Origin of the sequence: Streptomyces boetiae (assembly GCF_031845405.1) — a bacterium.
In the GTDB taxonomy this organism is placed as follows: Bacteria; Actinomycetota; Actinomycetes; order Streptomycetales; family Streptomycetaceae; genus Streptomyces; species Streptomyces boetiae.
The window spans coordinates 1-54,967 of record NZ_JAVREN010000017.1; the positions used below are offsets into that span (position 1 = coordinate 1).

56 protein-coding genes and 1 pseudogene (1 of these 57 cut by a window edge) are annotated in these 54,967 nt (G+C 75.4%); 33 read left to right on the forward strand and 24 right to left on the reverse strand.

All coding sequences use genetic code 11. The annotated features are described in order from the left end of the window. Nucleotides 1-242: 242 nt before the first annotated feature. Nucleotides 243-764, reverse strand: a complete 522-nt coding sequence (locus RM780_RS13495; protein WP_311630927.1) for a DinB family protein — start codon at nt 762-764, stop codon at nt 243-245. Nucleotides 765-871: 107 nt separating this feature from the next. On the opposite strand from RM780_RS13495, the gene RM780_RS13500 reads away from it, so the two are divergent. Both RM780_RS13500 and RM780_RS13505 read left to right on the forward strand, forming a co-directional pair. Further along, nucleotides 872-1,285, forward strand: coding sequence for a BlaI/MecI/CopY family transcriptional regulator (locus RM780_RS13500; RefSeq protein WP_311630928.1), 414 nt, complete (start codon nt 872-874; stop codon nt 1,283-1,285). Nucleotides 1,286-1,289: 4 nt separating this feature from the next. Then, entirely contained in the window at nt 1,290-2,225 is a 936-nt protein-coding gene (locus RM780_RS13505) for a M56 family metallopeptidase (RefSeq protein WP_311630929.1), read from the forward strand. 49 nt (nt 2,226-2,274) lie between these two features. Here the strand turns inward: RM780_RS13505 and RM780_RS13510 are convergent, their stop codons facing one another. Further along, nucleotides 2,275-2,730, reverse strand: a complete 456-nt coding sequence (locus RM780_RS13510) for a tellurite resistance TerB family protein (RefSeq protein WP_311630930.1) — start codon at nt 2,728-2,730, stop codon at nt 2,275-2,277. Between the two features lie 138 nt (nt 2,731-2,868). Continuing rightward, complete coding sequence (locus tag RM780_RS13515; RefSeq protein WP_311630931.1) at nt 2,869-3,888, reverse strand: sporulation protein; 1,020 nt, start codon at nt 3,886-3,888, stop codon at nt 2,869-2,871. A 374-nt stretch (nt 3,889-4,262) separates the two neighbouring features. Between RM780_RS13515 and RM780_RS13520 the strand changes: the two genes are divergently transcribed. From RM780_RS13520 to RM780_RS13550, 7 genes are all read left to right on the forward strand, one after another. Continuing rightward, nucleotides 4,263-5,588 carry a hemolysin family protein gene (locus RM780_RS13520; protein WP_311630932.1) on the forward strand — a complete coding sequence of 442 codons (1,326 nt, stop codon included), beginning with the start codon at nt 4,263-4,265 and terminating at the stop codon, nt 5,586-5,588. Further along, nucleotides 5,585-6,631: a hemolysin family protein gene (locus RM780_RS13525; protein ID WP_311630933.1), complete on the forward strand. Its 1,047-nt coding sequence runs from the start codon at nt 5,585-5,587 to the stop codon at nt 6,629-6,631. The genes RM780_RS13520 and RM780_RS13525 overlap by 4 nt, the downstream gene beginning before the upstream one ends. 100 nt (nt 6,632-6,731) lie before the next feature. Next, on the forward strand, nt 6,732-7,769 hold the full coding sequence (locus RM780_RS13530; protein ID WP_311630934.1) for a sodium:calcium antiporter: 1,038 nt from the start codon (nt 6,732-6,734) through the stop codon (nt 7,767-7,769). Between the two features lie 101 nt (nt 7,770-7,870). Beyond that, nucleotides 7,871-9,004 carry a sensor histidine kinase gene (locus RM780_RS13535; RefSeq protein ID WP_311630935.1) on the forward strand — a complete coding sequence of 378 codons (1,134 nt, stop codon included), beginning with the start codon at nt 7,871-7,873 and terminating at the stop codon, nt 9,002-9,004. Further along, the gene (locus RM780_RS13540; RefSeq protein WP_311630936.1) at nt 9,001-9,696 is read left to right on the forward strand and encodes a response regulator transcription factor; all 696 of its coding nucleotides are present in this window, start codon (nt 9,001-9,003) and stop codon (nt 9,694-9,696) included. The genes RM780_RS13535 and RM780_RS13540 overlap by 4 nt, the downstream gene beginning before the upstream one ends. Before the next feature lie 56 nt (nt 9,697-9,752). Continuing rightward, a complete protein-coding gene (locus RM780_RS13545; RefSeq protein ID WP_311630937.1) occupies nt 9,753-10,691 on the forward strand; it encodes an ATP-binding cassette domain-containing protein in 939 nt (312 codons plus the stop codon). Then, nucleotides 10,688-11,458 (forward strand): ABC transporter permease subunit, encoded by a 771-nt coding sequence (locus RM780_RS13550; protein WP_311630938.1) that lies wholly within the window; start codon nt 10,688-10,690, stop codon nt 11,456-11,458. The genes RM780_RS13545 and RM780_RS13550 overlap by 4 nt, the downstream gene beginning before the upstream one ends. Before the next feature lie 17 nt (nt 11,459-11,475). Here RM780_RS13550 and RM780_RS13555 read toward each other — a convergent pair whose 3' ends face one another. The 4 genes from RM780_RS13555 to RM780_RS13570 form a co-directional block, all read right to left on the reverse strand. Continuing rightward, nucleotides 11,476-11,805, reverse strand: coding sequence for an ankyrin repeat domain-containing protein (locus tag RM780_RS13555; RefSeq protein ID WP_311630939.1), 330 nt, complete (start codon nt 11,803-11,805; stop codon nt 11,476-11,478). Nucleotides 11,806-11,997: 192 nt separating this feature from the next. Continuing rightward, entirely contained in the window at nt 11,998-12,765 is a 768-nt protein-coding gene (locus RM780_RS13560; RefSeq protein WP_311630940.1) for an SDR family NAD(P)-dependent oxidoreductase, read from the reverse strand. Further along, the gene (gene hisD / locus RM780_RS13565; protein ID WP_311630941.1) at nt 12,762-14,078 is read right to left on the reverse strand and encodes a histidinol dehydrogenase; all 1,317 of its coding nucleotides are present in this window, start codon (nt 14,076-14,078) and stop codon (nt 12,762-12,764) included. The genes RM780_RS13560 and hisD overlap by 4 nt, the downstream gene beginning before the upstream one ends. A 259-nt stretch (nt 14,079-14,337) precedes the next feature. Further along, nucleotides 14,338-15,090 carry a GntR family transcriptional regulator gene (locus tag RM780_RS13570; protein ID WP_311630942.1) on the reverse strand — a complete coding sequence of 251 codons (753 nt, stop codon included), beginning with the start codon at nt 15,088-15,090 and terminating at the stop codon, nt 14,338-14,340. Between the two features lie 186 nt (nt 15,091-15,276). On the opposite strand from RM780_RS13570, the gene RM780_RS13575 reads away from it, so the two are divergent. The 3 genes and pseudogenes from RM780_RS13575 to RM780_RS27840 form a co-directional block, all read left to right on the forward strand. Further along, nucleotides 15,277-15,894, forward strand: coding sequence for a dihydrofolate reductase family protein (locus RM780_RS13575; RefSeq protein WP_311630943.1), 618 nt, complete (start codon nt 15,277-15,279; stop codon nt 15,892-15,894). A 4-nt stretch (nt 15,895-15,898) separates the two neighbouring features. Continuing rightward, entirely contained in the window at nt 15,899-16,252 is a 354-nt protein-coding gene (locus RM780_RS27835) for an alpha/beta fold hydrolase (RefSeq protein WP_394812957.1), read from the forward strand. 35 nt (nt 16,253-16,287) lie between these two features. After that, nucleotides 16,288-16,866 (forward strand): annotated as a pseudogene (locus RM780_RS27840) (alpha/beta hydrolase family protein); the annotation flags it as partial. Nucleotides 16,867-17,026: 160 nt separating this feature from the next. On the opposite strand, the gene RM780_RS13585 reads toward RM780_RS27840, so the two are convergent. After that, nucleotides 17,027-17,743: a phosphotransferase gene (locus RM780_RS13585; protein ID WP_311630944.1), complete on the reverse strand. Its 717-nt coding sequence runs from the start codon at nt 17,741-17,743 to the stop codon at nt 17,027-17,029. Between the two features lie 18 nt (nt 17,744-17,761). Next, nucleotides 17,762-20,662 carry a SpoIIE family protein phosphatase gene (locus RM780_RS13590; RefSeq protein WP_311630945.1) on the reverse strand — a complete coding sequence of 967 codons (2,901 nt, stop codon included), beginning with the start codon at nt 20,660-20,662 and terminating at the stop codon, nt 17,762-17,764. Between the two features lie 224 nt (nt 20,663-20,886). Between RM780_RS13590 and RM780_RS13595 the strand changes: the two genes are divergently transcribed. The 3 genes from RM780_RS13595 (at nt 20,887) to RM780_RS13605 (ending at nt 23,464) form a co-directional block, all read left to right on the forward strand. Continuing rightward, nucleotides 20,887-21,351: a hypothetical protein gene (locus RM780_RS13595; RefSeq protein ID WP_311630946.1), complete on the forward strand. Its 465-nt coding sequence runs from the start codon at nt 20,887-20,889 to the stop codon at nt 21,349-21,351. 176 nt (nt 21,352-21,527) lie between these two features. Next, a complete protein-coding gene (locus RM780_RS13600; protein ID WP_311630947.1) occupies nt 21,528-22,541 on the forward strand; it encodes an alcohol dehydrogenase catalytic domain-containing protein in 1,014 nt (337 codons plus the stop codon). Beyond that, nucleotides 22,538-23,464 (forward strand): helix-turn-helix transcriptional regulator, encoded by a 927-nt coding sequence (locus RM780_RS13605; RefSeq protein ID WP_311630948.1) that lies wholly within the window; start codon nt 22,538-22,540, stop codon nt 23,462-23,464. Before RM780_RS13600 ends, RM780_RS13605 begins: the two co-directional genes overlap by 4 nt. Before the next feature lie 52 nt (nt 23,465-23,516). On the opposite strand, the gene RM780_RS13610 is transcribed toward RM780_RS13605, so the two are convergent. Beyond that, on the reverse strand, nt 23,517-24,155 hold the full coding sequence (locus RM780_RS13610) for a TetR/AcrR family transcriptional regulator (protein WP_311630949.1): 639 nt from the start codon (nt 24,153-24,155) through the stop codon (nt 23,517-23,519). Nucleotides 24,156-24,314: 159 nt separating this feature from the next. Here RM780_RS13610 and RM780_RS13615 point away from each other — a divergent pair, with 159 nt between their 5' ends. After that, entirely contained in the window at nt 24,315-25,055 is a 741-nt protein-coding gene (locus RM780_RS13615; RefSeq protein WP_311630950.1) for an MBL fold metallo-hydrolase, read from the forward strand. Nucleotides 25,056-25,141: 86 nt separating this feature from the next. Here RM780_RS13615 and RM780_RS13620 read toward each other — a convergent pair whose 3' ends face one another. The 4 genes from RM780_RS13620 to RM780_RS13635 form a co-directional block, all read right to left on the reverse strand. After that, nucleotides 25,142-26,065 (reverse strand): fumarylacetoacetate hydrolase family protein, encoded by a 924-nt coding sequence (locus RM780_RS13620; RefSeq protein WP_311630951.1) that lies wholly within the window; start codon nt 26,063-26,065, stop codon nt 25,142-25,144. 181 nt (nt 26,066-26,246) lie between these two features. Further along, on the reverse strand, nt 26,247-26,555 hold the full coding sequence (locus RM780_RS13625; protein ID WP_311630952.1) for a helix-turn-helix domain-containing protein: 309 nt from the start codon (nt 26,553-26,555) through the stop codon (nt 26,247-26,249). After that, nucleotides 26,555-27,052, reverse strand: a complete 498-nt coding sequence (locus RM780_RS13630) for a DUF2975 domain-containing protein (RefSeq protein WP_311630953.1) — start codon at nt 27,050-27,052, stop codon at nt 26,555-26,557. The genes RM780_RS13625 and RM780_RS13630 overlap by 1 nt, the downstream gene beginning before the upstream one ends. Nucleotides 27,053-27,123: 71 nt before the next feature. Then, a complete protein-coding gene (locus RM780_RS13635) occupies nt 27,124-28,053 on the reverse strand; it encodes an oxidoreductase (protein WP_311630954.1) in 930 nt (309 codons plus the stop codon). Nucleotides 28,054-28,133: 80 nt separating this feature from the next. Here RM780_RS13635 and RM780_RS13640 point away from each other — a divergent pair, with 80 nt between their 5' ends. Continuing rightward, a complete protein-coding gene (locus tag RM780_RS13640) occupies nt 28,134-28,736 on the forward strand; it encodes a TetR/AcrR family transcriptional regulator (protein WP_311630955.1) in 603 nt (200 codons plus the stop codon). Nucleotides 28,737-28,759: 23 nt separating this feature from the next. On the opposite strand, the gene RM780_RS13645 is transcribed toward RM780_RS13640, so the two are convergent. The 4 genes from RM780_RS13645 to RM780_RS13660 form a co-directional block, all read right to left on the reverse strand. Next, the gene (locus RM780_RS13645) at nt 28,760-29,305 is read right to left on the reverse strand and encodes a DoxX family membrane protein (RefSeq protein WP_311631021.1); all 546 of its coding nucleotides are present in this window, start codon (nt 29,303-29,305) and stop codon (nt 28,760-28,762) included. Between the two features lie 411 nt (nt 29,306-29,716). Next, nucleotides 29,717-29,911: a DUF397 domain-containing protein gene (locus tag RM780_RS13650; RefSeq protein WP_311630956.1), complete on the reverse strand. Its 195-nt coding sequence runs from the start codon at nt 29,909-29,911 to the stop codon at nt 29,717-29,719. Nucleotides 29,912-30,021: 110 nt separating this feature from the next. Further along, nucleotides 30,022-30,216 carry a DUF397 domain-containing protein gene (locus tag RM780_RS13655; RefSeq protein ID WP_311630957.1) on the reverse strand — a complete coding sequence of 65 codons (195 nt, stop codon included), beginning with the start codon at nt 30,214-30,216 and terminating at the stop codon, nt 30,022-30,024. Then, a complete protein-coding gene (locus RM780_RS13660) occupies nt 30,200-31,063 on the reverse strand; it encodes a helix-turn-helix domain-containing protein (protein ID WP_311631022.1) in 864 nt (287 codons plus the stop codon). Before RM780_RS13660 ends, RM780_RS13655 begins: the two co-directional genes overlap by 17 nt. A gap of 271 nt (nt 31,064-31,334) precedes the next feature. On the opposite strand from RM780_RS13660, the gene RM780_RS13665 reads away from it, so the two are divergent. The 9 genes from RM780_RS13665 to RM780_RS13705 all read left to right on the forward strand — a co-directional run bounded on the left by RM780_RS13665 (nt 31,335) and on the right by RM780_RS13705 (nt 37,686). Beyond that, a complete protein-coding gene (locus RM780_RS13665) occupies nt 31,335-31,589 on the forward strand; it encodes a hypothetical protein (RefSeq protein ID WP_311630958.1) in 255 nt (84 codons plus the stop codon). 127 nt (nt 31,590-31,716) lie between these two features. After that, entirely contained in the window at nt 31,717-31,956 is a 240-nt protein-coding gene (locus RM780_RS13670; RefSeq protein ID WP_311630959.1) for a hypothetical protein, read from the forward strand. A gap of 461 nt (nt 31,957-32,417) precedes the next feature. After that, on the forward strand, nt 32,418-32,654 hold the full coding sequence (locus tag RM780_RS13675; protein WP_311630960.1) for a hypothetical protein: 237 nt from the start codon (nt 32,418-32,420) through the stop codon (nt 32,652-32,654). A gap of 104 nt (nt 32,655-32,758) precedes the next feature. Further along, a complete protein-coding gene (gene galT / locus RM780_RS13680) occupies nt 32,759-33,811 on the forward strand; it encodes a galactose-1-phosphate uridylyltransferase (protein WP_311631023.1) in 1,053 nt (350 codons plus the stop codon). A 1-nt stretch (nt 33,812) separates the two neighbouring features. Further along, complete coding sequence (gene galE, locus RM780_RS13685; RefSeq protein WP_311630961.1) at nt 33,813-34,829, forward strand: UDP-glucose 4-epimerase GalE; 1,017 nt, start codon at nt 33,813-33,815, stop codon at nt 34,827-34,829. After that, a complete protein-coding gene (gene galK, locus RM780_RS13690; RefSeq protein ID WP_311630962.1) occupies nt 34,826-35,983 on the forward strand; it encodes a galactokinase in 1,158 nt (385 codons plus the stop codon). Before galE ends, galK begins: the two co-directional genes overlap by 4 nt. 138 nt (nt 35,984-36,121) lie before the next feature. Next, nucleotides 36,122-36,664, forward strand: coding sequence for an RNA polymerase sigma factor (locus RM780_RS13695; protein WP_311630963.1), 543 nt, complete (start codon nt 36,122-36,124; stop codon nt 36,662-36,664). Between the two features lie 38 nt (nt 36,665-36,702). Then, nucleotides 36,703-36,894 (forward strand): hypothetical protein, encoded by a 192-nt coding sequence (locus tag RM780_RS13700; RefSeq protein ID WP_311630964.1) that lies wholly within the window; start codon nt 36,703-36,705, stop codon nt 36,892-36,894. A 90-nt stretch (nt 36,895-36,984) separates the two neighbouring features. Then, entirely contained in the window at nt 36,985-37,686 is a 702-nt protein-coding gene (locus tag RM780_RS13705; protein WP_311630965.1) for a Crp/Fnr family transcriptional regulator, read from the forward strand. A 64-nt stretch (nt 37,687-37,750) separates the two neighbouring features. Here RM780_RS13705 and RM780_RS13710 read toward each other — a convergent pair whose 3' ends face one another. Next, nucleotides 37,751-38,392, reverse strand: a complete 642-nt coding sequence (locus tag RM780_RS13710) for a hypothetical protein (RefSeq protein ID WP_311630966.1) — start codon at nt 38,390-38,392, stop codon at nt 37,751-37,753. Between the two features lie 121 nt (nt 38,393-38,513). After that, nucleotides 38,514-39,065, reverse strand: a complete 552-nt coding sequence (locus RM780_RS13715) for a Pycsar system effector family protein (RefSeq protein ID WP_311630967.1) — start codon at nt 39,063-39,065, stop codon at nt 38,514-38,516. A gap of 83 nt (nt 39,066-39,148) precedes the next feature. On the opposite strand from RM780_RS13715, the gene RM780_RS13720 reads away from it, so the two are divergent. The 4 genes from RM780_RS13720 (at nt 39,149) to RM780_RS13735 (ending at nt 46,500) form a co-directional block, all read left to right on the forward strand. Continuing rightward, nucleotides 39,149-41,086, forward strand: coding sequence for a dynamin family protein (locus tag RM780_RS13720; protein WP_311630968.1), 1,938 nt, complete (start codon nt 39,149-39,151; stop codon nt 41,084-41,086). Beyond that, on the forward strand, nt 41,086-42,651 hold the full coding sequence (locus tag RM780_RS13725; protein ID WP_311630969.1) for a dynamin family protein: 1,566 nt from the start codon (nt 41,086-41,088) through the stop codon (nt 42,649-42,651). The genes RM780_RS13720 and RM780_RS13725 overlap by 1 nt, the downstream gene beginning before the upstream one ends. Before the next feature lie 100 nt (nt 42,652-42,751). Next, on the forward strand, nt 42,752-44,914 hold the full coding sequence (locus RM780_RS13730; protein WP_311630970.1) for a dynamin family protein: 2,163 nt from the start codon (nt 42,752-42,754) through the stop codon (nt 44,912-44,914). After that, nucleotides 44,911-46,500, forward strand: a complete 1,590-nt coding sequence (locus RM780_RS13735) for a dynamin family protein (RefSeq protein ID WP_311630971.1) — start codon at nt 44,911-44,913, stop codon at nt 46,498-46,500. The genes RM780_RS13730 and RM780_RS13735 overlap by 4 nt, the downstream gene beginning before the upstream one ends. Before the next feature lie 64 nt (nt 46,501-46,564). On the opposite strand, the gene RM780_RS13740 is transcribed toward RM780_RS13735, so the two are convergent. Together RM780_RS13740 and RM780_RS13745 are read right to left on the reverse strand one after the other, a co-directional pair. After that, nucleotides 46,565-47,956 (reverse strand): Hsp70 family protein, encoded by a 1,392-nt coding sequence (locus RM780_RS13740; protein ID WP_311630972.1) that lies wholly within the window; start codon nt 47,954-47,956, stop codon nt 46,565-46,567. After that, the gene (locus RM780_RS13745) at nt 47,953-50,442 is read right to left on the reverse strand and encodes an Hsp70 family protein (protein ID WP_311630973.1); all 2,490 of its coding nucleotides are present in this window, start codon (nt 50,440-50,442) and stop codon (nt 47,953-47,955) included. Before RM780_RS13745 ends, RM780_RS13740 begins: the two co-directional genes overlap by 4 nt. Before the next feature lie 253 nt (nt 50,443-50,695). On the opposite strand from RM780_RS13745, the gene RM780_RS13750 reads away from it, so the two are divergent. Further along, nucleotides 50,696-51,823: a hypothetical protein gene (locus tag RM780_RS13750; protein WP_311630974.1), complete on the forward strand. Its 1,128-nt coding sequence runs from the start codon at nt 50,696-50,698 to the stop codon at nt 51,821-51,823. Between the two features lie 140 nt (nt 51,824-51,963). On the opposite strand, the gene RM780_RS13755 is transcribed toward RM780_RS13750, so the two are convergent. Then, the gene (locus RM780_RS13755; protein WP_311630975.1) at nt 51,964-52,965 is read right to left on the reverse strand and encodes an esterase/lipase family protein; all 1,002 of its coding nucleotides are present in this window, start codon (nt 52,963-52,965) and stop codon (nt 51,964-51,966) included. A 178-nt stretch (nt 52,966-53,143) separates the two neighbouring features. Here RM780_RS13755 and RM780_RS13760 point away from each other — a divergent pair, with 178 nt between their 5' ends. Next, the gene (locus RM780_RS13760) at nt 53,144-53,788 is read left to right on the forward strand and encodes a TetR/AcrR family transcriptional regulator (RefSeq protein ID WP_311630976.1); all 645 of its coding nucleotides are present in this window, start codon (nt 53,144-53,146) and stop codon (nt 53,786-53,788) included. Between the two features lie 119 nt (nt 53,789-53,907). After that, a complete protein-coding gene (locus tag RM780_RS13765; protein ID WP_311630977.1) occupies nt 53,908-54,471 on the forward strand; it encodes a methylated-DNA--[protein]-cysteine S-methyltransferase in 564 nt (187 codons plus the stop codon). Nucleotides 54,472-54,507: 36 nt separating this feature from the next. Here RM780_RS13765 and RM780_RS13770 read toward each other — a convergent pair whose 3' ends face one another. After that, nucleotides 54,508-54,967: the 3' end of a sialidase family protein gene (locus RM780_RS13770; protein WP_394812958.1), read on the reverse strand. 701 nt of this gene lie beyond the right edge of the window; only the last 460 of its 1,161 coding nucleotides appear in the window; its start codon lies off the right edge, out of view; the stop codon is at nt 54,508-54,510.

A 54,967-nucleotide genomic window follows, 5' to 3' on the forward strand; every position in this document is an offset into this window, starting at 1 on the left:
CCCCGGCACCGGCCCCTCGGCCACCGGGCGGCGACCTCGCCGGAACCGGCATGTCCGGCCTCGGAGCCGCCCTCGCCCTCACGGCCGCGCTGCTCGCCGTGGGCACGACGGTCGTTCTCACCACCCGTCAGCGGCGCGCACGCCACCGCTGACACGTGAAACCCCGACGGGCCGGTGCACCGCACCGGCCCGTCGGCTGTCCCGGGTCCCGGTCGGCCTCCACACGCATCCTCCCGCCCGGATCAGGCGGCACCGGCCGCGCCGGGGGGCGGGAGCTGGCGGCGCATGTCCTGGAGGTGGTGGCGCAGTTCGTGGTGGGTGTGGACGGCGAGCCAGCGCAGGGAGCGTTCCGCGGGCTCGGGGTAGGTGTAGATGAGGGTGCGTTCCCAGTCGGCGGGTGGGAGCCGTTCCAGGACGTGGGCGAAGAGCATGGCCGCGTCGTGGAGTTGGCGGGCGACGCCGGCGGGGTGCTGGGCGGCGTATCCGTCGTGGTCGACGCGTTCCTCGCGGCCCATGGGTTCGGCGACGGGCGTTTCGCGGCGTCGTGCGGCCAGGGTCCGCTCGCGCTGGACGAGCAGTACGTCGCGTACGTGGCAGGCGTACTCCAGGGGTGACCACACCCGGGGCGCCGGGCGGCGCCGCAGCGCGGCCGGGGAGGCCCGCAGCAGGTCCGCGTACTCGCCCGCGAGGCCCCGGGCGAGCGCCGGGACCTCGGGAGCCGTGGCGAGGTCGTACTCGAAGCCGCATTCAGCGCAAGCCGTCATGCCCGCACGCTAACAAGCCGGCCCCCCGGCGGGCACCGGCCAGGAGTGCGGCCCCGCCGGCCGGGGCTCACTACGATGGGCCGGGCGGCGCGCGGAGGGAGACGGCAGTGAGTGACCAGGACGGCCGCCCGGGAGCCGGCCGGGGACCGGCCGGCTCCCGGCGGGGACAGGGGGAGCTGGAGGCGCTGGTGCTGACGGCGCTGCGCGCGGCGCCCGGGCCGGTGACGGCGGCGTGGGTGCAGGAACGGCTCGGCGGAACGCCGGCCCTCACCACCGTGATCACGATCCTGACCCGGCTGCTGAGCAAGGAGGCGGTGACCAGGGAACGGTCGGGCCGGGCCTTCCTGTGGCGGGCGACGGCCGACGTGCCGGGCCTGGCCGCGCTGCGGATGCGGCGGGTGCTGGACCGGGAGGCGGACCGCGAGGCGGTGCTGACCAGCTTCGTCTCCGCGCTCCCCCCGGACGACGAGCGGACGCTGCGGGAGCTGCTGGGCCAGCCCGATCCCCCCGCGGAAGAGTGAGCCGGTGGGAGTCTTCGTCTTCCTGCCACTGGTGCTGCCGCTGACGGCCTGGCCGGTGGCGCGCCTGGCGGAACAGCACCTGCACCCGCGGGCGGCGACCCGGCTGCTGACGGGCGCGGCGGCGTTGCTGGCGGTGTGCAGCACGCTGTGCCTGACCCTGGTCATGGTGGTGGGCACGGCGCAGCTGCCCGGGAATCCGCTGCCGGACGGCTGGTCCGATCCGGAGGTGCGCCAGGCGGTGCCCTGGGACGGGGTTGCGGGCCGCGCGGCCATCCCCGCGCTCGTCGCGGTGGCGGCGGCCTGCGCCGGGGCGCTGTGGCAGCAGCGCCGGGTGCGGCGCCGGGTGGAGGAGGCGCTGGCCGGGCTCCCGGCCTCCCCGGTGGCCGTGCTCCCGGACGCCCAGCCCTATGCCTACACGCTGCCGGGCCGCCGCGGGCGCCGGGGCCGGATCGTGGTCTCCACGGCGATGCTCGCGATCCTCGACGGGCCCGAGCGGCGGGCGTTGTTCGCGCACGAGCGGGCTCATCTGGCCGCGCGCCACCACCGGCACCTGCTGGTCGCGCGGCTGGCTGCGCGCGCGAATCCGTTCCTGCGCCCGCTGCGCACGGCCGTCGCCTACGGCGCGGAGCGCTGGGCGGACGAGGAGGCGGCCGGGGTGGTGGGGGACCGCCGCCTGATGGCCCGCACGGTGGGCAAGGCCGCGCTGGCCGCGCGGACCCCGCCCGCCCCGCTGGCCGCGCTGGCGTCGCCGGGGCCCGTGCCCCGCCGGGTGGCGGCCCTGCTGGCCCCCGCGCCTCCCCCGCGCACCTGGCCGCCTGCGCACTCCGGAACGCGCCTGGCCGTCTTCCTGGCGGCCGGCGGCGCCCTGGCGTCGGCCCTGTCCTCGCTGAACGCTGCCACCGCGCTGTTCGTGATCCTGCGCGCGGCGACGACGGCCTGACCCGCGGGGCGGGCCGGGGACGTGGAGTCCGCCGCCCCGCCGGCGGCGTCTACAGGTCGAACTCGGCGGGGTTCAGGTCCAGGGCGAAGCACGCCTCGCGCACGACGGCCTTCTCGTCCTGGTCGAAGGTGCCGTCCGCTCCGCCGATCACGATCCCGATCTGGATCACCGCGCGGGCCTCGGTGGGCTTCTTCTTCGTCCTGGCCACGTCCTGGAGGACGCTGACCTTGCCGAAGTCGAAGTCGGCGGCGAGCTTGTCGAGATAGTCGTCGAAGCGGCGCTGGAGGTCGTCGGCGGCGAAGTTCTGCAGCACCTCGTTGGTGGCGATCAGCTGCGCCACCCGGCGCCGTTCACTGGCGTCCACCGTGCCGTCGGCGGCGGCGACCAGGGCGCAGATCGCCATGCTCGCGTCGCGGAAGGCGCCGCTCTTGAGGTCGTTCTTCCTGGCGTTGAGCTGCGCCTGCATGGAGGACGCGGACTCCCGGATGCGGTCCCACAGGGCCACGGGAACTCCCTTGCTCGGTGCGGTCGTCCGGGCCGCCGGCGGCGGCCCGGAGCGCTTATTTCTACAGGAGTGTAGAACTACCGGCGGGTCGGGGGAGTTCCGGGCCCCGCGGGCTCGCGCCCGGCTGCCCGCCGCGGGTCAGGACTCCTCCTCGCCCCCCTCGTCCTCGAAGATCTCCTCCAGAACCTCGCCGGCGACGTAACCGCCGACCGCCCCGACCGCGAGCCCGGCCGCGCCCGCGGCGATCACGGTGCCCATGCCCGGCCCTCCGGAGGAGTGGTGGCCCCCGTCATGGCCGTGGCCGTCCTTGTGGGCGAACCCGCCGCCGTGGCCGTAGGGGTCGGCGTGCCCCTGCTGCCAGACCTGCCGCGGAGGGTGGTGGGCGGCGTGGTGCTCGATGAGCTCGCGCATCCACGCCTCGACCTCCGCCGTCCAGTTGATGTGGCCGACGCTGTCGTGGCTGACGGTGTGCCGGCCCACGGCGTCGTGGCCGCCGGAGAACAGCCCGCCGCGCTTATCGGCCTCCAGCACGATCTCCACGCCGCCGGGGGAGGCGAGGAAGGTCACCTCGACCTCGTTGACCGCGTAGGCGTAGGCCGCGGGCGGGGTCAGCTCGATCTCCTGGTAGAAGGGCAACTGCTGGCCGGTCCCGTGGATGCGGCCCAGCTCCAGGTCCGCCGAGGCGAAGCCGAAGCCGAGCTGCCCCAGCGCCTCCAGCACGGCCTCCTGCACCGGCAGCGCGCGCACGTGCAGCGGGTCGAGGTCGCCCTTGTCCCTGGCCCCGGCGACCGCCAGTTCGGTGCGAACGCCCAGCACCACGCCCAGGGGCTGTCCGTGCAGTTCGGTGACCGGGGTCTCCCAGGGCAGCCGGGCGGAGAAGGAGACACTGTGCCGGGCGCCCTCGGCCAGACGGAAGCCGCCGCCGACCGTCAGCCGTTCGAAGGGCACCACGCCTTCGGCCTCGCCCTCCTCGTACTCGGCCTCGACCCGGGCCACCAGCTCCAGGGTGACGTGCTCGATGTCGAAGTCCGCGGCGCCGCCCTGGAGATGAACCTGGCCGGACAGGGTGCCTCCGGGCAGCACGGGGCCGCCGTCCAGGACCGTGTCCACCGTGGGCCCGCCCACGCCGAGCGAGCCGAGCAGCCTTTTGAACACCATCGCGGCGTTCACTCCCTAACGTCTGTGTCCGGGGATGGTGGGGGCCCGCGACCGCCGGGCCCCTCCTCGCGCTTTCTACACGCATGTAGAAGAATAGGGGCCGGGCATGCCCCGACCAGCACGTCCAGACCTCCGGGAGCAGAACGTCCGAAAGTCACCCCTCGCCAGGACCGCGTCGCGCACCGGCCGCCGCCGTTCTGCCCGACCCTGCCCCGGGCGGAACCCGGGCGGAACCCGGGCGGGCCGCCCTCGCCCCGAGCAACCCCACCGTCCCCAGCAGTGAAGGAGCAGCCACCCGCCATGGGTGAACCACCCAGTACCGGCCGCGCCGCGTCCCGCCCAGCCATGACGACCGGGGGACCGGGGGTGGCGCGGTGACCGAAGTCCTGCTGCTCCTGCTCGCCCTGGCACTCACCCTGGCCTGCGGCGTCTTCGTCGCCGCCGAGTTCTCCCTGACCACCGTGGAGCGCGGCGCGCTGGAGCGGGCCGTCGAGAACGGCGAGCGGGGCGCGGCCGGCGCCCTGGCGGCCGTCCGCAGGCTGACGTTCCAGCTCTCAGGCGCACAGCTCGGGATCACGGTCACCTCTCTGGTGATCGGCATGCTCGCCGAGCCCTCGCTCGCCGCACTGCTGCGCGGCCCGCTGGACGCGGCCGGCCTGGGCCGGGCCGCCTCCCCGGCGGCTACGCTCCTGGGCGTGACGCTGGCGACCGTCGTCCTGATGGTGATCGGCGAGCTGGTGCCCAAGAACTGGGCCATCGCCCACCCCCTGACGGTGGCGAAGTTCTCGGCCGGCCCGCAGCGCGGCTTCACCGCCGCCTTCGCCCCGCTCATCCGCCACCTGAACGACACCGCCAACCGCCTGGTGCGCCGCCTCGGCCTGGAGCCCGCCGAGGAGCTGGCCTCCGCGCGCACCCCCCAGGAGCTGATCGCGCTCGCCCGCCACTCCGCCGCCCAGGGGGCGCTGGAGGCCGACACGGCCGAGCTGTTCGTCCGCACGCTCCACCTGAGCGAGCTGACGACGGAGAACGTCATGACCCCGCGCGTGGACGTCCACGCGCTGCACGAGGGCGCCACCGCCGCCGACGCCGCCGCCCTCACCCTGGCCACGGGCCATTCCCGCTTCCCCGTCTACCGGGAGAACCTGGACGAGATCACCGGCACCGTCCACATCCGCGACATCCTGGGCCTGGCCCCGGAGCTGCGGCCCGCCACCCCGGTCACCGCGCTGGCCACCGAGCCGCTGGCCGTGCCCGACAGCCTCCCCGTCGACAAGCTCCTGGAACGCCTGCGCGGCGGCGGGTCGATGGCCGTGGTCGTCGACGAATACGGCGGCACCGCCGGGGTGGTCACGCTGGAGGACATCGTCGAGGAGGTCGTCGGCGAGGTCCGCGACGAGCACGACCCCGCCGAGGAGCCCGCCCTGGTCCCGGCCGGCCCCGGCGTCTGGGAGGCCGAGGGCGGCCTGCGCGTGGACGAGCTGCCGGCCATCGGCCTGGCCGTGCCCCACGGCCCCTACGAGACCCTCGCCGGGCTGCTGGCCAGCCGGCTCGAGAAAATCCCGGCCGGCGGCGACAGCGTCGGGCTCGCGGGCTGGACGCTGACCGTGCTGACCACCGCGCACCACCGCGCGCACCGGGTCCGGCTCACCGGCCCCGGGCCGTCCGGCCCCTCCGGGGCCACCCGGGAGGACGAGCGGTGACCGCCTTCCAGCTCATCCTCGGGGCCCTCACCCTGCTGACCAACGCCTTCTTCGTCGGGGCGGAGTTCGCCCTGATCTCCGTGCGCCGCGACCAGATCGAGCCGCGTGCCGAAGCGGGCGAGCGCCGGGCCCGCACCGTGCTGTGGGCCCTGCGGCACCTCTCGCCCCTGATGGCCACCGCCCAGCTCGGCATCACCGTCTCCTCCCTGGTCCTGGGCGCCGTCGCCGAACCGGCCATCGCCCACCTGCTGGAACCCGCCTTCGAGGCCGCCCACGTGCCCCACGGCCTGGTGCACCCCGTCGCCTTCACCATCGCCCTGGCCGCGGCCACCTACCTGCACATGCTCATCGGCGAGATGGTCCCCAAGAACATCGCCCTGGCCGCCCCCGAGCGCACCGCCCTGGCCCTCGGCCCGCCCCTGGTGGCCCTCACCCGCGCCCTGCGCCCGGTCATCTTCGGCATCAACGCCTTCGCCAACGCCCTGCTGCGCCTGCTGCGCGTGGAGCCCAGGGACGAGGTCGCCTCCGTCTTCACCGAGGAGGAACTGGCCCGCATCGTCAAGGACTCCACCGACGCCGGCCTGCTGGAGACCGCGGAGAGCGAACGGCTGCGCGACGCCCTGGCCCTGGGCACCCGCACCGTCGCCGAGATCACCGTCCCCGCCGCCCGCATGACCACCGTCGGCCACCGGATCACCCCCCGGCGGCTCGAACGCACCGCGGCGGCCTCCGGCTACTCGCGTTTCCCCGTCACCGGCCCCGGCCACACGGTCCTGGGCTTCCTCCACGTCAAGGACGCGCTCGCCGCGGCGGCGCCCGACAAGCCCTTTCCCCGGCAGGCCCTGCACCCCGTCGTCCGCATCGCCCCCGAAACCCGGCTGGACGACGCCCTGACCGCGATGCGCGCCGCCTCCACCCACCTGGCCGCCGTCACCAGCGGCGGCGGGACCCTCCTGGGCTTCGTCGCGATGGAGGACATCCTCGCCGAACTCGTCGGCCCGCCGGGCCCCGGGCCCCGGGGGCGGGGGCGGCCGAACGGGTGACCGCGGGGCCGGCGCGCCCGCCCGCGGGTGTGCCGGCCCCGTCCCGGTGGTACTCGGCCCGCAGCCGCGCCGGGCGGCCCGCGACCACGAGGAGAGCACGGTGCCCGACGTCCTCACCGGCCCGTGGCCGCTGGGCTGGAGCGTCGCCCTCTTCCTCACCGTCGGCACGCTCACCGTCCTGTGCAGCGTGCGCCTGGCCACCCTCGGGGACACCCTGGCCGACCGCACCGGCCGGGGCGAGGCCCTCTTCGGCGCCGTCTTCTTCGGGCTGGTCACCTCCCTGTCCGGCATCGTCATGACCGCCGTGGCCGCCGCCGACGACCACCCGGACCTCGCCTACAGCAACGCCGTGGGCGGCATCGCCGCCCAGACCCTGGCCATCGCCGCCGCCGACCTCACCTACCGCAGGACCAACCTCGAACACGCCGCGGCCTCCCTGCCCAACCTCCTCTTCGGCTGCCTGCTCATGGGCCTGCTCGGCGTCGCCCTCATGGCCTCCTTCAGCCCCGACGTCACCGTCGCGGGCATCCACCCCGCCTCCGCGGTCATGGCCGGCTTCTACTGGGGCGGCCTGCGGCTGATCAGCGACCGCCCCCGCCCCATGTGGATTCCCGTCCGTACCCGGGACACCGTGCCCGACGTCCCCGAGGCGACCGCCGCCCCCGGCCGCCGCGGCACCGCCGGTCTGTGGGGCGAGTTCCTCGCCATCGCCGCCCTGGTCGTCCTCAGCGGATGGGTCGTCACCCGGACGGCGGAGACGTTCGTGGCCGCCACCGGCCTCAGGGCCGGCTTCGTCGGAGCCGTCCTGATGGGTATCGTCAACGCCCTCCCGGAGACCGTCACCGCCATCGCCGCCGTCCGCCGCGGCGCGCTCACCCTCGCCGTGGCCGCCGTCATCGGGGGCAACTGCCTGGACGCCCTCAACCTCGTCGTCGGCGACATCGCCTACCGCGGCGGATCGCTCTACCACGCGGCCAACCCCGACGAGCTCTTCCTCACCGCGGGCGCCCTCGTCATGACCACCGTCCTGCTCGGCGGGCTCCTCGTCCGCCAGGAACGCGGCTGGTGGCGCCTGGGCTTCGACGGCGTCCTCCTGATCACCGTCTACACCGCCACCGCCCTCACCCTCGCCTTCTGAGCCCGGCCCACAGCCGGACGCCCGGCGTTCCACCCCTTCGGGGCCGGCGGCTACTCCCGTCGTCGTACGCGGGGCTCGCCGTCCCGCCCTACCGTGGCGGCATGGAGCGCTTGCACGGCCTCGGCCGCTTCGGGAGGGAGCTGCTGCTCACGCTGGTGGTCGGGGGCGTGACCGCCGCCGACCTGGCCTCGAACGTCCCGGGCTCGCGGGAGGACGACTGGCTGAGCTGGTCGGTGATGGCCGTCTCGGTGGCCGGGCTGCTCGCGCACCGGCGGCATCCGATGGCGGCGGCGGCGGTGACCGGCGTCGGCGCCCTGACGTGGACGGTCTCGGGGCACCTCGGGGAGCTGCTGAACCTCCCGGCCATGGTCTGCCTGTACTACGTGGCCCTGGCCGGAAGCCGTCGCCGCACCTGGCGGGTGGCGCTGCTGGCAGCGTTCGCCTCGGGCGCGGCGGCCGTGGCGGCGGGGCAGGAGGAGGGGGTGGTCCCCTCGCCCGTCCTGGAGATGGCGATCCCGCTGGTGCCGCTGCTGCTGGGCGAGGTCGTCCGGGGCCGGCACGAGATGGCCCGCCGCGCCGCAGCCGAGCACCGCCGGGAGACCGCGCGGCGGGTGCGCGAGGAGCGGGTGCGCATGGCGCGCGAGCTGCACGACGTCATCGCGCACACCGTCTCGGCCATGACCGTCCAGGCCGGGGTCGCGCTGGACGCGCTGGACTCCCGGCCGGAGATGACGCGTTCGGCACTGCGCCAGGTGCGCGAGTCGGGCCGGTCGGCCGTTCGCGAGCTGCGGACCACGCTGGCCATGCTCCGCGACGAGACGGACGGCCCGGCGCAGCCGCTGACCCCGGCCCCGCGGCTGGACGGGCTCCCGGAGCTGATCGAACGCCTTCCGCTGTCCGTCACGCTCCACGCCGGGAAAGCCGGCGGGCTTCCCCCCGTGGTGGAGCTCGCCGCGTACCGCATCGTCCAGGAGTCCCTGACCAACGCCGTCAAGCACGCCGGCGCCCGGCGGGCGACGGTCCTCGTCCACCCGGCGGGGGGCCACCTCCTCATCGAAATAACCAACGACGGCCCCCCGCACGCCCCGGCCGTCGCGGCCGGGGAGGGCTTCGGCCTGCTCGGCATGCGGGAGAGGGCCCACTCGGTCGGCGGCACCCTGGAGTACGGCCCGCTGCCCACCGGAGGCTTCAAGGTCCGCGCCACCCTCCCGACCGCCCCGGAAGGACCCCCATGACCATCCGCGTCGTGCTCGCGGACGACCAGACGGTCGTCCGCGCGGGCTTCCGCGCCCTGCTCGACCTCAGCGACGACTTGGCCGTCGTGGCCGAGGCGGCCGACGGCGTCGAGGCCGTCGAGGTGGTGCGCCTCACGCGGCCGGACGTGGTCCTGATGGACATCCGGATGCCGCGGATGGACGGGCTGGAGGCCACGCGCCGGATCGCCGCCGACCCCTCGCTGGACCGGGTGCGGGTGCTGGTGCTGACCACCTTCGAGGCCGACGAGTACGTCTTCGAGTCGCTGCGCCTGGGCGCGGCCGGATTCCTGCTGAAGGACGTGGAGCCGGAGGAGCTGCGGGCGGCGATCCGCACCGTCGCGGCCGGGCAGAGCCTGCTGGACTCCTCCGTCACGCGGCGGGTGATCGAGGAGTTCGCGCGCATGCGGACGCCCCTGGCGGAGGGAGCGGCGCTGCTGGCGCCGCTGACCGGGCGGGAACGGGAGGTGATGGCACTGGTCGCCGAGGGTCTGACGAACGAGGAGATCGGCGCCCAGCTGCTGATGTCCCCGCTCACCGCCAAGACGCACGTCAGCCGCTGCATGATCAAGCTGGGCGCCCGCGACCGGGCCCAACTGGTCGTCCTCGCCTACGAGACGGGCCTGGTGTCCCCGGGCTCGGCCGGCAAGGGCCAGGTACTCCGAGGGGAGTAGACGCCGACTCCGGCCGGCAGATGTGGGGCGGGGGAGGGATCCGTAGCGTCGTCGGCATGATCGAAGTACATGAGCTGACCAAACGTTACGGCCCGCGTCGCGGCACGCGGGGCCGCGCCAGGACGGCCGTCGACGGCCTGACCTTCGCGGTCCGGCCCGGCCTCGTCACCGGCTTCCTCGGGCCCAACGGCGCGGGCAAGTCCACCACCCTGCGGATGGTGCTGGGGATGGACCGGCCCAGCGCGGGCGCGGCCCGGGTGTGCGGGCGCCCGTACCGCGAGCTGGCCGCGCCGCTGCGGACGGTGGGCGCGCTGCTGGACGCGCGGGCCGTTCACGGGGGGCGGTCCGCGCGGCTCCACCTTGCCGCCCTGGCCGCGAGCAACGGCATACCGCGCCGCCGCGTGGACGAGGTGCTGGGCCTGGTGGGCCTGGGCCCGGACACCGCCCGGCGGCGGGCGAAGGGCTTCTCGCTGGGGATGGGCCAGCGGCTGGGGATCGCCGCGGCCCTGCTGGGCGACCCCGAGGTGCTGATCCTCGACGAGCCGGTGAACGGCCTGGACACCGAGGGCATCCGCTGGATACGCGACCTGATGCGCTCGCTGGCGGCCGAGGGGCGGACGGTGTTCCTCTCCAGTCACCTGATGAGCGAGCTGGAGCTGACCGCGGACCATCTCATCGTGATCGGGCGCGGCCGGCTGCTGGCCGACGCGCCGACGCGGGAGTTCATCGCGGCACACTCCGGCGGCCGGACGGTCCTGCGCGGCCCCGAGCCCGAGCGGCTGCGGGAGGTGGTGGAGCGGGCCGGGGGCCGGGCGAGCGCGCGGCCGGGCGGCGGCTGGCTGGTGGACGGCCTGGACGCGGCGGCCATAGGCGAGCTGGCCCGGTCGCACGGCCTCGCGGTGCACGAGCTGACGCCGCGGCACTCCTCGCTGGAAGAGGTGTACACGCGGATGGCCGCCTCCGTCTCCGAGCACCGGGCGGAGGTGCCGGCATGAGCGCGGCCGAAGCGGCGGGCGGGGCCGCCGGGTTCCGGCGGGCGCTGGCCTTCGAGTGGGTCAAGTTCCGCAGCACCCGTTCCACCGTCTCGACGACGGCCGTCATGGCCGCCCTGCCCGTGCCCGGCGCCGCGTTCGTCGCCGGCACCGAAAGCCTCCAGCCGGAGGACACGGTGCTCGGCGGCAGCCTCACCATCGCCATCCCCGCGATGATGCTGGCCGCCGTGCTCGGAGCCCTGGTCATCTGCGGCGAGTACGCCAGCGGCACCATCCGGACCACCTTCGCCGCCGTCCCCCGCAGGGGCACGGTCCTGGCGGCCAAGGCCGCCCTCGTGTCCGGGCTGCTGTTCGCGCTGGCCCTGCCGGCGGCCACCGGCGCCTACCTGCTGGGCGACGCGATGCTCGGCCCCTCCTACGCCCAGGGAGATCCGATGCCCGCCCTGCTCGGCGTCGCGGGGGCGTTCGCCGTGGCCGGGCTGCTCGGCCTGGCGGTCGGCACGCTGGTCCGCCACCCGGCCGGGGCCGTGACGGCGGTGCTGGGGCTGCTGTTGCTGCCCTCCATGCTCGGTCCCCTCTTCGGAGACGCCGAACGCTGGGTCGCCGGCATATCCCCGACCGCCGCGCTGGAGAAGCTCACCCAGACCTCCGACGCCACCCCCGAGTCCGTCGGCTCCCTGGGCCCCTGGCCCTCCCTCCTCCTGGTCGCCGCCTACACCGCCCTGGGCCTGCTGGCCGCCACGGCGCTCCTGCGCCGCCGCGACGCCTGAGCCCATTCGGCACGGAGTCAGATGCCGCGCTCCCGTTTCCACGCCGCGAACATCTCGAGAATGCGGTCGGCACCGGCGACGAACGCCACGTGCTCGGCTGACACCCCGGTGCCGCCGCCGGAGCGTCGGGTGGGGTCGGCGCCCCGGGCCAGCAGAAAGGCGACGAGCTCGATCTCCGCCTCGCCGTATTCCTCGTCGCTGTGGAAAGCGAGGTCCAGCGCGTGGTGCAGCAGAGACAGACCGTCGTGCTCGTCATGGACGTCGGCACCGGCGTCCAGCAGCATGCCGAGCGCGTCGAGGTCCCCCGACTCCACGGCTCGGTGAGCAGAAGAGAAGTCGGCCGGCATGAGGGTCACTCCCAGGGAACGCTCAGGGGAGGAGTCGCGCGAGGCGGGCCATCTCCGTGGGTGGGTCGAGGACCGGGTGGATGAGCAGTGCTTCGAAGCCGGACTGTTCCAGGGCCTCCACGCGCATCCTCCCCGCCCCGTGGGGCCGGATTCCAGCGACCTCTCGCGGACGCGATCCGCCCGCAGCGCCCCTCAGGACGGCGCGATCATGCCCGCCGACAGGTCGATGTCGGCGCCGCACAGGCCCGTCAGGGACAGAGTAGCGAGGACCGCGTCAGCGACCTCGCGCTCGGTCAGCATCCGGCGTTGCGCCGCGCGGGCGGTGAACTCGCGCTCCGCCTCCGCCGCGGTGGTGCCCGTCTCGCGCGCCTCGCGTTCGAAGTTGCCGCGCATCCGGGGGCCGGCAACCGGCCCGGGGGACACGCAGTTGACCGTGACGCCGAGCGGGGCCACCTCGAACGCCAGCGTGCGGGTGAGCCCGAGGACGGCCATCTTGCTGGCCGTGTAGGGAGTGCGGCGCGCGAGGGGGCGTTTGCCGCTGACCGAGGCGACGTTGAGGATGTCGCCGGAGCCGGCCGCGATCATCCGGGGCAGGAAGGCGCGGCTCATCAGGAAGACGCTGCGGACGTTGGCGGCGAACACCTCGTCCCACTCGGCCGGTTCGACCTCCACCAGCGGTCGCACCGGCCCGCCCACGCCGGCGTTGTTGATCAGGATGGACACCGGCACGCCCGCCAGGTCGGCCGCCAGCCGGGCCACCGCCTCCGGCGCGGACACGTCGCAAGTCGCCACGCGCGCCCGTCCGTTCGTGATCAGCCGGGCGGTCCCCTCAAGCCGTCCCGCGTCACGCCCCACGAGCACCAGGTCGGCACCGGCGGAGTCGAGGGACAGCGCGATGGCGCGCCCGAGACCGTTGCCCGCGCCGGTGACCAGCGCGGTGCGGCCGGCGACCCGGCTCACGAGGCGGCCCCGGCCTCGCGGGCCCAGCCCAGCGCGCCGCGGTCGAACGCGGCGGCGCGCAGGTCCCCGGAACGCGCGTGCCCCTCGAAGTGCTCGACGCGCGCCGCGCGCCCGCAGACCTCACCCAGGCGCGCGCTCGTGGCCGGGTCGGTGACCTCCTGGTAGGTGACGGTCTTGAGGTACTTGCCGACCCACAGCCCGCCGGTGTAGCGGGCGGCGCCCCGGGTCGGGAGGACGTGGTTGGTGCCGATCACCTTGTCCCCGTAGGAGACGCAGGTGCCCGAGCCGAGGAACAGCGCGCCGAACTCCCGCATGCGCGCCAGGGCCTCGCGCGGCTCGCGGGTCAGGATCTGCACGTGCTCGGAGGCGTAGGAGTCCGCCAGCTCGTACGCCTCGGACAGGGAGGCGACGACGTGCACCTCGCCGTGGTCCCGCCAGGCCGCCTCCGCGAAGTCCCGCGTGGGCATGCCCGGGAGCAGCGCCTCGACGTGGCCGATGACCTCGCGCGCCAGCGGCTCGGAGGTGGTGAGGAGGACGGCGGGGGAGTCCGGCCCGTGCTCGGCCTGGCTGAGCAGGTCGACGGCGACGGTGAACGGGTCGGCGCTGTCGTCCGCGACGATCAGGATCTCCGTGGGCCCCGCGAACAGGTCGATGCCGACCTCGCCGAACAACTGCCGTTTGGCCTCGGCCACATAGGCGTTGCCCGGCCCGGCCAGCAGGTTGACCGGCCGGATCGTCTCGGTGCCGACCGCCAGGGCCGCGACCGCCTGCACGCCGCCGAGCACGTAGATCTCGTCGGCCCCGGCCAGGTGCATGGCCGCGATCGTGGCGCTGGGGATCTCGCCGCGGATGGGCGGCGTGGCGGCGGCCACCCGCGCGACCCCGGCTGTCTTCGCGGTCACGATGGTCATGTGCGCGGAGGCCAGCAGCGGGAAGCGCCCGCCGGGGATGTACGCGCCCGCCGCCGCGACCGGAATGTTGCGCTGGCCGAGCCGGACGCCGGGCAGGGTCTCCACCTCGAACTCGCCCAGCGAGGCGAGCTGGTGCTCGGCGAAGGTGCGCACCTGCCGCTGCACGAACCGGATGTCGTCCAGGACCTGCGCCGGCACGCCCGCCACGATCTCCTCGATCCGCTCGCGCGAGAGGCGGAAGTTCTCCGGGGACCACCGGTCGAAACGCTCGGAGCAGCGCCGCACCGCACGGTCCCCCTCGCGGCGCACGTCCTCGATGACGGCGCGGACCGTCGACTCGACCTCCTGCCGGCCCGCGTGCTCGGCCGCCTTCCCGCTGGGGTGCTTCAGTGTGGTGGGCATGGCGAAACTGTATGCAGAACGGTGTCGGCGGTCAAGGTGTGCGCGAGGCGCCCGGGAGGAAACTGACTGCCGTCAGGTGCGCTGACGTGCGGCTTCGTGGCCGCACCGCCGGCGCGGGTCGGCTGCCGCCGGGTCCCGTAACTGCATACAGATAAGGGGGTGTGGGGCACCGCCGGCCGTTCTCGCCGCTGACCGGGCGCGGGCGCGCGGGGCGGCGGCCGGGACCGAACGGGGGCGGCGGCCAGGGACCGCCCGGGGCTCAGCGCTCCTGGCGCCGCAGCACCATCTTCAGGGCCTGCCGGATCGCCGCCGGATCGTAGTCCGGCTGCACCAGCGCCACCGTGCTCAGGGCCACGTGGGCGAGGTGCCGCCCGACGGCGTCGGCGGCTGCCTCCGCGTCGCCCCCGCGGCAGGCCTCGACGATCGCCCCGTGCTCGACGAGGCCGGCGTCCCAGGCGCGGGGCGCCTCGACGGTGTACAGGTGGCGGTAGCGCTCGGCGTGGTCCGACAGCGTCTCCAGCTGACGCGTCAGCCGCGCCCCGGCGCCCCGGCGCAGCCTGGCGTGGAAGGCCCGGTGCGGGATCTTCCACCGCTCGTAGTCCTGCGCGGCGGCGCCCTGCCGCATCGCCTCCAGCCGGGCCCGGAGAAAGTCGATGTCCTCCGCCGTGAACCGCTCGACGCTCAGCCGCACCGCGAGCGACTCCAGCACCAGGCGGCTGGCGTAGATCTCCTCCAGCTCCGCCGCGGACAGCCCGGCCACCCGCACGCGCCGGTTGAACTCCGAGTCGATCAGCCCTTCCCGCTCCAGCAGCCGCAGGGCCTCGCGCAGCGGGGTGCGGCTCGCGCCCAGGCGCCGGGCAAGCTGCACCTGGCTGAGCGTCTCGCCGGGCGCGAGCCTGCCGTCGATGATCTCGTCGCGCAACTGCGTGTAGAGGCGCGCGATGACCGCGTCCGCCGACGCCCGCCCCGCCCGGTCGGCGGCCGGACCGCTCGCGTTCGCGGGGGCGTTCACGCGGTCCTCCCTCGAAGGGGCGGGCAGTGCTGGTCGCGGATCACGCGGTGACTGTACACAGCCGTCGGTCCCGGGACGGACCCGCGTGAGGCGCCGCCGCGATCCCGGCCGGGGCGAGGGGACCCGGTGACGACACGCGGCGTGCGGAAGCGATGAGTCCGGGCGGCGGGCCGGGTCTGCACTGACGTGACTCGCATCATCGCTGACATCTCGATCTCCCTGGACGGCTTCGTCACCGGCCCCGACCCGGATCCGGACCACGGCCTGGGCACCGGCGGCGAGGCCCTGCACACGTGGGCGTTCTCCGGCGATCCCGACGACCGCCGCGTCCTGCGCGAGGGCACCGCCCGCTCGGGCGCCGTGGTCCTGGGCCGCCGCCTCTTCGACGTGGTCGACGGTCCCAAGGGCTGGGACGACACCTCCGGCTACGGCGCCGGCGAGGTCGGCAAGCCCGCGTTCGTCGTCGTGACCAGCACGGCGCCGGAGGCGGTGCGAACGGCCGGCCTCGACTGGACGTTCGTCACCACCGGCCTGGCCGACGCCGTCACCGCCGCCCGCGAGCGGGCCGAGGCGGCCTCGGCGGCCGGCGGCAAGGACCTCGACGTCGTCCTCATGGGCGGCGGCGCCACCATCCGCTCCGCGCTCGACGCCGGGCTGGTCGACGTGCGCACGCTGCACCTGGCGCCCGTCGTGCTGGGCGCCGGGACGCCCCTGTTCGACGGCGGCGCGCCGCGCGCGCTGGTGCGGCGGGACGCGGTCGTCACCTCGACCGCGACGCACCTGACCTACGACGTCCGGCGGTGATCCGATGACCGCCGTCCACGTCGGCGGAATCGCCCTGGGCATCGAGTCGTTCGGGGACGAGAACGCGCCGCTCGTCCTGCTCGTGGGCGGGCCGACGATGCTCTCCTGGCCCGACGCGCTGTGCGAACGCCTCGCCGCCGGAGGCCGCCGCGCGGTGCGCTACGACCTGCGCGACAGCGGGGCCTCCACCACGGCGGACCCCGAGGCGTCCGCCTACACCCTCCGCGACCTGGCCGCCGAGCGGCGGCCCTCGCCGGGGCGCTCGGCGGCGGGCCCGCGCACCTCGCTGGGATCGGCATCGGCGGGATGGTCGCCCAGGTGGCCGCGCTCGACCACCCCGGCGCCTTCTCGGCGCTGACCCTGGCCGGCACCCGCGCGGTCGCGCCCGGCCCGCCCGACGACGCCGGGCGGGTCGACCGCGACCGCGTCGCCGTGGCCGGCCACTCCTGGGGTGCCCAGACCGCGAGCGCTCTGCTCGGCGCGCGCGTCCTGGGCGCCGACGGCACGCCCGGCGAGGACCTGTCCGACCGGCGGATCACGGCGGGCGTGCTGCTCGCCCCGACGGGCCTCGGCGACGACCTGACGCCGTTCGCCGCCGAGCACTTCCCCTTCATGAGGCCCTCCTTCGGGACCATGGCCGCGCCCGCCCTCATCGTGGCCGGCGACAAGGACCAGTCCCACCTCTTCACCCGCGGACCCGACTGGTTCACCGACGCCTACACCCACAGCCCCGGCCCCAAGAGCCTCCTCACGCTCTTCGGCGCCGAGCACTCGCTCGGCGGCATAGCCGGCCACGAGGCCGCCGAGACCACCGACGAGAGCCCCGCCCGCGTCTCCCTGATCCAGCACCTCACGACGGCCTTCCTCCGCAACGCCCTCACCCCCGCGGACGCCGACTGGCCGCGGGTGACCGCCGCCCTCCAGACACACCCCGACCCGCTCGGAACGCTGGAGAGCAAGGAGAGCGAGTAGGGGCTCGGCCGCTCTCGGCCTTGTCGGCTCCCCACCCGGCGAGCCCTACCGGCTCACGCCTCCCCTGGGCCGGCCGGCCCCTCCGGGGGGCCCGGCATCGGTTCCCGGCATTGGCGGAAGCTGCCTCGCGGATCGGCGCGCGTGCGGCCCGGTCCGCGCCCTACCGCCCCGCGGCCACCTCCCGGTCGATGGTCTCGGCGTGGGCGTGCAGCCACGTGATCTCGTGGGCGAGCCAGGAGTTGGGGGTGATGGGGCGGCCGGCCTGGGTGTGGAAGTCGCGTTCGGCCTCGACGCGGGCGGCGATGCGGGTGCCGAAGGCGTGGCGGTCGTGGGCGGGCAGGCCGTACGCCTCGAGGAAGGTGCGCAGGAGGGCCAGTTGGTGGTCGAGGGGGTGGGTCATCTCGGGGCCGAGGAGCCACAGCCAGGCTGCGTAGGCGAGGTCGCGGGCGCGAGAGCCGGGGGCCGCCTGGTCGAAGTCGAAGGCTGCGGCGGGGAGTTCATCGACGAAGGTGACGTTGAGGGGAGAGAAGTCGTTGTGACACACCGTCTCCTCGCCGCCCGCGAGCGGCGAGCCTGCCGTCGCGTCATGCAGGCGGCGCAGCAATCGCGCCGCGGCCGTCATCTGGGCGTGGGACCACTCCCGGGAGCGGAACTTCGCACAAGTGCGCCCCTGCTGGAAGCTGAGGATCTCCCGCCCTCGGGAGTCCGTGCCCAGCAGCCGCGGAGCGGCGTCGCAGCCGGCGTTCTCCAGGTGCCTCAACAGCCGGTGCACGAACGGCGCATGGCCCCCGACCGGCCGCCGCACCGTGTCCCCGACGCGGACGACACCCGGCGTGATCCGGCCGCCGGTCAGCGGGATCTCCAGCAGCGGTTCCACGCGCGCCAGCATAGGCGTTCACCCCGGCAGCGCCAGCTCCGTCCAGATCGTCTTGCCGCGGTCGGAGTGGCGGGTGCCCCAGCGTTCCGACGCGGCGGCGACGAGCTGGAGGCCGCGTCCGCCCTCGTCCGTCAGCGAGGGGTGGCGGATGTGCGGGGTGGTCAGGGAGCCGTCGGAGACCTCGCAGACCAGGGTGCGGCTGCGCAGCAGGCGGAGCCCGACCGGGCCCGAGGCGTGGCGGATGACGTTGCCGACCAGCTCGCTGACGACCAGTTCGGCCGTCATCGCGACCTCCTCGCCCAGCCGCCAGGCGGCGAGCTGGCGCCGCACGTGGTCGCGCGCCTCGCGGGCGGCGGTGGGGTCCTCGGCCAGGGGCCAGGTCGCCACCAGCCGGGAGGGCAGGCGGCGGGTGCGGGCCACCAGGAGGGCCGCGTCGTCGCCCGAGCGGGGCCCGTCGGGCAGCAGGGCCGCGCTGACGGCCCGGCACAGCGCCTCCGGGGCGCCCGAGGCCGGCCCGCTCCCGAGCGCGTCGGCGAGGCGGCCGATCCCCGCGTCGATGTCGCGTTCGCGCGAGGCGACCAGCCCGTCGGTGTACAGGGCGAGGAGGCTCCCGTCGGGCAGGCTCAGCGAGGCCGCGGTGAACGGCGGGGTCGCCGCCCCGAGCGGCGGGTCGGGGGAGAGGTCCGCCACGGCCGTTGACCCGTCGGGGCGGCGGACGGCCGGGGGCGGGTGGCCGGCGGTGGCGAGGCGGATGTCGCCGGTGACCGGGTCGTAGACCCCGTACAGGCAGGTGGCCAGGCGGTCCTCGTCCAGGCCGGCGACCAGGTCGTTGAGGTGGGCGAGGATCTCCTCCGGCGGCATCTCAAGCCCGGAGAGCGTGCGCACGGCCGTGCGCAGCCGTCCCATCACCGCCGCCTCCGCCATGCCGCGCCCCATCACGTCCCCGATGACCAGGGCCACCCGGTCCGAGGAGAGCGGGATGAGGTCGTACCAGTCGCCGCCCGTCTCCGGGGCCGCGCCCGCGGGCAGGAAGCGGGCCGCGGCCTCGACCGCGGGGACGTCGGGCAACGCCCGGGGCAGCAGCACGCGTTGAAGGGCGCGGGCCCGCGTCGTGGCCGCGTCGTAGAGCCCGGCCCGCTCCAGGGCCTGCGCGATGAGGCCGCTGAGCGCGGAGAGCAGCGCCCGTTCGTCGTCCTCCAGCGTGCGCGGCCGGTCGAAGGAGACGACCGCCGCGCCGATGGCCCGCCCCGAGACCGTCAGCGGCAGGAAGGCCCAGGCGCGCTTCTCCCCGGCGAACGCGATCCCCGCCGTCCCGGGGTAGTCGGCCGCGTACGCCTCCCGCGACTCCACGAACTGCGCGGACCGGGTGCGCAGCGCCTCGCGCACGGGCGAGGGAACGTCCCGCCGCAGGCCGTGGATGCGGTGGCTGAAGCCGGCCGGATAGCCCACCGCGCCGATCACGCTCAGCCGGTCGTTCTCCAGCCCCAGGATGGTCAGCCCGGCGGCACCGAAGGCGGGCAGGATGTGGTCGGCGACGGCGCCGACCACGTCCTCGGCCGTGACCGCCTGCGCGAGAGAGCGGGTCAACTGGCCGCTGAGCGCGGCGCGTTCGGCCGCCGCCCGGCGCGCCGCCTCGTGGCGCCGCCGCTCGGTGACATCGGTGATGTAGAGGGTCAGGCCCTCGTCCGGCAGGGGAACGGGCCGCAGGTGGTACCAGCGGTCGCCGCCCGGCCAGGGCGCGTCGAAGCCCTCCGGCCTGCCCTCGGCCACGGCCCGGCGGCAGCGCTCCTCCAGCCCCGGCACGCCGCGGATGGCGGGAACGTCCCACAGCAGGCGGCCCGTTGCCCCGGCCGGCTCGCCCAGCAGGCGCTCGGCCGCGTGGTTGACGAACTCGATGCGCCACTCGCGGTCCACGGACAGGAAGCCGTCGGTCATGTGCCGCAGGGCCCGGCTGACCGACTCGGCGGCGGCGTGTGCCTGCGTGGTGTTCCACAGCGTCCCGCTCTCGCGCACCAGCCGGCCCTCCTCGTCGAGGACCATCCCGGCGCGCATGCGCACCCACCCGTAGGTGCCGTCGTCCCGGCGGACCCGGTACTCGAACTCCGCCGGCCGCCTGGCGCGCACGGCCTCCTCGTGCGCCGGCAGGACCCAGGCCCGGTCGTCGGGGTGGTGGCGGTCCATCCAGCTCTCGATCCGGCCGTCCATGCCCGCCGGGTCGATCCCGATGTCCCGCAGCAGCGCCTCGTCCACCGTCATCCGGCCGGTGCGCGGGTCGAACTCCCAGGTGCCGACCGTCGCCGCCCGCAGCGCCCGGCGCTGCCCGGGCCCCGGCTCGGCCGCCAGCAGGGACTCGGGCACCGGCTCGCCCTCCGGCGGCGTCCGCCGCAGCCGCGCGCCCGCCCACCGGCCGGCCTCGGCCAGGAACGCCCGCCGCTCCGCATCCGGCTCCCCGGCCGAGGGGGCCGTCACCAGGGACAGCGCGCCCACCGGCCCCTCGGGCCCGAGCAGGGGGACGGCCGCGATGCCCGCGCCCTCCGGCACGCCCGGGAGCCGCCGGGGCAGCTCGCGCCCCGCGAAGGTCTGTTCGGGCGGGTCGACGCGCGGCAGCCACACGTAGCCGCCCGTGGCGAAGGCCCGGGCCGGAGCCGAGGCGCCGCCCTTGGGGATGTCGCGCCAGTACCGGGTGAACGCCAGGGGCAGGCCGTTGCTCGCCAGCAGCCGCAGCGGGGACGACTCCGTGGGCCCGATCTCCGGGTGCGCCATCCCGCCCACGGCCCCCAGCTCGACCGCCGCGTGGTGCAGCGCCGCCAGCACGAGGCCGGTGTCGCCCTGTCCGTCCCCCGCGGCGTCCAGCATCCGCAGCCGCTCGTCCCGCACGGTGGCCTCCGTCCCGCAGCGCCCCGTCCCGCAACGCACCACGCGCCGCCACCCTCGGCGTTCCCACTTGGGGGCAAAGGGTGCACATCAGGTCATCAGGTTATCCGCCCACTCCCGCCCGGCCTCCCGGCGGACGGCCGATCGGGTGAGAGGCCGGCCCGCCGCGGGCCCGGTTCTCGCAGGCGAAAACGGGCGGCGCGGGGTCGCGGCAGCCGCCTACGCTGGGCGGGCCCGAGTGGGCGCCGGTGGCGGGGGAGGGGAGCGGCGTGGGTGATTGGGGGCCCCTGCCGGTCGGTGTCACCGGCTTCAGCCTCGCTGCCCGGCCCCTCCCGAAGACGGACGTCCGGGCGTTCAAGTCGGCCTGCTACGCGGTGACGCACGCGACGGGGCTGCGCCTGACCGCTTTCGCCGAGCCCGAGTACTGGTCCAGTTACCGGACCGCCCGCCTCGTCTCGCGCACCGAGGACGTCAGCGTGCTGTGCCATTCCCTCGTCCCGTGGGTGGCCTTCGCCGCCTCCACCGAGAACGTCCGTTTCCGGTTCGAGTTCGTCGCGCCCCCCGCCTGGGCCGAGCACTTCGGGTGGGCGGGCCTCACCCCGCTGTCGCTGGAGTTCCTGCGGGCCCCGGCCGCGGAGGCGGACCTCTCCGCGCTGCCGGGACACGAGCGGCGGGAGATCGGCTACTGGAAGCCGGACACCGTCGGGGAGCTGGCGTTCAACTACTGGGACTGAAGACCGGCCGCTCGCGGCGCCCCCCAAGGGGGGACAGGTCGTCCCTGGATGAGTCGTGCCTTCATCCGCGGGCGGCGCGGGCGCAGGGTGGTCGACGAGCGGAGGAGCGGAAACGCCCCGCACCCCCACCCGTACGCCGCCCCGGGAAGAGACCCCAGGAAGAGAGAAGCCCCGCCATGCCCGCCACCACGACGATGCGCGCCGCCCAGGCCGTTGCCCCCGGCGCCCCCTTCGCGCTCCACGACCTCCCCGTCCCCGAGCCCGGCCCCGGCCAGGTGCGCGTCCGCGTGCACGCCTGCGGCGTCTGCGGCGGCGACAACGTCGCCCGCAACGCGGCCCTCGCCACCACCCTCCCCCGCGTCCCCGGCCACGAGATCGCCGGCCGGATCGACGCCCTCGGCGAGGGCGTCACCGCCTGGCGCACCGGAGACCGCGTCGGCATCGGCTGGCACGGCGGCTCCTGCTTCACCTGCCCGGCCTGCCGCAGCGGTGACTTCAGCAACTGCGCCCACCGCCAGGCCGTCGGCTCCACCTACGACGGCGGCTACGCCGAGTACACCGTCGCCCCCCAGGACGCCCTGGCCCGCATCCCCGACGCGCTCTCCTTCGAGGAGGCCGCGCCCCTGATGTGCGCCGGGCTCACCACCTTCAACTCCCTGCGCGCCAGCGGCGCCCGCCCCGGCGACACCGTCGCGATGCACGGCATCGGCGGCCTCGGCCACCTGGCCCTCCAATTCGCGGACCGGATGGGCTTCCGGACCGTGGCCATCAGCCGGGGCCGCGACAAGGAGAAGGCCGCCCGCGAGCTGGGCGCCGACGAGTACATCGACAGCACCGCCGGCAGCGCGGGCGAGGCCCTGGCCCGGCTCGGCGGCGCTGCCGCCATCCTCGCCGGGGTCGCGGACGCAGAGGCCCAGGCCGACCTGATCCAGGGCCTGGCGCCCAACGGCCGGCTCCTGATCGTCGGCCCCGCCCACGAGCCCCTCGCGGTCGGCGCCGACCCCCTGATCCTGGGCCGCCGCCAGATCCAGGGCTGGTACAGCGGCCACGCCAAGGACGCCGAGGACACCCTGGCCTTCGCCGCGCTCAAGGGCGTGCGCCCCCGGATCCAGAGCTTCCCGCTGGAGCGGGCCGAGGAGGCGTTCCGGACGATGGGCCGGGCCCGGTACCGTAACGTGATCCTGCCATGACCACGACCGACCGGGCCCAGCTCGCCGACTTCCTGCGCACCCGCCGCGAGGCCCTTCAGCCGGAGGACGTCGGCCTGCCGCGCGGGCCGCGCCGCCGCACCCGGGGCCTGCGGCGCGAGGAGGTCGCCGCGCTGTGCGCGATGTCGGCCGACTACTACACCCGCATCGAGCAGCAGCGCGGCCCGCTGCCCTCGCCGCCCATGCTCGCCGCGATCGCGCGCGGCCTGCGTCTGAGCCTCGCGGAGCGCGACCACCTCTTCCGCCTGGCCGGCCACCGCGCCCCGGGCCGCCCGGCGGGCCGGGGCGCGGGCGGCGCGCCCGGCAGCGGCGGCCCGCCCGGCGGCGGCGGGGCCGAGGCCGAGCACGTCAGCCCCGGCGTCATGCGCGTCCTGGACCGGCTGAACGACACCCCCGCGCAGGTCGTCACCAGCCTGGGCGAAACGCTGGTGCAGACCCGCCTCGCGGTCGCGCTGCTCGGCGACGAGACCCGCTTCACCGGGCCGGCGCGCAGCGGCATCCACCGCTGGTTCACCGACCCCGCCTCCCGGCTGCTGTACCCCGAGGCCGACCACGACCGGGTCGGCCGCGTCATGACCTCCAACCTTCGCGCGGCCTACGCCCGGGACGGCGCGGGCTCGTTCGCGGCCGAGATCCTGGACGCGCTGCTGGCGGCGGAGGCCCGGGGGGAGGAGGGGGGACGGGAGTTCGGCGCGCTGTGGCGCCGGCACGAGATCGGGCTGCGCTGGCAGGAGCCCAAGCGCATCGCCCACCCCGACCTGGGCGTGCTCACGCTCCACTGCCAGGTCCTGCACGACGCCGAACAGGACCACGCCCTGCTGGTGTTCACCGCGACCCCGGGCACCGAGAGCCACGAGAAGCTCCAGCTCCTGCCCGTGCTCGGGGACCGGCAGCCCTCGACGTGACGCCCGCGGGGCCGGCCGTCCGTGGCTCAACGCCCGGGGCGGGCCCCGTCGTTCAGGGCGTTCCCCCGGCCTGGCCCGGGTCCGTCGCCAGGCGGGTGATGCCGCCCTCCACGAAGGGGACGAGGGAGGCGTAGCGCTGCGCGAACGCGTCGGAGCGCAGGCGCCCTTGGGTGATGCTGTCGATGCGCGGGACGTCGGCGAAGGTCTGGAGGGTCGAGGCGACCATCAGCAGGTACGCGTCGTGCAGGGCCGCCTCGCTCGCGGCGGGGAAGAGGGCCCGCAGCCGCTCGATGAACTCCGCGGCGATGGCGTTGAACTCCTCCGCGACCAGTAGCTGCACCGGCAGCCGGGCGTGGGCCAACTGGGCAGTGAAACGCAGGTAGTTGCGCCAGCCCTCGCTCTCCCCGGAGCGGACCAGCAGCGGCCCGGCGAAGGCCCGGACCAGGGCGCGCAGGCGGTGCGCCCGCGAGCCGGACCGGGGAAGGGCGGCGAGCCGGGCGCGGCGGTCCTCGTTGATGGGGTCCAGGCGGCGGAGCAGCACCTCGCGGAAAAGGTTCTCCTTGCCGCCGAAGTAGTCGCTGACGGCGGCCACGCGCGTGCCCGCGAGCTGGGTGATGTCGCGGATGCCGGCGCCGTGGTAGCCGCGCTCGGCGAACAGCTCCTCGGCGGCGTCGAGCAGGCGGGCGCGCACCCGGGCACGGTGGGCCGCGCGGGGGCCGGCGGGGGACTCCTCGTCGGCGCTGCGCGTCTCGACGGGGCACCTCCAAATGGGACGAACGGGACGGTTGTTCGGACTGTACCACGCGCAAGTGCTACTATCGGAACGGTCGTTCCGGAAGGGGGGTGCGGGATGCGGGAAGTCGCCAAGGACGTCTTCTGCGTCGAGGGCACCCACGTCAACTGGGTGCTGCTGCGCGAGGGTTCGGACCTGACGCTGATCGACGGCGGCTGGCACGGGGACGTCGCCGCGGTCGAGGAGTCGATCCGCGCCCTCGGCCGCCGCCCCGAGGACGTGCGCGCGATCCTGCTGACCCACGCGCACGTGGACCACCTCGGCGCCCTCAACCCCCTGCGCGAACGCCACGGCGTCCCCGTCTACATGCACCCCCGCGAGGTCCCCCACGCCCGCCGCGAGGTGCTCGAACAGGCCACGCCCCTGGACGTGTTCAAGCGCGTCTGGCGCCCGCGCACCCTCGCCTGGAGCCTGCGCATCGCACGGGCCGGGGCGCTGCGCCACGACGTCGCCGTCCCGCACGCCGAGCCCTTCCCGGCCGAGGGAGCCCTCGACCTGCCGGGCCGCCCCGTGCCGATACCCTGCCACGGCCACACCTCCGGCCACAGCGCCTACTTCCTGCCCGGCCCCGGCCTCGTCGCCACCGGCGACGCCCTGGTCACCGGGCACCCCACCTCCCCCTTCACCGGCCCGCACCTGCTGCCCGAGTTCTTCAGCCACGCGCCCCGCGAGGCCAACGCCGCGCTGGACGCGCTCGGCGCACTGGAGGCCGACGTCCTCGTCCCCGGCCACGGCGACCCCTGGCGCGGCCCGCTCGCGGAGGCGGTGGCCACGGCCCGCCGCCGCGCGGCTGCCTGAGGACGGGGAACGCCCGGCCTCCGAGGCGCCGGTCGGCGGGAACGCCCGGCCGCTTGAGGCCCCGAACGCCGCGCGCCCGGCCCGGCTCAGTCCCCGGCGATCGGGTGGCGCACCTCCCCGATCCCGTCCAGGGTCAGCGTGAGGGTGTCCCCGGCCCGCAGCCAGTGCCCGGTCTCCATGCCGCTGCCCCCGGGCAGCGTCCCGGTGCCGAACAGCTCGCCCGGCAGCAGGCGCTCGCCGCGCGAGGCGTGCGCCAGGACCTCCCCGAGGGTCCAGCGCATCCCGGCGCTGCGCACCGTGCTGACCGTCCGGCCGTTGATGGCCACCGAGCCGGTCAGCGCGTCGATGCGCGGCAGCACCTCGTCGGCGGTCACGGCCGTGGCCGACATGGAGTTGGCGAAGTGCTTCGCCTTCTGCGGCCCGAACCCGCTGGCCATCTCGGCCCGTTGCACGTCCCGCGCGCTGAAGTCGTTGACCAGGACGAACGCGCCGATCGCCGCCGTGGCCTCCTCGGGCGTGGCGTCCAGCAGCGGCCGGGCCAGCACGAACCCGATCTCCAGCTCGTAGTCCAGCGCCCGCGTGTAGTCCGGGGGCCGCACGGGCGTTCCCGAGGGCACGAAGGCCAGGTGGTTGGACATGTAGTACAGCGGCTGCCGGTGGAACAGCGCCCGGGGCCGGAAGAGGGGGAACGGCCGCCGGGTCACCGCCTCGACGGCGCGCGTCACCCGGTACTGGCCCGGGTGGAAGCGGCGGACCAGGCCGCGGCTCGCGTCGATGTTGTGCCGCTCGTAGAGCAGGAAGTCGCGGAACGACAGCGGCTGGAAGGGCAGTTGCTCCCCGGAGGCCGCCGCGTGCCGCTCGGCCTCGGCCCGCTCCCAGCCCGCGTCGAAGGCGGGGCCGCCGAGCGGGTGGGGCGCGGGGCGCGGGTCGGGGAAGGGCAGCCACTCCCCGTCCGGCCCCTCGCGCTGGACCTCCAGCCGGCCGTCGACGCGGACTCGACGCAGCTTCACGGCGCGCTCCTTCCCCTGCCAGAACGGCTGTTTTGATCGTAGCGGACCAAGTCCGCCTTCCGGAACGGCCGTTCCGCGGCCCGCCGTCCGCCGTCCGCCGTCCGCCGTTCCGCGGCCCGGCGGTCGGTGCCCCCCGCCCCGCGCCCGTCGGCGCGCCGAACGGCGGCCGTTACCCGGGGCGTTACCCCGGCCGTTGCCCCTCCTCGGCGCCCCTGGAACCGATGCCCCTCGCCCCGGTGCCGGCGCGCCCCGCATCCCCCGGCCCGGGCGCCCAGGCCCCGGGCCCCGTCGGCTCCCAGCGCAGCAGGTCCCCGGGCTGGCACTCCAGCACCTCGCACAGCGCCGCCAGGGTGGTGAAACGCACGGCCTTGGCGCGGCCGTTCTTCAGCACGGCCAGGTTCGCCGGCGTGATCCCCACGCGTTCCGCCAGCTCGCCCACGGACATCTTCCGCTTCGCCAGCATCACGTCGATGTCGACGGCGATCGGCATCAGATCACCTCTTCCAGCTCGGCCCTCATCCGCGCCGCCTCCACGTCGCGCGCGACGGCCTGCGCGAGCAGCATCCGCAGCACGAGCACGATCAGCGCGACGCCCAGGATCGCCACCACGACCCCGCCCAGGAGCAGGACCACTCCCGGGGCGACGGCCTCGCCCGGCGCCAGGAGAACCCCCAGCGCGAACACCAGCGCCGCGGCGGCGACCATCGCGCCGATGACGATGTGCACGTACCGGAAGGCGGCGTGCGAGAACACGGTCCCACGCCGCACCATCGTCACCAGCCGCCACACCGACACCAGCACGACCTGAACGGCCACGACGCCCAGGACAACGACCACCAGGAACGAGGCGTTCGGATAGGCGAGTTCGTCCTCGGCGCCCTCCAGGTCGGCGGCCAGCAGCGGCACCATCACCGCCTGCACGAACACCGAGCCGGCGAGCAGCGCCACGATCACCGCGCGCAGCCCGAGCACAGTAAGCTGTCCCATCGTCTCCCCTTCGATCGACCCACGATCGGAATCTATCGAAAAACGATAGGAGGAGGCAAGGGGTCGACCTCCTAGGCGGGCCGGCCGACGAGCAGGTCCGGGGCGGTGACCCCGGTCATCTCCTCGGACAGCGTCCACAGGCGGCGGGCGGCCTCCGGGTCGCTCGCCGCCGCCGACCTGCCCACCAGCGTTGGCCTGCCGCGCAGTTCGGCGAAGCCGTCGGGGCCGACGTAGCTCGCGCCCGGCAGATCCTGGGTCGCGGCGTACAGGGTCGGCAGCGCGCCCACCCGACTGGCCTGCGCCACCAGCCGGTTGGTCACCCGCATCCCCAGGCGGCGCAGGGCGTTGACGTCGTGGCTCTGGAGGTTGGTCGCGGAGTACCCGGGGTGGGCGGCCAACGCCCGTACCCGCGAGCCCGCTTCGGTCAGGCGGCGCTGAAGCTCCAGCGTGAACAGGAGGTTGGCGAGCTTGGACTGCGAATAGGCGGCCATGGGGTGGTACGTGCCCGTCATGTTCGGGTCCTCGAAGCGGATGCGGACGCGGCCCGGCGAGCGGTGCGCGATGGAGGCGACGGTCACGACCCGGTCGGTGACGTGCGGCAGCAGCAGGTTCGTCAGCGCGAAGTGGCCGAGGTGGTTGGTGCCGAACTGCCGCTCGAAGCCGTCGGCGGTCCGGCCCTCGGGCACGTACATCACCCCCGCGTTGTTGATCAGCAGGTCCAGGTCGCCGCTCCACCCGGCGGCGAACGCCCGCACCGAGGCGAGGTCCGCGAGGTCCAGCCGCCGCACCTCCGCCCCGCCGCGCGCCCCGGCGATCGTCGCGGCGGCCTGCTCGCCGCGCGCGACGTCCCGCACGGCCAGCACGACGTGCGCCCCGGCGCGCGCCAGGGCGGCGGCGGTGTCGAGCCCGAGCCCGCTGTTGGCCCCGGTCACCACGGCCGTTCGCCCCGCCAGGTCCGGAAGGTCGTTCTCGTCCCACTGTGTCTTCTGTGTCTTCGCCATGCCGCCCAATGTATTCATCGACTACAAAGCTGTCAATGACAACAATGTGCGTGCCAACTACATGCGGGTACCCTGGGATCATGCGCGCCGCCCGCCCCTACCACCACGGCAACCTGCCCGCAGCCCTCCTCGCCCGCGCGGAGGAGACCCTGCGGGAGCGGGGCCTCGAAGCGATCACTCTGCGCGGCCTGGCGCGCGACATCGGCGTCAGCAACGCCGCGCCCAGCCGGCACTTCAAGGACCGGCAGGCCCTGCTCGACGCGCTCGCCCTCAGCGGCTTCGAACGCCTCAACGCCTCACTGGAGGCGGCGGCTTCGAGCGGCGCCACCCTGCCGGAGCGGCTGCGCGCCCTCGCCCTCGCGTACCTGCGCTTCGCCGTGGCCAACGCCGAGTTGCTCGACATCATGTACACCGTCAAGCACGGCTCCGACGCGTCCGCCGCCCTCGTCGAGTCGGGCAAGCGCACCGGCGCGATCCTCCTCGCCACGATCGAGGAGGCCCAGCGCACCGGCCAGGTCCGCCCCGGCCCCCCCGAGCGCGTCGGCCTCCCCCTCTTCGCCGCCCTCCACGGCTACGCGGCCCTGGTCACCGGCGGCATGATCCCCGCCGACCAGGCCGAACTCCTCCTCCCGGACGTCACCGACCCCCTGCTGCGGGCGGTGCGCCCGGAGGGCGACGCCTGACAGCAGGGGGCCGGTCACGTCCGTCAGTGAAGCCAGCGCAGGCCGCGCACGACGGGCAGCCGCCGCCACGCCCGCGCCAGCCCCCAGGTCTCGCCGGCCCCGAAGTACGCCACGACGATCAGCACGGCCGCGTAGATCACGTGGTACTCGACCAGCGGATTGGCCGACATGCTCGGCGCCCCGTCCGCCAACGTCCGGTCCGGCGGCCACACGGCGGCCCACATCAACGCCATCATCACGGTCCCCCCGACCGCAGCCACCCGCAGCGCGAACCCGAAGGTCACCGCGAGCCCGACCCCCAACAGCCCTGCCATGAACGACCAGTCGGCCCAGGCATCCCCCGCCCAGGAATTGAACGTGTCCTGAAACGGCCCGGCGGCCACGTCCCCCAAATACCCCCGCGTCGGGGACCCTCCGTCCACCCACCCTTCGCCGCGCGGCGTGAAGTAGGTGAGCCCAAAGGTCTTATCGAGGAACCCGAAGAGAAAAATCACCCCGATCAACACCCTCGTGACGGCCAGCAGCCGCCTCCCTCTTCTCCCCGCCGCCCCCTCCCCAACTCCGCCTATTTCTGCGCCCGTCCGCCTCTCAACCCTCTCCTGCACCGCCACGCTCCGCCGTCCTCTCGGTCAACCCCCACGCACGACGAGCCCGTTACCCCGTAGCCCCCCACGGCCCACCCCATCGTCAGCCGCCCGCTGCCCCACGGACAATTCCCGATGGGGGTGGGGGAAGGGGCACTCCATTTGGGCAGGGGGCTGGCGTTATCGGGGCGAGGGCCCCGCGCGCGGGGAGCAAGCCGTGGCGCAGTGGGCCTACAACGCCGCGCTGGGAACAACCCCGCATGGGCGGGGAGCAGAGCAATTGACCTGCAGGGTTGTGCGGGGAGGCGGCCACCTTTGCCTACTTTACCGAGAGCGCGCGGAGCGTTTACTTCGTGCGTGTGGTGCAGGGGCAGCTCGTGGTGCCGAGCACCCGGTTCAGCCAGCGTCCTTGAGGGATGCGACGAACGTCGACCACGCGTCGTTCGGGATGGTCAGCGCCGGGCCGTCCGGGGCCTTGCTGTCCCGGACGGGCACCGTTTCGGCAAGGTTGTCGGCCACCTCCACGCAGGCCGACTGCCCGTTGCTGTAGCTCGACCTGCGCCAACTCTGTGTCTCAAGCGTGTTGTTCATATCTCCCTGCCACTTCCGCGAGCAGACGCCGTGACGCCTGCTCGTCATGGGAGGCTGTTTTACTTGCCTGCCCGAGAGCACGTCCAAGGAACTCCATGGCGTGCCCCGGCTCAGCCAGCGTCCCTCAGGGACGCGATGAACGTCGTCCACGCCCTCGTGGTGACGGTCAGCGAAGGGTCGTCCGCGCACTTACTGTCCCGCACAGGCACCACGCCCCGCAGCCCGACCGCCACCTCGACACAGGCGCCGTCCCCGTTGCTGTAGCTCGACTTCCGCCAGCTCAAAACCTCAGCCTTGTTGTTCATAGCTTCCTGCCACTTCCGCGAGCAGACGCCGTGACGCCTGCTCGTCCAGCGATGCCTGCCAGATCTCCTGGAACGCCGCGTCGTAGCGCTGCACTTCGGGCGGCTTATCCAGGTAAAGGCCCCCCGTGAACCCGTCCGCGTAAACGGTGGGAGGCTCCGCCTCGGTCCCGTCCCCCGAAGGGGGGAACCGAAGAATGATGAACGGGCCGGTCATGATGCCCGCGTGGGGACCGGCGGCGAACGGCGCAACGCGCAGGTCCAGGTTCGGCAGCTCGGAGACGTACACGAGGTGAGCGAGCTGGGCCGCCATGCACCTGTGCCCGCCGATCGGCCGACGCAGCGTCGCCTCGCTCAGAACGACGCGCAGCATGGGCGGGGCGGTGACGCGTGTGACCAGCGTCTGCCGCTCGATGCGCAGCTGGACTCGCCTGTCCAACTCCTCGTCGCCGATGTCGTGGAAGTGCGTGCGGATGATCTGCCGGGCGTAGTCCTCGGTCTGGAGGAGTCCGTGCACGACGTCGCTCTCGTACACGGACAGACTCGCCGCCGCTTCCTCCAGGCCGACGTACACGTCGAAGTACTCGGGGATGACATCGCCGTAAGCGTGCCACCAGCCCTTGGACTTCGTCTCCTTGGCGAGCGCCATCAGGGCCTCGGTCAGCTCGGCCGGGGCGCCGTAGATGGTGCACATGGTGTGTACATCGTGGCTCCGAAGCGACGTCTGTCCGGTCTCGATCCTCCAGATCTTCGGCTCCGACCACTCAAGCGCGCGAGCCGCAGCCCTGACCGTGAACCGCGCCTGCTGCCGCAATTCCCGCAGATGCCGACCGAGTTGCCGTCGCGGCACGGTCGAGCCTGTCGTACCCTCCGCAGCCACCGCTCACCCCTTCTCGGTCCCCATTTTGTAAGACCGCCATGTCCCGGAATGTAGTGGTCATTTGACCCGGCTCGACACACCTGTCAGGTGTTCGAAACCTTTATGGCGTGTCTTCCGATCCGTAGTCTTGCAGGTAAGTGACCCCGACTGCACGCTGGTTAGCGTCGGTTGCTCGGCGTAGCGGTCGCCGCCGCTGAGCGCTCCCGGCCTCCCTCCCTGACTCCTGTTGGAAGGACTGGGCATGTCTCTTTCAGTGCAGTTGATCACCAATCGTGGACCGTTCGCGGCCGAGGCCGGGGTGATCCACATCCCGGTGGCCATCTACGGGCTGCACCGCGCTCCCGAACTGGCCATGGCGGACACGGACATCACCTTGTGTCCGGCGGAAGTGCGGAAGCTGGTGGGGGAGCTGGCGCAGTTGGTGGGGTGGCCGGGCCAGGAGGAGGGGCCGGCGTGCCGCGACATCGAGCCGTCTCGCGTCCGCGTGTGGTGGTGAGCGCCGCGTGGGCGGGATTCTCACGGGCGGCGGTGCCGGCCCTGGCCCTGGGGCTGGCGTTCTGCCTGGGCGTGGTGGCGGCGTTGCTGCTGCCGGTGGCGTGGTAGACGAGGGAAGGGAGCGCGTGGTGAAGCGGGAAAGGGCCGGTCGGCCGGTAGTGATCTCGGGCACGGTCGACGCCGCCACGGTCCGCCGAGGAGATCAGGTCTTGGTGGGCGGCGCGGTCTGGACGGTCCACGACATCGCGGGCGCGCCGGGCGGCTGCCGCTGGCTGGAATTCGAAAGCGGCGAACGCATGCTCATGCGCCCCCACACCGTCTTCTACGCCACCCGCAGCACCCGCCCCCGACCCCCGCAGGGCCCCTAACCAACCCAACCCCCCGGCGTCCACCCCACCCGGCCGCCACAAAGGCCGCCCCCCAAGCGGGTTGCAACAACCCGCACGCGCGGGGAGCAGCACGACGTGCCCGGCCTGGTCGTAGCGGGTGCGGGAGCGCGGGGAGCAGAGCAGCTGGCCTGCGAGTTCATGCCGCCGGGGTGCGGTTTTTACTTACTTTACCCAGCGGGTGCGAAGCGTCTCCATTCGGGCGTGCGGTGCGAGCTGCGGCCTCCCGGTGGCGCCTATCGGGAAGAGTGGCGGCCAGGGGGCCATGTCGTCGCGAATAGGGTATCGGCGCTGCGTGGGCCGGGGCGGGGGGCCTGATGCCGTCGGCGTAAGCCGGCGTGCGCGTGGTGGGGGCCAGGGGGAGGGTGGGCAGTATGGGTGGTGACGAGCGGTATGCAGCCACGTGCGGGCATACGCACCTGTTCCGGGGAGCGCGGCTGCGGGTGGATGGGGTGAAGGAGCCGGAGGGGTACGTGGCGGAGCCCGAGCCCCTGGCGCTGGACGTGCAGTTTTCCGACGGGGTCGGGGTCGAGGGCGAGGTCGTCGTCGCCAAAGGCGGCGAGGTCGCGCTCCGGGTCGGCGGGTACGTGACGCGGGCCGGGAAGGAGATGCCCGAGCGGGTCTGGGGGGTGCGGGAGGTGCGGGTGGTGGGTGGGGAGGTGGAGGTCGTGGTGGGGTGAGGGCGGGGGGCCACTTGCGTCACAGGCGTTGACAGGCGTTCCCCCGGCATGGTTTGTGTTGGCTTGTGGGGGAACGTGATCGAACGCGGGTGGTGAGGCGTGGGATGGAGCGCTGGAGCACCCGGTTGGCGGATGGGCGGGAGCTGATCTACTACGCGGCGGCGGGAGGGGCGCGGCGGGCAGCGGAAGCGGCCGATGGGCGGAGGCTGGGCGGGGCCGCGGTCGTTTCCGAGGTGCGGTTCGACCCGTTGCGGGGGGAGCCCGTGGCGTACGCGGCGCATCGGCAGGGGCGGACGTATCTGCCGCCGGACGGCGAGTGTCCGCTGTGTCCCTCGCGGGGCGGGCGGCGGACGGAGATTCCGGCGGCGGACTACGAGGTGGCGGTCCTGGAGAACCGGTTCCCGGCCTTCGCGGGTGGGGACGGGCGGTGCGAGGTGGTGTGCTTCTCGGCGGAGCACGGCGTGTCGTTCGCGGAGCTGACGCCGGAGCGGGTCGCGCTGGTGCTGTGGGCGTGGACGGACCGGACGGCGGCGCTCGGGCGGCTGCCGGGCGTGCGGCAGGTGTACTGCTTCGAGAACTCGGGGACCGAGATCGGGGTCACCCTGGCCCACCCGCACGGGCAGGTCTACGGCTACCCCTACGTGACCCCGCACACCGCCCGCGCCCTGCGTGCCGTCGCGGAGCACCGGGAGCGGACGGGGGCGAACCTCTACGACGAGATCCTGGCGGCCGAACGGGCGGACGGGCGGCGGGTGGTGAGGGAGAGCGCGCGCTGGATCGCGTTCGTCCCGCGCGCCGCCCGCTGGCCCTACGAGGTGCACCTCTACCCGCGCCGCCGGGTGCCGGACCTGATGAGCCTGGACGAGGAGGAGCGGGCGGAGTTCCCGGAGGTGTACCTCGATCTTCTGCGCCGCTTCGCGGGCCTGTTCGGGCCCGCGCACAGGGACACCCCCTATATTGCGGGCTGGCATCAGGTGCCGGCGGGCCTCGTGGCCCGGGAGCGGGAGGACTTCGCGTTGCACCTGGAACTGTTCACGATCCGCCGCGGGCCCGGGCGGCTGAAGCACCTGGCCGGGTCGGAGTCCGGCATGGGCGCCTTCCTCAACGACGTCCTGCCCGAGTCCGCCGCCCACCAGCTGCGAAAGGCTGCGCCCTGAGATGAGCACCTGCCTGGTCACCGGCGGCGCCGGCTACGTCGGCAGCGTCGTCGCCGCGCACCTGCTGGCCGCGGGCCACCGGGTCACCGTGCTGGACGACCTCTCCACCGGCCACCGCGACGCCGTCCCGCCAGGGGCCGACTTCGTGCACGGCCGAGTCCAGGACGCGGGCAAGCACGTGGGCGGCGGCTACGACGCCGTGCTGCACTTCGCCGCCTCCTCCCAGGTCGGGGAGTCCGTGGCCGACCCCGAGAAGTACTGGCGCAACAACGCCGGGGGGAGCCTCGAACTCCTGGCCGCCATGCGCCGGTTCAACGTCCCCCTGCTCGTCTTCTCCTCCACGGCCGCCGTCTACGGCCAGCCGGAGGCCACGCCGATCACCGAGGACGCGCCCACCCGGCCCACCAGCCCCTACGGGGCCTCCAAGCTTGCCGTCGACCACATGATCGGCGCCGCCTGCGCCGCGCACGGCCTGGCCGCCGTCTCCCTGCGGTACTTCAACGTCGCGGGAGCGCACGGGGAGTTGGGGCTCGGGGAGCGGCACGACCCGGAGACGCACCTGATCCCGCTCGCGCTTCAGGTGGCGGCGGGGGAACGGCCGTCGCTGGCCGTGCACGGCACCGACTACCCGACCCCGGACGGGACCTGCGTGCGCGACTACATCCACGTCGACGACCTGGCCGACGCCCACCTGCGGGCCCTGGACGCCGCCACGCCCGGGGAGCACCTGATCTGCAACCTCGGGAACGGCAACGGCTTTTCCGTCCGCGAGGTCATCGAAACGGCCCGCGCCGTCACCGGCCGCCCGATCCCCGCCAAGGACGGCCCACGGCGGCCCGGCGACCCCGCCGTCCTGGTCGCCTCCGCCGAGCGCGCCCGCGAACGGCTCGGCTGGCGGCCGGTCCGCACCGACCTGGCGACGATCGTCTCCGACGCGTGGAACGTCCGCCTGGCGGGGACCGGGAACGCCGGGGCCGGGAACGCCGGGGCCGGGAACGCGGGGAACGGCCGCACGTGACCGCCGCGCCGGTGGAGCGGCACCTGGCCTGGTTCGGCGCCGAGCCCGAGGGGCTGTGGACCGCGCCCGGCCGGGTCAACCTCATCGGCGAACACACCGACTACAACGACGGGTTCGTCCTCCCCTTCGCCCTGCCGCTGACCACCCTCGCCGCCGCCTCCCGCAGCGAACGCCCCGAGCTGCGGCTGCGCTCCGCGGAGGCGCCCGGCCCGGCCGTCACGGTGCCGCTGGATCACACCCTCGCCCCCGGCTCCGTCACCGGCTGGGCCGCCTACCCGGCGGGCGTGGCCTGGGCGTTGCGCGAGGCGGGTCACCACCTCACCGGCGCGGACCTGTCGTTCACCTCCACCCTGCCGCTGGGCGCCGGGCTGTCCTCCTCCGCCGCCCTGGAGGTCGCCACCGCCCTGGCCCTGGACGACCTCAACGGCCTCGGCCTGCCCCGCGAACGGCTGGCCGCCCTCGCCCGGCGCGCCGAGAACGCCTACGTCGGCGTCCCCTGCGGCATCCTCGACCAGATGGCCTCGGCCTGCTGCACCGCCGGCCACGTCCTGCACCTCGACACCCGCGCCCCGGCCGGCCACCGCCACCTCCCCTTCACGCCCACGCTCGACGACCTGGCCCTGCTGCTGGCCGATACACGCACCCCGCACGCCCACGCCGAGGGCGCCTACGCCCGCCGCCGCGCCGAGTGCCACGCGGCGGCCCGGGCCCTGGGCGTTCCCACCCTGCGCGACCTCCCCCACGAGGCGCTGCCCGGCGCAGTCGACCGCCTGGCGGACCCCGTGCTGCGCCGCCGCGCCCGGCACGTCCTCACCGAGAACGAACGGGTCGCCCGCGTCGCGGAGTTGCTGGGGGAGGGGCGGGCGCGGGAGATCGGCCCGCTCCTGACGGAGAGTCACCAGTCGCTGCGGGACGACTTCGAGGTGTCCGTGCCTGCGCTCGACCTGGCCGTCTCCGCCGCCCTGTCCGCCGGGGCCCTCGGTGCCCGCCTGACCGGCGGCGGCTTCGGCGGCAGCGCCATCCTCCTCACCGACGCGGCGGCGGCCGGGGCGGTCACCGACGCCCTGCGCGCCGCCTTCGCCGGGGCGGGCCTGCAACTCCCCGTCATCCGGCCGGTGTTCCCGGCGGCGGGAGCCCAGCGGCAGGTGGGGTGAGGGGAGAGGAAAGCCGGGCGGGCCGGGAACATTCCGGCCGCGCGGGGGATCTATCTGCCATCGGAGGTCGGTACGCCGGCGGAGTCGGGTGGCGCTCGGTCGGCCGCACCTGTGTGGGGGTTGGCGTTGAGGAACGTGATGTCTCACGACCTGGCGGAGCTGAGCGACGAGGAGCTGGTGCCGTGGGCGGTCGAGGGCGACCGCGCCGCGCTGGAGGAGCTGCTGCGGCGCCACCGGCCCACGGTGCTCACCATCTGCGCGGGCATCACGGGCAACCCCGAGGACGCGCTCGACGCCTGCCAGAACACGCTGATCCGCGTCGCCAACGGCATCCGCGGCTTCCGCTCCGAGGCCCGCTTCACGACCTGGCTGCGCACGATCGCGGTGAACGCGGCGCGCGCCGAGCTGGAGCAGCGCGGCCGGCGGCCGTATCCCGTGGGCAGCAGTCCCCTGCCCCGCGAGGTGGTGCGCGGGGTTGACGGCCAGGTCACGGACGGGGTGCGGGTGCGGCAGGCACTCGACGCGCTGGACCCGGAGTTCAGGACCGTCGTCGTGCTGCGGCACCTGTGCGGCTGCGACTACCAGGAGATCGCGGACGTGCTGCGGATCCCCATGGGTACGGTGAAGAGCAGACTCTCACGGGCCAGACTCGAACTCGTCAACCGGTTGCGACTGGAATGAAGCGCGCACGCGGGCCCTGGACGAAGAGGAGGAACGACATGGGCGAGGAACGGCCGGGCGACGCGCCCCCCCTCGCGGACACCGCCCCGGACGAGGACGCCGACCCCGAGGTCCTGCTCAGACTCCAGTCCCTGCTGCGGGCCGTGCCGCTGCCGGAGGTCGACGACGCGGCCTGGGCGGCGCTGGTGGACGACGCGCTGCGGCGGGCCGCCGGTCCCGGCGGGGGGTGAGGGGCGTGGGCGGGCGCGCCTTCCGAACGCCCGGGGCCGGGATGGCCGGAACCGGTTGCGCGGCGCCCGCGCGCGGGCTCCACTGGGGGCATGAGTGAGTCCGAGTGGCCGGCGGGGCGCTGGGGCGCGGGCGCGCTGCTCCCCCGGCTCGACGCCCGCATCGCCGCCGAACTGGTGCGGTTGGGGCGGCCGGTGGCGTTCGCCCCTGGGGACGTGCTGATCGAGCAGGGTGAACGCACGCGGCACGCCCTTCTGTTGCGCTCCGGCTGGGTCAAGGTGGTGGCGGCGCACGGGGGTTCGGCGACGGCGTTGCTCGCGCTGCGCGGGCCCGGGGACATGGTGGGCGAGCTGGGCGCGCTCGACGGGCAGCCGCGCAGCGCGTCGGTGATCGCGGTCTCGCGGGTGAGCGGCCTGCGGGTGCCCGAGGGCGACCTGCACGGCTGGCTGCGCCGCAGCCCGGAGGCCGCGCTGGCGCTGAACCGGTACGTCAGCGCGAAGTTCCGGGAGGCCACGCGCTTCCGCGTCCGCGCCGCCGCGACCGTGGAGGCGCGGATGGCGAGCCTGCTGTGGTCCCTGGGGGACACCTACGGGTCCCCGTCCGGGGAGGGCGTTCTCATCGAGGCGCCCCTGACCCAGCAGGAGCTGGCCGGCCTGGTGAACGCCTCGCGCGCCCAAGTGCAGCGCTCCCTGGCGGAGTTGCGCCGGAGCGGCGTGATCAGCACCGGCTACCGCCGCATCGTCATCCGCGACCGTGGCCGCCTGACGCTCCTCGCGGAGCGCGCGGACGTCTGAACGGCCGTTGCGGACGCCGGGCGGCGGGCCGGGATCGGCGGGCGTGGCCGCCGGGCAGGGGCGGTCAGGCGGCCGGGGGGCCGCATGCCGGGGTCAGGGCGGGCGTAGCGTTCCCGGTGGGAGTGGGTCGGGCCGCGCCGGGAGGTGCGGACGGGCAGGCCGTCAACTGGCGTACGGCGAACGCCCACTCCCGGGCCGCCCGCTCCGGCGTGAGGCCCAGGGCGCGGGCCGCCTCCGGGGCCGACAGGCCGACGCGCAGGCGCAGGATGGCGAGGGCGCGAGGGAGGGCGGGGAGCCGGGCCAGGGCGGCAACAGCCGAGTCCTCCGTCTCCGGGCCTCGCATGCGGGCCGCGCGCAGGGCGGCGGCGGCCGAGTGGTCCGTGCTCGCAGTCGGCGGCGTGGCCGCGCACGGAGGGGCGGCGGGCGACCGGTTCGCCTCCATGCGCGGTGGGACGGCCGCGCTATCCCCTTCCGCGGCCGGCGGCGCGGCCGCGCCCAGAGCGGCCCTCGTCACCGCGCCGTACAGCAGGGCCCGGTCGGCGCGCGCCTCGGGGCCGGCCGCGGCCCAGGCGCGCAGGCCCTCGTGCAGCGTGCGCAGCAGGCAGGTGCGGTCGTCGCCGCCCGTGAGGAGGGCGACGACCGCGGTCAGACCGGGTCGTTCCGCGTCGATCAGACGCCGGGCGGCAGCGTGCCGGGCCTCAGTCATGGTCCTTCCTCCGCCGTCCGTGGGGCGTTCGCCGTGCGGTCCCCTCCACCCCGACCGTAGATCGGCCCCCGGGGCCGGCGCACAGGCCACGGCCTCGGATGAGCCCGTCGGGGCCGGGCGCTCAGACCGCGAAGGCGAGCAGCAGCAGCGCCCCGCCCACGCCCGTCAGCGCGAATGCCCACTGCATCAGCAGGTGTTTGCGCCACGCGATCCGGCTGGTCTGGATGAGCTGGCGGCTGAGTTGCGGCAGGATCTCCTTCTCCTTCAGCGCCTTCTCCAGCGCCGCGGGCTGCCATTCGCGCAGGTGGCCGAAGTGCAGGAAGTCCTTGGCGGGCTCGGGGGTGATGGACCGGTCCGAGCGCGGGCGCGGCGTGACGGTGAGCACGGACAGGGCCGCCGCGGCGGCGACCGACGCCACGCCGAGCGTCATCAGCAGGGCGTTGGCCCCGCCGTCGTCGGCCAGTGTGCCGGCGACGGCAATGACCGCCGCCTGGAGCGTGAGGGCGAACGACGCCTTGGCGTCCACCCGCGTCGTCGCCCCGGCGATCTCGGCCTGGATGCGCCAGGCGTTCTCGACGGGATCACGGCCGCTGTCGATGCCACACCTCCGGTGTCGAAGTCGGTGCCGCCCGCGCGCGTCGGCCGGAACATTCCCGGCGTTCCCGCGATCCAAAGGCCAATCAGCAGGCTGCCGTGGGCCGTTGCCGGCCTCCGGCGCCCCGCTCCGCCCCCGACCGGAGGGAGCACCCCGTCATCATGCCCCGCTACGACCAGCTCCGCACCGAACTGCTCGCCCTCTTCAGCGAGGTGACGCGGGCCGCCGAGGCCAGGGAGGCTCCCGAGACGTCGGCCCGGCTGCGCGCGGAGGAGGAGCGGCTGGCCGAGGGCCGGCTGACCGTCGTCCTCTGCGGCGAGTTCAAGCGTGGCAAGTCCACGCTGCTGAACGCGCTGCTGGACCAGCGGCCCGGCCTCGCGCCCACCGACACCGTGATCGCCACGCGGCTGGTGACCGTCGTCGGCCACGGCGAGACCGAGAGGATCACCGTCGTGCTCGCCGGGGAGGAGGGCGAAGACCCGGTACGCCGGGTGATCACCCGCGAGGAGATCGCGGACTACGTCACCGAGAGCGGCAACCCGCACAACGTCCGGCGCGCCCTGCTGCTGGAGGCCGAGCTGCCGCACCCACTGCTCGCCTCCGGGGTGGTGATCGCGGACACTCCCGGAACCGGCGGCCAGTTCGGCGAACACAGCCTGGCCACCGAGGCGTTCCTGCCCCGCGCCCACGCCCTCCTGGTCGTCTTCGACTGCACCCAGCCCCTCACCGCCGCCGAACTGGCCTTCGTGGCCGAGGCGGTGGGCGTGGCCCGCGTCGGCGAGGACGGGGAGGGGCTGCTGTGCGTGCTGACCAAGGCCGACCTGGTGGCCGACCCCGGCCCGCTGGTCGAGGACGCCCGCGCCAAGCTCGCGGAGGCCACCGGCCTGCCGCCCGCCGCGCTCACCGTGCTGCCGGTCTCCGCGCAGGCCAAGCTGGACCACCTCGCCGGCGGCGCGCCCGAGGACCTGGAGCTGAGCAACGTCCCCGCGCTGGAGGCCGCGTTGTGGGCGGCGCTGGCCCGGCGGCGGGCCACCGTCCTGCTGGGCGCCGCCGTGACCGCGCTGGACGCAGCCCTGGCCGCCCTGCTGGCTCCCGTCGACGCCGCGCTGGCGGCCGTCGGGCAGGGGAGGGAGGAGGAGCTCGCCCGCCTGCGCGCGCAATACCGGGACGCCCAGGGCCGGTTGACGGACCTGGCCGCCGCCGACGCCACCTGGCGCGGCGAACTGCGCGCGGACTTCCGCAAGGTGCGCTCCGACCTGCTCCAGCAGGCGCGCCGCGAGCACGACCGGGTCTGGCTGAAGGCGCACGCCGACTACCTCGACAAGGAGGAGTACCTGGAGAACCCGGATGCCCTCGTCCGGAAGATCGCCGCCGACACGGTCGCGGTGGCGGGGGCGGTCAGCGACGAGGCCGAACGCCGGGCCGCCGCCGTGCTGAAGGACTTCGCCGAGCGCAGCGAGATCGCCCTGGCCCTGGCCGGCTTCCCCCGCCTGCCCGACCCGCCGGTGCCCTTCCTGGACATCAGCGGGAAGAGCGGGACCGTCGATCAGCCGACCGGGCGGCTCGCCAGGTTCCGCGCCACCATGGCGGGCATCGGCACGGGAGGCGCGGTGGGCGCCGGACTCGGCGGCAGCGGAGGGGCATTGATCGGCACCTTCTTCCTGCCGATCGTCGGGACGTGGGTGGGCGGGCAGCTCGGCGCCTGGGCCGGCGCCGCCGTGGGGGCCCTCGCGGGCTGGCGTGCCGCGGCGGCGGAGGCCGACGTGGAGCTGCGGAAGCAGCAGCGCCGGGCCCTGCGCGCCGCGCTCAAGGAGGAGCTGGCGCCGCTGCGCACCGACCAGTTGGGGCACCTGCGCGCGGGCGTGGAGGAGCTGGTGCACCAGCTCTCGGCGGGGGCGGTGGCCGAGCTGGAGAGCCGCATCGCGCAGGAGCGGGAGAGCATCGGCGCGACCGTGCGGCGGCTGGAGGCGGAGTCCGAGGCGACGGTGGAGGACGCCGAGAAGCGCCACGCCGCGCTGACCGAGGAGCGCGCGCCCCTTCAGCGCGCACGCGACCGGGTCGCGGACCTCGCCGCCCGCGCCGCCGGCCTGGACGGCTGATGGACGCCGAGCGGGTCCGGCGCGCGTTCGGCCGGGCCGACGCCCAGCTCGCCTCACAGGAGGCCGGACAGGAGGCTGCCCCCGGCGGCGGCGAGGGCCCGCGGGCCGAGGCCAGGCGGCTGCTGCGCGAGATCGCGGAACGCTTCGACGCCCGGCTGCGGCTCGCCCTGGTCGGCCGCGTCAGCTCGGGCAAGTCCACCCTGGCCAACGCCCTCCTCGGGGCCGGGCGCGCCCCCACCGGCGCGCTCGAACTCACCTTCAACGTCACGTGGTTCCGGCACGCCGAGACCCCCTCCCTGACCCTGCACCTCACCGACGGCTCGCCGCCCCAGCGCCACGACCCCGCCGCGCTCGAACGGTTCGCCGTCCGGGCCCGCGAACAGGACCCGGCCCTGCGGGAATTGCTGCGCCGCGTGGACCACCTGGAGATCGGGGAGCCCAGCCCCGCCCTGCGGGACTACGACCTCGCGGACACCCCCGGGCTGGACTCCGTGCACGGCGAGGACTCCGCCAACGCCCTGCGCTGGCTGGGGCGTCCGCCCGAGCACGTCCGGGAGGGCACCGTGGCGCACGCCGGGCGCGCCGACGCCCTGATCGCCGTCTTCGACCGCGGCCTCTCCCACGGATTCGCGGAGCTGCTGCGGGACTTCGCCGGCGCGGGCCTCGGGGCCGCCGGGCCGGTCACCACCGTCGGGGCGCTCACCAAGGTGGAGCAGTACTGGCACGCCACCGGCGCCGACCCGCTGGCGGAGGGGCGCCGCGTGGCGGAGAGCCTGATGGAGGCCGCGGACGCGCGGCGGCTGCTCTACGACATCCGGCCCGTCGTCGGGCTGCTGGGGGCCGCGGCGGCGACGTTCACCGAGGAGGAGCACGCCGACCTCACCGAGCTGACGAAGCTGGACTCGGAGGAGCTGCGCGCGCACGTGCGGCGCGTGCCGTTCTTCGCCCACCGGGAGCTGCCGGGCGTTCCCCTGCCGCCCGCGCGCCGGGCCGCCCTGCTGGAGCGCTTCGGCGCCTACGGCGTCTGGCTGGCCTGCGAGCTGATCCGCCAGGACCTGACGGACACGGCCGGGCTGCGCGCCGAACTGCTGCGCCGCAGCGGGGTGGAGGACCTGCGCCGCCTGCTGCTGGACCACTTCGGCAACCGGGCCTCGCTGATCAAGCTCGACCGGGCCATCCGCGAGACCCGGGTCCTGGCCGACCGCCTCGGGGACGCCGTGGCCCCGGCCGCCGCCGGAATCCTGCGGCTGGAGTTCAGCGAGCACGCCTTCCGCGAACTCGCCGTCCTGCGCGACCACTACGCCGGACGCCTCGCGCTCACCCCGCCCGAGGTCCGCGAACTCCTGCGCGTCACCGGCGAGTCGGGCGCCACGCCCGCGGCCCGCCTCGGGCTCCCCGAGGACGCGCCGCCCGAGGCGCTGGCCGGCCGCGCCCGCGAGGGCCTGGAGCGCTGGGCGCTGGCCGCGGCCCTCGGCGAGCACAGCGGCCCCACGCGGACGGCCGCCGGCGTCATCCGCCGCTCCTACGAACTGCTGCTGCACGAGCTGCGGCGCGGTGCCGCATGAACGCCCGCCGCACCCGCCCCCCGGGCTCGCCCGCCAGCCCATGGCCCGCCCAAGACCCGCCCCCGCACCACCCGCAGACTCATCCGCCAGGGAGCACCGCATGGCCGAGTACGACGTCCTGAGGCAGCGCCTCCTCCTGCTGCTGGACCGGATCATCCCGATCGCCGAACAGCGCGGCACCGCCGAGGAGACCACCGACCGGCTCTACGGCGCCCGCGAGCGGCTGCGCTCCGGCCGCCTGACCGTCGTGGTGTGCGGCGAGTACAACCGCGGCAAGTCCAGCCTGCTCAACGCCCTTCTGGAACAGCCCAACCTGCTGCCCGCCAACATGTACATCGCCACCCGGCTGGTGCTGACCGTCTCCTGGGGGAACACCGAGCGGGTCCACGTCACCCTCGTGACGGAGCCTGGGCAGCCGCCCGAGCGCCGCCGCATCGCCCGGGCGCAGATCGGGGAATTCGCCGCCCAGGGCACCGACCACCCCGACGCCGAGCGCGCGAGGCTGATCGAGATCGAACTCCCCGACGAGCGGCTGGCCTCCGGGCTCGTCCTGGTCGACACCCCTGGCGTCGGCGGCGTCTACCACGACCACACGCTGGCCACCCAGCAGTACCTGCCCTCCGCGGACGCGGTGCTGTTCGTGGCCTCCGCGCAGGAGCCGCTGTCCCTCAGCGAGACCGACTTCCTCGCCGAGGCCGCGCACGCCGTGCGGGCCGCCGACCACCCCGACGCGCTGCTGTTCGCCCTCACCAAGACCGACCTCCAACCCCCCGCCGAGACCGAGCGGTTCGCCGCCGGGATGCGGGCCAGGATCGCGCAGGTCACCGGGCGCCCCGAGGAGACCGTCGAGATCCTGCCGGTCTCCAGCCGCGCCAAGCTCCACCACCTGGTGACCGAGGGCGGCGACGACCTGCTGCGCCACTCCGGCTTCCCCGAGCTGGAGGCGGCCCTGTGGCACCGCCTGGCCCGGCACCGCGCCCGCGCGCTCCTCGGCGGGGCCCTGGGCGAACTCGGCGCGGGGCTGCGGACGTTGCTGGAGCCGCTGCGCGCCGAGGAGGTCGCGCTGCGCGACGCCAGCGGCGCCAGGCTGGAGGAGCTGACCTCCCAGGTGGAACGCGAGTCCGCGCGCCTGGCCGAGCTGGCCGCCCAGGAGGCGCCCTGGCGGGCCCGGCTCACCAAGGCCCTGGAGGAGCTGCGCACCCGCCTGCGGGCGCGTGCGGACGAGGAGCTGGCGCGGGTGTGGACCCGGGCGGAGGCGGAATACCTGCACGTGGTGGACCTGCTCCAGGACCCCGCGGCCCTGGCCGCCCGGGTCAACGGCGACCTCGGCGCCGCCCTGGCGGCGGTCGGGGAGTGGGCCGACCGGCAGGCCGCCGCCGCGCAGCGCGACCTGGCCCGCGACCTCAGCCTGGAGCTGGCCGACGCCTCCCTGGGCGCGATGCCCGCCCCCGCCGTCGTGGACCTGGGCGCGCTCGGCCGCCTGCAACGCCCCACCCGCACCGTCGTCCACTCCACGCCCGCCGAGTACCGCACGGTCACCGAGACGCGCGTCGTGCGCTCCGAGCGGCAGCAGAGGTTCGCGGACGGCGTCGGCAGGCTGCTGGGCCGCTGGGGGCGGCGGGCCGCGGAGGCCGCCCTGCACGTCTTCACGCCCACCGTCACCGAGACCCTGATCCGGAAGGAGGAGGTCACCCCCGCCTCCCGGTGGGAGGAGGTGATCGAGGAGGAGATCCCGCCCGCCGAACTGGCCCGGCGCCGCGAGCAGTTGCGCGCCGAGCTGCGGACCGCCCGCGAGGCGGGGGAGGCGGGCACCGGAGCGGTCGTCGCGGGGATGGTGGACGCGTTCGCCGCCGACATCTCCGCCGACTTCGACAGCCGCATCGCCCGGGAGCGGGAGCGCATCGACGACACCCTCGCCCGGCTGCGCGCCGGCATCCGCGCCACGGAGGAGAAGGCGGCAGCGCGGCGCGCCGAACTGGCTGGCGAGCAGGTGCCGTTGAAGGAGATCGAGGAGGCGGCGGCCGAACTCGCCCCGCGCGCTGCCCGCCTGGCGGGGGCGGCGGGCGCCTGGGCGCCGGAGCCGGAAGCGCCCGACGCGGGCGGCAGCGCGCCGGACCCCGGGGTGGGCACGCCCGGCCCTGGCGACAGCGCGCCGGACCCCGGCGAGGGCACGCCCGGCCCTGGCGACAGCGCCCCGGGCTCCGGCGAGGAAACGCCAGAGTCAGGCGAGGAGACGCCGCGCCCGGACGAGGGCGTCGCGTGAGCGAGCCCCTTCAGCGGCGGGTCGCCGCCGCGTTCGAGACCGCCGTCGGCCTGCTCGAACGCGGCGGCGAGGACACCGAGTTGCTGCGCCGCGCCCTCGCTGCCGAACGTGACCGGGCCCGGCGGACCATGAGCGTGGCCGTCGTGGGGCGCATCAGCACCGGCAAGTCCACCCTCGTCAACGCCCTGATCGGGGAGGAGCGGCTGGCCACCGGCTCCCAGGAGCTGACCTACAACGTCAACCGGCTGCGCCACGGCCCCCGGGCCCGCCTCCTCGTGCGCTACAAGGACGGCCGGCCGCCTCGGCCGTTCGACCCTGGCCGGCTAGCGGAGCTGACCGTGCGCCGCGAGCGGCGGCCGGAGGAGATCGACGGCATCGCGGAGATCGTGGTCGAGCTGCCGAGCCCCTACCTGCGGGCCTTCGAGCTGATCGACACCCCGGGGCTGGACTCCGTCTTCGGCCAGGACTCCCTCAACACCCTGGAGTTCCTCGGCCTGGACCCGGGCGAGGTGCGGTCCGCCACGCTGCGCCACGCCGCCTCGGCCGACGGGCTGGTGTTCGTCGTGCCGGTGCGCGGGCCCTCGGCCGGGGACAGCCGCCTGCTGGCGCAGTACCTCGGGCCCGAGTTCGTCGCGGCCACGCCCCTCACCGCGCTCGGCGTGCTCACCAAGTGCGAGCAGGAGTGGGAGCCCGGCGGCCCGCACCCGATGGAACTCGGCCGTGCACTGGCGGGCCGGATGCTGCGCGAGACCCCCGGCCTGCGCCGCCGCCTCTACGACCTGCTGCCGGTGTGCAGCCTCACCGGGCAGGCCGTCGCCGGGCTGGACGAGGCCGACCTGGCCCGGCTCGGGAAGCTCGCCGCCCTGCCCGAACCCCGCCTGCACGCCGCCCTGTTCGCCGCCGCCGTCTTCGCCGGGCCCGGCGACGGGCTCCCGCTGCGGCAGGAGGAGCGGGAACGGCTGTGGCGCCGCTTCGGCGCCTGGGGCATCCACGCCGCCTGCCGGGCGCTGCGCGAGGCCGGCGGCGGGGCGACGGTGGCAGGGCTGCGCGAGCGCCTGCTCGCGGACACCGGGATGACGGCCCTGCGGGAGCGCCTGAGCGACCACTTCGGCCACCGGGCCGCGCTGCTCAAGCTCGACGCCGCGCTGGGCCGCGTGCGGCGGATGCCGCAGACCCTCGCCGCCGGGCTGGGGCCGCGCGAGCGCGCCGCGCTGCGCCGGGCCATCGGCGTCATCGAGGACCTGGCCCTCAACGAGCCGGGCTTCGCCGAGCTGGCCGCCCTGCGCTCCCTCTACGGCGGGCAGCTCCGGTTCTCCGACGCCGAGGGGGAGGAACTGCGGCGCGCGCTGGGCGAGTTCGGCCGCCGCCCCGAGCAGCGGCTCGGCCTGCCCTCCGCGACGCCCGCGCCCCGGCTGCGCGAGGCCGCCGCCGAGCGCCACACCGCCTGGCTGCTGCGCTGGCAGTCCGGTCTCCTCTCCGGGCCCTCGCGCGAGGCCGCGCGGACGGTGGTGCGGGCGTACGAGCATCTGCTGCACGAACTCCCGCGCAAGGGCCGGGAGATGAGGCCGCCGGACGGCGCGGCGTGACGCGGGACCCCGCCCGGCCCGCCCGGGGGCGCGCGGGCCGTCCGGGGGCGCGCGGGCCGTCCGTTCAAGGCCGGGACGGCAGCGCGCTGACCGTCACCAGCCAGTCGCCGCCTGCCACTTGGGCGCCAGGGCGCGCGTGCTGGGCGCGGAGGGTGCCCGGGCGGGGTGCGGTCAGGTCGAGCAGGGAGCCGTCGGCGGCCCGCACCCGGGCGAGCACCTCGCCGGCGGCGTAGGCGGCTCCCGGCCCGACCCGCCACTCCAGCAGCGTCGCCGGGCCCGGGGGCAGCGGCCAGGACAGGGGCGTGCGGTCCGGCAGCGGCCCGGTGGCCGCGACGGTCAGCACCGGCCCGCCCGAGGCCCAGGCCGCCGCGCCCTGGGAGACGGCCGTGCGGGGGTCCTCCGGGCGCCGCAGCGGCAGCCGGAGCGTTGCGGCCAGATGCTCCGGCAGGCCGGGCAGCTCGCACGAGCCGCCGACCAGGATCACGGCGTCCACGGACGGGGGTTCGGCGCCCGCCGTCCGCGCCTCGTCCGCCGCCCGGCGCAGCAGCCGTGCGCAGCAGTCGGTCGTGCGGACCAGCAACGGCCGGGCCAACGAAAGGAGTTCCTGCCGGTCGAGGCCGACGACCAGCCCGGAGCCGGGGAAGACGTCCGAGGCGCTGACCTCCGCGCCCAGCCGGTGCTTGAGCGTGCGGGCGAACCCGGTCAGCTCCAGGCGCGCCCGCGGCCCCGCGTCGCCCTCCCGTTCCAGCAACGCCCGCAGCGCCGCACCGCCGTTCGCGCGCAGCCGGGCGGCGAGGGCCGCGTCCAGGTCGCGCCCGCCGCAGTCGTCCAGCGCGGCGCAGCCGAGCACGGTGTGCTCCGCTTCCTCCCCGGCCCCGCCGCCGCCCAGGCGGACCAGCGCGGCGTCGAACGTTCCGCCGCCGAAGTCGTAGACCAGCACCGTGCTGCCCGGTGGAAGGGGGTCGCCCGCCACCGGGGCCAGCGCGGCGGCCACCGGCTCGGGGACCAGATCCGGGCTCGCGATCCCGGCCCGCCCGGCCGCGGCCAGCAGCTCCTCGCGGCGGGGGTCGGCCGGGCCCCAGGAGGCCGGGCAGGTGAGGACGTTGCGGCCAACCGGCGCGCCGTTGACCCGCTCCGCCTCCTGGCGCACGGACTGGAGCAGCAGCGTGACCAGCAGGCCGGGCCGGTAACCCCGGCCGCCGAGGTCCAGCGGCACCTCCTCGCCGAGGTGGCGCTTGAGCTCGTCGCGGTAGGCGGCGGGCGCCAGCCGCTTGCGGTGCTCGGCCGCCGTCCCGACCAGGGGCACGCCCTCGTCCAGGAACACGGACGAGGGCCAGGACCACCCGTCGCTCGCCGGCTCGCGCAGTTGCCGCACCCGGCCGCCGTCGGACAGGACGGCGCGGGTGCTCGTCGTTCCGAAGTCGATGGCCAGCACGGGTCCTGCGGCGCTGCTCATCGCTTCACGCTCCCGCCGCCAGCCCTGCCGTTCGGCCTCGGGCGCGGCGGCGCCGGCCTGGGCCGCCGCGGCGGCGGCTCGGCGCGCGGGCGCCCCGGCTCGTGGGGGGGCTCGGGCGGTGATCCGGGCGCTGCGCGCGGCGCCGGCCGCTGGGCCCTGGCGTGCACCGGAAAGGGGGCCACCTCGGTGAGGGTCCAGACGGCGACCTCGCCCTTGCCCGAGTGCCCCGCGGCGGCCAGCCGGGTGCCGTCGCGGCTGAGGGCCAGGGCCGCGATCCCGCCCGCCAGGCTGAGCGTGCGCACAGCCTCGCCGCTGTCGAGGCTCCACAGCGTGATCCCGTCGCCCTCGGCCGGAGCGGTGGCGATCAGGCGGCCTGGGCGGCTGATCGCGGCGAGGCGGACGTTCCGGGCGGGGAGCCGCAGGACGCCGCCCGCGCGGTCGCCCAGGACGAGGACCGCGGAGGAGTCGAAGAGCACCCGGGGAGCGGCGTCGGGGCCGAGCAGCAGGTCGTACACGGCGGCCAGGTCCTCGCCGGAGCCACCGGCCGCCGCGCGGAGCCGCGCCAGGACGGCCGCGTCGCCCGGCGGCCCGGCCGCGCCGTCCCCCGGGAGCGCGCTGTCCCACGGGTCCTCCGGCGGCAGGGCGCCCGTTTCCACCTCCGTCCAGCCGTCCGTGCGCCAGACCGTGCTGTCCGCGGCCGTCCCGGCGGCCGTTCCCGCGGCAGTCCTGGCCGCTGTCCTGTCCGCTGTCCTGTCCGCCGTTCGGGCCGCGAGGAGAGCCCCGCTCGCGCTGAACGCCAGGCCGCGCACCTCCCGTTCCCTCTCCGTGGAGAAGGCGGTGCGGCCGAGCGTGTGGTCCGCGACCGCGACGCGGCCGTTCCGCGTGCCGCGGGCCAGCCGGGACGTCCCGTCGAAGGCCAGCGCGGTCACCGGGCTGTCGTGCTCGGCGGCGAAGGTCCGCTGTCCGTCGGTGAGCCGCCACACCGCCGCGGTTCCGGCGTCGTCGCCCGTGGCGAGGTACATGCCCTTGCTGCTGAACGCCAGCGCCCCCACCGAGGCGTCGGCCACGGTCCACACCGTCTTCGCCGGCTCGGCCGCCAGCCGTGCCGGCGCGTGCTGCCCGGACGCCCCGGGGAAGCCTGCCGCGCCGGACGCCCCCGCGTTCACCGCCGTCACCAGCCAGTCGCCGCTGAAGAGGGCCGTTCCCGGCTCGGCGTGCCAGGTGGCAACCGTGCCGGGGGCGTCCGCGAGGAGGCGGTAGAGGGTGCCCTCGGCCGTGCGGACGCGGGCCAGGGGGGCGCCGGCCTCGTACGGCGTGCCCTTCGCGACCAGGGTGTCCACCAGCGTTGCCTCGCCGCCGGGCAGGTCCCAGGACAGCGGGCGGGCGCCGGCGGGCGGGCGCCGGGGTCTGAGCACGCGGCCGGGCCCGCCCCCGGCCCAGGCGCAGGCGCCGCGCACCACGGCGTGCTGCGCGTCCTCGGCCTGGCGGACGGGGACGGGGAAGGCGTCCCGCAGGAAGTCGGCGACGACCGGGCTCCGGGTGCTGCCGCCCACCATCAGCACGGCGCTCAGCTCCTCCCGCCGGGTGCCTGAGGCTTCCAGCAGGTCCTCGCAGCAGTAGACCGTCCGGGCCAGAAGCCGCCCCGCCTTGCCGGCCAGTTCGGAGCGGTCCAGGGTGACGGGCACGTCGTCGCGGGTGAACCCCTCGGCCGTGTCGCCGCTGCTGAGCTGCTCTTTCAGGTCCACGGAGAGGTCCGCCAGGTCCAGCCACGCCCGCTGGGCGGCGTCCGGGTCCGCCGCCCCCGGCCGGCCCGGGACGCGCCGCAGCACCGACTCCAGCACCTCCGCGTCCAGGTCGCGACCGCCGCAGTCGTCGAGCGCGGAGTGGCCCAGCACCTCGTACTCCGGCTCCCGGACCCGCACGAGCGCGGTGTCGAACGTCCCACCCCCGAAGTCGTAGACGAGGACGAGGTCGCCGGGGCCGAACGGCGGCCCGGCGGGCGGTGCGAGCGCGGCGGCCACGGGCTCGGGCAGCAACTCCACGCTGTCGAAGCCGGCTTCGGCAGCCGCAGCGAGCAGGACCGCGCGCCGGGGGTCGGTGACGCCGTACGACGCCGGGAAGGTCATCAGCGCGTCGCGCACGGGGCGGCCCGCCAGCCGCTCCGCCTCCCCCCGCAACGCCCGCAGCAGGCCCGTCAGCAACTGCGCGGCCGTGTACTCGGCCTCGCCGAGCCGGATCGGCGCGTCCCGGCCCAGGTCCCGTTTGAACTCCGGGCGGTAGAGGCGGGGCCGGGTCCGCTTGCGCCGCTCCGCGGCGGCGCCGAAGAGCAGGCCAGAGCCGTCCGCCAGGGCCACGGAAGGCCAGTTGGCGGTTCCGCCGGCCGGGTCGTGCAGGAGGAGTACGCGCCCGCCGGACAGCAGGGCCGCCTGTGTCGTGCTGGTCCCGAAATCCACGCACAGTACGGGTTCGTCCCCGGTTTCGGTCACCGGACACCTCCTCCTCGCTCGCCTTGCTTCCCCGCCTCGTCGCGGGCGGGCCGTGCGCGGACGGCCCGCCGGCCCGGACCCGGCCGGGGTGTCGCGAACCGCCGTTCCCCCCTTCGATCGCCCGGAGGGGCCGGAAGTTCCCGGCCGGAGCACCTTCGTGCGGCCGGTTGCCGCCCGGCCGCCGGTGTGGCACAACTGACGGACCGAGCGCCCTCGCCGGCCCCCGCGGCCGGCCCGACTGCGAGGTGTTCCCATGGATTTCGCGAACGGCGCGGAGGACGGCGTTCCCCGGCTGTGCTTCGTCCTCGACACGCACGGCTCGGGCCGCGGGACCGTTCCCGAGCAGAAGCGCGACCAGCGGCGGTGGCTGGCCGTGATGGAGCAGGCGTGCCGCGACGCCGGGGTGCGGCGCGACGCGTGCGAACGGCAGGAGCGCGGGGACGGGGAGCTGCTGGTCCTGCCGCACGGCACCTCGGTGACACGGGCCGTGCCCGGCCTGCTGCGCTGCCTGAAGCTCGCGCTGGACGCGGACAACGCCAGCCGTCTGCCGGAGGCGCGGCTGCGGCTGCGGGTGGCGATGGCCTTCGGCGTGGCCGACTACCAGGTGGGCGCCGGGTGGACCGGCGCGGCCGTCCGGGAGGCATGCGGGCTGGCCGACGCGGAGGATCTGAAGGTCCCGCTGAACGGCGCGCCGGGGGCGACGCTGCTCTTCGCGGTCGGGAGCTACCTGTACGGCGAGGTCGTCAGCCAGGGATACGGGGGTCTGGACCCCGCGACGTTCGGGGAGGTGCGGGTGATGCTGAAGGGTGTCCCGCGCCCGGCCTGGGTGGAGCTGCACGAGCCGGGCGGCGCGGGGCCGGCTGACAGGCCGCCGCCGGCGCCGCCCCTGAGCGGCGAGCCGCCGGGGGCGGAGGTGCCGCGCGAGTCCCGCCCGGGCGGGGCGGAGCTGCGGGGCGGGTCCGGCGCCGCGGGCCGGGGCGACGCGGCGATGGCCCTTGGCGCGTACCTGCTCGGGCGGCAGGGGGGCGGCGGCTCACCGCATTTCGACGTGCTGGTTGCGGGCGGGGCGCCCCCCGGCGGCGGGCACCCCCTGCGGCCCGGACAACCCGGCAGGGGCTCCGGGGCCCGGGGGCCGGGCGCCCTCCACGACCCCTACGGGAGCCCCGACCCCGACGGGCGCCACGACCCCGACGGGCGCCACGACCCCGAGGACCACGACGACCCCGAGGACCGCGACGACCCGCACGGGGACCAGGACCACCACGGGCACGGGTACGAGGACCACCACGGGCACGGCGGAACGTCCTTCGCGGCCGAGGGGGACGGCGACGCGTTCCACGGGCTCGACGGCCTGGCGGACGGGCACGACGCCGGATACTGAGCGCCGAGCGGTCGAACGCCCTCGGTCACGCCGACCCGCTCCCCTCCGCGCCCCGCCCGGGCCGGTGGAGTCGGCGGGGCGCGGAGGGGCCGTTCCCCCGCGCGGGCGGCGGGAGTTGGGTGTCCTGCGGGTGAGGCGGATCAGAGGGACGGGCCGAAGTCCTCGCAGGCGGGCTGGAAGTCCGGGTCGTCCGCGCCCAGGGCGTTGACGATGTTCTGGACCGTGGGGCCGTCGAAGGCGACGCCGACGTGGCCGACGGGGTTGTCGGGGCACTGCTCCTGGAGCTCGATGTTGGTGACGTCCGGGCCGTCCAGGAGGCTGTTGGTGTACGGCGTGACGACGGCGTCGTTGCGGGTGGTGATGACGGTGTAGTCCACGCCCGGGACGGTGTCGCCGTCGGCGAACAGGGCCTCCATGAACTCGGAGCCCACCTCCTGGTCCCGCAGGCCCTCCAGGCCGGCCAGGTCGAAGAAGCCGTTGACCAGGCCGAGCAGGCCCAGCGTTTCGCCGATGGTGGTCAGGCCGCTGAGGGTGGTGCCGTGGTTGCTGGGGACCATCGCGACGAAGTCGTCCACCAGCGGGGCGCCGCCGAGGCGCTTGATGTAGTAGTGCGGCATCATCCCGCCCTGGGAGTGGCCGACCAGGTCGACCTGTTCGGCGCCCGTGGCCTCAAGGACCCGGTCCACGAAGGCGTCCAGGGTGCCGGCCGAGGAGGCCACGTCGCGCAGGCCGCCGATCCGCCCGAACATCGACAGCAGGCCCATGCCGTAGTTGAAGCCGTAGACGCAGTGGCCCTCGTTGGCCAGAGTCGGCGATATTTGGGCCCAGTTGGCGCCGAGGTTCACCCCGGTGGCGTGCACCAGGACGACGGGCTCGGGGTGTTCGGCCGAGGGCTCGCACTCCCAGTCGTTGGCCCCTTCCACCGCGCCGGGGCTGAGGAAGAAGTTGCCGAGGGCGTCGGGCAGTCCGCCGACCTCGTAGCGCGGGGCCTCCTCCCCGCCGCTCTCCCCGCCGCTCTCCCCGGCCTGGGCGGCGGGCAGGGCGGTCAGGGCGGTGGCGAGGGCGGCCACACCGGCCGCGGCGGCGATCAGGACGCGGCGCAGGGTCCGGGGACGGCGATGGGAGGTGGGGGCTCGGTTCATGAATCCTCCGGGTCGGGGGCCGCGACGGCCGGAGCGCGGCGGGCGTACGGTGCTGCCGGGCCGGGGAACAGAAACGTACGCGTTTCAGATTGGGCTACTAGACGGTAAGGGCCTGGCGCGCGGGCGGCAAGACCGCTGCAAGCGAGAATTGGCCGACGCCCGAGCGAAGGAGAGACGCGTGCCCGGCGCCGCCAGACGATCCACCCGCCCCTACGGGGGCAAGTCGCCGGAGGAGCGGCGCGCCGAGCGCCGCCGCCGGCTGCTCGACGCGGCCCTCCAGCTCTTCGGGGACGAACCCGGCTACCGGGCCTCCAGCGTGGCCGCGGTGTGCGCGCGGGCCGACCTGTCCACCAGGCAGTTCTACGAGGAGTTCCGCAACCTGGAGGACGTGCTGGTCCAGCTCCACCGGGAGGGCAACGCCCGCGCCGCCGAGGCCGCGGCCGAGGCCCTGGCCCGCGCCGCGGACGCCGGCTACGCCGAGCGGGCCGTCGAGGCGTTCCGCGCCTACGCCCGGGTGGTGGCGGACGACCCCCGGCGCGTGCGGGTGATGTTCGTCGAAGTGGTCGGCGTCAGCGCGGACCTGGAGCGCCGCCGCCTGGAGACGCGCCGCACCTGGGCCGAACTCGTGCTCGCCGAGGTGAAACTGGCCATCGAGCGCGGCGAAGTCCCGTCGCGCGACTACCGGTTGACCGTCCACGCCTTCATCAGCGCCGTCAACGGCCTGCTCTACGACTGGTCCGCGGGGTACATCCAGGCCACGCTGGACGAGGTGCTGGACGAGCTGGTGACCATCCTGGTCGGCGCCATCGAGCGCCAGGGATAGGCGCCGGGGCCGGGAACGGGCCGCCGCGTGCCGGGAGCCGGCGCCGGTGCCGCAGACTTGTGGGGGCGCCGCCCGGCCGGGCGCCGCATCCTTCCGTCAGCCGTCCGAGGAGGACCCCGATGCCGACCCGGGCCACGCCCGCCGAGCGCTCCCACGCCCTGGTCGACAGCCCCTGCGGCCCCCTCACGCTGGTGGCCGAGGGGGAGTGGCTGGTCGGCCTCTACATGGAGGACCAGCGCCACCGGCCCGACGCCTCCCTCTTCGGGCCGCGCACGGCGGCCGAAGTCGGGGCGGCCGGGGCGCCGTTCGCCGAGACCGCCCGGCAGCTCGCGGAGTACTTCGCGGGGCGGCGCGAGGTCTTCGACCTGCCGCTGCGGCCCCGGGGCACGGAGTTCCAGCGGCGCGTGTGGCGGGCGTTGCTCGACATCCCCTACGGGAGCACCTGGACCTACGCCCGCCTCGCCGCGCACATCGGCCGGCCCACCGCCTCGCGGGCCGTGGGCCTGGCCAACGGCAAGAACCCCCTCGGCGTCATCGTCCCCTGCCACCGCGTGCTCGGCTCCGACGGTTCCCTCACCGGCTACGGCGGCGGCCTGGAGCGCAAGCGCGCCCTGCTAGCCCACGAGGGCGCCCTCCGGGCCCCGGGGGAGGGGCGGCCCGGCGCCCAGCTCACGGCCTTCTGAAGGGAGTTCGGCGGGCGCGTGGCCCAGGGCGTTCCCTCAGAGCGGGCCCAGGCGGCGGAACTCGATGCGCTCGTAGGGGCCCTGCTCGCCCGTCTCGAAGAGGACCCCGGCGGTTCCGTCCTCCAGCGGGACCAGGTCGGAGTAGGCGGCGGGGAGCCGGGACAGGCTCGCGGCCGGGCGGAACGTCCGGCCCCCGTCGTCGCTGCGCCAGACGGCCGGCGCCCGGCGCTCCTCCGGCACGGACGGACCGGAGAACAGCAGCGGGCCGCCGGGCAGTTGGAGGACGCTGCCCTGCACGACCGGCACCGCGTCCAGGTCGTGCTGCGCCGCGTAGGGCGCCTCCAGGGACTCCCCGCCGTCCGCGGACCAGGCGCCCGCGCGGTGGCCCCGCCCGGTGCCGTTCTGGTCGCGGGCGCTGAAGTAGAGGCGGCCGTCGGGGAGTTCGGCGACCTGGGACTCGTTGGGGTTGAGGTCGCCGGTGTACTCGTCCGCCACG

Excerpts from the sequence above, each read along its gene's own strand:
- RM780_RS13710 (WP_311630966.1), bottom strand. The coding sequence starts at position 38,392 with ATGACTGAGGCCCGGCACGCTGCCGCCCGGCGTCTGATCGACGCGGAA.
- RM780_RS13515 (WP_311630931.1), bottom strand. The coding sequence starts at position 3,888 with ATGGTGTTCAAAAGGCTGCTCGGCTCGCTCGGCGTGGGCGGGCCCACG.
- RM780_RS13635 (WP_311630954.1), bottom strand. The coding sequence starts at position 28,053 with ATGGCGAAGACACAGAAGACACAGTGGGACGAGAACGACCTTCCGGAC.
- RM780_RS13695 (WP_311630963.1), top strand. The coding sequence starts at position 36,122 with ATGTCTCACGACCTGGCGGAGCTGAGCGACGAGGAGCTGGTGCCGTGG.
- RM780_RS13765 (WP_311630977.1), top strand. The coding sequence starts at position 53,908 with ATGCCGACCCGGGCCACGCCCGCCGAGCGCTCCCACGCCCTGGTCGAC.
- hisD (WP_311630941.1), bottom strand. The coding sequence starts at position 14,078 with ATGCCCACCACACTGAAGCACCCCAGCGGGAAGGCGGCCGAGCACGCG.
- RM780_RS13545 (WP_311630937.1), top strand. The coding sequence starts at position 9,753 with ATGATCGAAGTACATGAGCTGACCAAACGTTACGGCCCGCGTCGCGGC.
- RM780_RS13750 (WP_311630974.1), top strand. The coding sequence starts at position 50,696 with ATGGATTTCGCGAACGGCGCGGAGGACGGCGTTCCCCGGCTGTGCTTC.
- RM780_RS13655 (WP_311630957.1), bottom strand. The coding sequence starts at position 30,216 with ATGAACAACAAGGCTGAGGTTTTGAGCTGGCGGAAGTCGAGCTACAGC.
- RM780_RS13730 (WP_311630970.1), top strand. The coding sequence starts at position 42,752 with ATGGCCGAGTACGACGTCCTGAGGCAGCGCCTCCTCCTGCTGCTGGAC.
- galE (WP_311630961.1), top strand. The coding sequence starts at position 33,813 with ATGAGCACCTGCCTGGTCACCGGCGGCGCCGGCTACGTCGGCAGCGTC.
- RM780_RS13700 (WP_311630964.1), top strand. The coding sequence starts at position 36,703 with ATGGGCGAGGAACGGCCGGGCGACGCGCCCCCCCTCGCGGACACCGCC.
- RM780_RS13540 (WP_311630936.1), top strand. The coding sequence starts at position 9,001 with ATGACCATCCGCGTCGTGCTCGCGGACGACCAGACGGTCGTCCGCGCG.
- RM780_RS13725 (WP_311630969.1), top strand. The coding sequence starts at position 41,086 with ATGGACGCCGAGCGGGTCCGGCGCGCGTTCGGCCGGGCCGACGCCCAG.
- RM780_RS13605 (WP_311630948.1), top strand. The coding sequence starts at position 22,538 with ATGACCACGACCGACCGGGCCCAGCTCGCCGACTTCCTGCGCACCCGC.
- RM780_RS13720 (WP_311630968.1), top strand. The coding sequence starts at position 39,149 with ATGCCCCGCTACGACCAGCTCCGCACCGAACTGCTCGCCCTCTTCAGC.
- RM780_RS13665 (WP_311630958.1), top strand. The coding sequence starts at position 31,335 with ATGTCTCTTTCAGTGCAGTTGATCACCAATCGTGGACCGTTCGCGGCC.
- RM780_RS27835 (WP_394812957.1), top strand. The coding sequence starts at position 15,899 with ATGACCGCCGTCCACGTCGGCGGAATCGCCCTGGGCATCGAGTCGTTC.
- RM780_RS13630 (WP_311630953.1), bottom strand. The coding sequence starts at position 27,052 with ATGGGACAGCTTACTGTGCTCGGGCTGCGCGCGGTGATCGTGGCGCTG.
- RM780_RS13600 (WP_311630947.1), top strand. The coding sequence starts at position 21,528 with ATGCCCGCCACCACGACGATGCGCGCCGCCCAGGCCGTTGCCCCCGGC.
- RM780_RS13550 (WP_311630938.1), top strand. The coding sequence starts at position 10,688 with ATGAGCGCGGCCGAAGCGGCGGGCGGGGCCGCCGGGTTCCGGCGGGCG.
- RM780_RS13740 (WP_311630972.1), bottom strand. The coding sequence starts at position 47,956 with ATGAGCAGCGCCGCAGGACCCGTGCTGGCCATCGACTTCGGAACGACG.
- RM780_RS13650 (WP_311630956.1), bottom strand. The coding sequence starts at position 29,911 with ATGAACAACACGCTTGAGACACAGAGTTGGCGCAGGTCGAGCTACAGC.
- galT (WP_311631023.1), top strand. The coding sequence starts at position 32,759 with ATGGAGCGCTGGAGCACCCGGTTGGCGGATGGGCGGGAGCTGATCTAC.
- RM780_RS13555 (WP_311630939.1), bottom strand. The coding sequence starts at position 11,805 with ATGCCGGCCGACTTCTCTTCTGCTCACCGAGCCGTGGAGTCGGGGGAC.
- RM780_RS13615 (WP_311630950.1), top strand. The coding sequence starts at position 24,315 with ATGCGGGAAGTCGCCAAGGACGTCTTCTGCGTCGAGGGCACCCACGTC.
- RM780_RS13705 (WP_311630965.1), top strand. The coding sequence starts at position 36,985 with ATGAGTGAGTCCGAGTGGCCGGCGGGGCGCTGGGGCGCGGGCGCGCTG.
- RM780_RS13535 (WP_311630935.1), top strand. The coding sequence starts at position 7,871 with ATGGAGCGCTTGCACGGCCTCGGCCGCTTCGGGAGGGAGCTGCTGCTC.
- RM780_RS13495 (WP_311630927.1), bottom strand. The coding sequence starts at position 764 with ATGACGGCTTGCGCTGAATGCGGCTTCGAGTACGACCTCGCCACGGCT.
- RM780_RS13625 (WP_311630952.1), bottom strand. The coding sequence starts at position 26,555 with ATGCCGATCGCCGTCGACATCGACGTGATGCTGGCGAAGCGGAAGATG.
- RM780_RS13640 (WP_311630955.1), top strand. The coding sequence starts at position 28,134 with ATGCGCGCCGCCCGCCCCTACCACCACGGCAACCTGCCCGCAGCCCTC.
- RM780_RS13755 (WP_311630975.1), bottom strand. The coding sequence starts at position 52,965 with ATGAACCGAGCCCCCACCTCCCATCGCCGTCCCCGGACCCTGCGCCGC.